The 42,272-nt window shown below is 72.0% G+C and carries 41 protein-coding genes; 21 read left to right on the top strand and 20 right to left on the bottom strand.

Translation table 11 applies throughout. The annotated features are described in order from the left end of the window. The 7 genes from FK498_RS03915 to FK498_RS03945 form a co-directional block, all read left to right on the top strand. The coding region (locus tag FK498_RS03915) for a S8 family serine peptidase (protein ID WP_141851732.1) at nt 1-428 on the top strand (428 nt) is incomplete at its 5' end. Nucleotides 429-476: 48 nt separating this feature from the next. After that, nucleotides 477-2,042, top strand: coding sequence for a 2,3-bisphosphoglycerate-independent phosphoglycerate mutase (gene gpmI / locus FK498_RS03920; RefSeq protein ID WP_141851734.1), 1,566 nt, complete (start codon nt 477-479; stop codon nt 2,040-2,042). A 192-nt stretch (nt 2,043-2,234) separates the two neighbouring features. Next, nucleotides 2,235-3,839 carry an ABC transporter substrate-binding protein gene (locus tag FK498_RS03925; RefSeq protein ID WP_141851735.1) on the top strand — a complete coding sequence of 535 codons (1,605 nt, stop codon included), beginning with the start codon at nt 2,235-2,237 and terminating at the stop codon, nt 3,837-3,839. 262 nt (nt 3,840-4,101) lie between these two features. Continuing rightward, entirely contained in the window at nt 4,102-5,499 is a 1,398-nt protein-coding gene (locus FK498_RS03930; protein ID WP_141851737.1) for a S41 family peptidase, read from the top strand. A 24-nt stretch (nt 5,500-5,523) separates the two neighbouring features. After that, entirely contained in the window at nt 5,524-6,606 is a 1,083-nt protein-coding gene (locus FK498_RS19180) for a divergent polysaccharide deacetylase family protein (RefSeq protein ID WP_161988303.1), read from the top strand. After that, nucleotides 6,603-7,103 carry an RNA pyrophosphohydrolase gene (locus tag FK498_RS03940; protein WP_141851741.1) on the top strand — a complete coding sequence of 167 codons (501 nt, stop codon included), beginning with the start codon at nt 6,603-6,605 and terminating at the stop codon, nt 7,101-7,103. The genes FK498_RS19180 and FK498_RS03940 overlap by 4 nt, the downstream gene beginning before the upstream one ends. Before the next feature lie 136 nt (nt 7,104-7,239). Next, nucleotides 7,240-7,659: a carboxymuconolactone decarboxylase family protein gene (locus FK498_RS03945; RefSeq protein WP_141851743.1), complete on the top strand. Its 420-nt coding sequence runs from the start codon at nt 7,240-7,242 to the stop codon at nt 7,657-7,659. Between the two features lie 88 nt (nt 7,660-7,747). Here FK498_RS03945 and FK498_RS03950 read toward each other — a convergent pair whose 3' ends face one another. The 6 genes from FK498_RS03950 to atpH all read right to left on the bottom strand — a co-directional run bounded on the left by FK498_RS03950 (nt 7,748) and on the right by atpH (nt 13,819). Further along, a complete protein-coding gene (locus FK498_RS03950) occupies nt 7,748-8,611 on the bottom strand; it encodes a ferritin-like domain-containing protein (protein ID WP_141851745.1) in 864 nt (287 codons plus the stop codon). Between the two features lie 181 nt (nt 8,612-8,792). Beyond that, nucleotides 8,793-9,209 carry an ATP synthase F1 subunit epsilon gene (gene atpC, locus FK498_RS03955; RefSeq protein WP_141851747.1) on the bottom strand — a complete coding sequence of 139 codons (417 nt, stop codon included), beginning with the start codon at nt 9,207-9,209 and terminating at the stop codon, nt 8,793-8,795. 28 nt (nt 9,210-9,237) lie between these two features. Then, a complete protein-coding gene (gene atpD, locus FK498_RS03960) occupies nt 9,238-10,662 on the bottom strand; it encodes a F0F1 ATP synthase subunit beta (protein ID WP_141851748.1) in 1,425 nt (474 codons plus the stop codon). 72 nt (nt 10,663-10,734) lie between these two features. Continuing rightward, nucleotides 10,735-11,619, bottom strand: a complete 885-nt coding sequence (locus tag FK498_RS03965) for a F0F1 ATP synthase subunit gamma (protein WP_141851750.1) — start codon at nt 11,617-11,619, stop codon at nt 10,735-10,737. Between the two features lie 24 nt (nt 11,620-11,643). Then, nucleotides 11,644-13,176: a F0F1 ATP synthase subunit alpha gene (gene atpA / locus FK498_RS03970; RefSeq protein WP_141851752.1), complete on the bottom strand. Its 1,533-nt coding sequence runs from the start codon at nt 13,174-13,176 to the stop codon at nt 11,644-11,646. A gap of 1 nt (nt 13,177) precedes the next feature. Then, the gene (gene atpH / locus FK498_RS03975) at nt 13,178-13,819 is read right to left on the bottom strand and encodes an ATP synthase F1 subunit delta (RefSeq protein ID WP_141851754.1); all 642 of its coding nucleotides are present in this window, start codon (nt 13,817-13,819) and stop codon (nt 13,178-13,180) included. 286 nt (nt 13,820-14,105) lie between these two features. Between atpH and pgi the strand changes: the two genes are divergently transcribed. The 4 genes from pgi to FK498_RS03995 are packed head-to-tail and all read left to right on the top strand — an operon-like array spanning nt 14,106 to nt 20,591. Continuing rightward, on the top strand, nt 14,106-15,761 hold the full coding sequence (gene pgi / locus FK498_RS03980; RefSeq protein WP_141851756.1) for a glucose-6-phosphate isomerase: 1,656 nt from the start codon (nt 14,106-14,108) through the stop codon (nt 15,759-15,761). Next, a complete protein-coding gene (gene mutL, locus FK498_RS03985; protein WP_141851758.1) occupies nt 15,758-17,458 on the top strand; it encodes a DNA mismatch repair endonuclease MutL in 1,701 nt (566 codons plus the stop codon). Before pgi ends, mutL begins: the two co-directional genes overlap by 4 nt. A 14-nt stretch (nt 17,459-17,472) precedes the next feature. Continuing rightward, nucleotides 17,473-18,999, top strand: a complete 1,527-nt coding sequence (locus tag FK498_RS03990) for a serine hydrolase (protein WP_141851760.1) — start codon at nt 17,473-17,475, stop codon at nt 18,997-18,999. A gap of 20 nt (nt 19,000-19,019) precedes the next feature. Beyond that, complete coding sequence (locus tag FK498_RS03995) at nt 19,020-20,591, top strand: ABC transporter substrate-binding protein (protein WP_202614735.1); 1,572 nt, start codon at nt 19,020-19,022, stop codon at nt 20,589-20,591. Nucleotides 20,592-20,670: 79 nt separating this feature from the next. Here the strand turns inward: FK498_RS03995 and FK498_RS04000 are convergent, their stop codons facing one another. The 4 genes from FK498_RS04000 to FK498_RS04015 form a co-directional block, all read right to left on the bottom strand. After that, nucleotides 20,671-21,159: a DUF6644 family protein gene (locus FK498_RS04000; RefSeq protein ID WP_141851762.1), complete on the bottom strand. Its 489-nt coding sequence runs from the start codon at nt 21,157-21,159 to the stop codon at nt 20,671-20,673. Nucleotides 21,160-21,166: 7 nt separating this feature from the next. Then, nucleotides 21,167-21,517: a DUF6152 family protein gene (locus tag FK498_RS04005; RefSeq protein ID WP_141851764.1), complete on the bottom strand. Its 351-nt coding sequence runs from the start codon at nt 21,515-21,517 to the stop codon at nt 21,167-21,169. A 97-nt stretch (nt 21,518-21,614) separates the two neighbouring features. Beyond that, entirely contained in the window at nt 21,615-22,214 is a 600-nt protein-coding gene (locus tag FK498_RS04010; protein ID WP_141851766.1) for a hypothetical protein, read from the bottom strand. A 30-nt stretch (nt 22,215-22,244) separates the two neighbouring features. Then, nucleotides 22,245-23,660: an MATE family efflux transporter gene (locus FK498_RS04015; protein WP_141851768.1), complete on the bottom strand. Its 1,416-nt coding sequence runs from the start codon at nt 23,658-23,660 to the stop codon at nt 22,245-22,247. 111 nt (nt 23,661-23,771) lie between these two features. On the opposite strand from FK498_RS04015, the gene FK498_RS04020 reads away from it, so the two are divergent. From FK498_RS04020 to FK498_RS04050, 7 genes are all read left to right on the top strand, one after another. Then, entirely contained in the window at nt 23,772-24,821 is a 1,050-nt protein-coding gene (locus tag FK498_RS04020) for an ABC transporter substrate-binding protein (RefSeq protein WP_141851770.1), read from the top strand. Between the two features lie 8 nt (nt 24,822-24,829). After that, nucleotides 24,830-25,858 (top strand): ABC transporter ATP-binding protein, encoded by a 1,029-nt coding sequence (locus FK498_RS04025; RefSeq protein ID WP_141851772.1) that lies wholly within the window; start codon nt 24,830-24,832, stop codon nt 25,856-25,858. Beyond that, complete coding sequence (locus tag FK498_RS04030; RefSeq protein WP_141851774.1) at nt 25,855-26,697, top strand: ABC transporter permease; 843 nt, start codon at nt 25,855-25,857, stop codon at nt 26,695-26,697. The genes FK498_RS04025 and FK498_RS04030 overlap by 4 nt, the downstream gene beginning before the upstream one ends. Further along, the gene (locus FK498_RS04035; RefSeq protein WP_141851776.1) at nt 26,697-27,470 is read left to right on the top strand and encodes an ABC transporter permease; all 774 of its coding nucleotides are present in this window, start codon (nt 26,697-26,699) and stop codon (nt 27,468-27,470) included. Before FK498_RS04030 ends, FK498_RS04035 begins: the two co-directional genes overlap by 1 nt. Before the next feature lie 11 nt (nt 27,471-27,481). Beyond that, complete coding sequence (locus FK498_RS04040) at nt 27,482-28,153, top strand: RraA family protein (protein ID WP_141851778.1); 672 nt, start codon at nt 27,482-27,484, stop codon at nt 28,151-28,153. Between the two features lie 106 nt (nt 28,154-28,259). Further along, nucleotides 28,260-30,083 (top strand): ATP-dependent zinc metalloprotease FtsH, encoded by a 1,824-nt coding sequence (ftsH, locus tag FK498_RS04045; protein WP_141851780.1) that lies wholly within the window; start codon nt 28,260-28,262, stop codon nt 30,081-30,083. 29 nt (nt 30,084-30,112) lie between these two features. Beyond that, complete coding sequence (locus FK498_RS04050; protein ID WP_161988304.1) at nt 30,113-31,021, top strand: sugar phosphate isomerase/epimerase; 909 nt, start codon at nt 30,113-30,115, stop codon at nt 31,019-31,021. On the opposite strand, the gene FK498_RS04055 is transcribed toward FK498_RS04050, so the two are convergent. Together FK498_RS04055 and FK498_RS04060 are read right to left on the bottom strand one after the other, a co-directional pair. Next, nucleotides 31,009-31,509 (bottom strand): SufE family protein, encoded by a 501-nt coding sequence (locus FK498_RS04055; RefSeq protein WP_141851784.1) that lies wholly within the window; start codon nt 31,507-31,509, stop codon nt 31,009-31,011. The genes FK498_RS04050 and FK498_RS04055 overlap by 13 nt on opposite strands. A 119-nt stretch (nt 31,510-31,628) precedes the next feature. Further along, nucleotides 31,629-32,411, bottom strand: a complete 783-nt coding sequence (locus FK498_RS04060; protein ID WP_141851786.1) for an SDR family NAD(P)-dependent oxidoreductase — start codon at nt 32,409-32,411, stop codon at nt 31,629-31,631. A gap of 52 nt (nt 32,412-32,463) precedes the next feature. Here FK498_RS04060 and FK498_RS04065 point away from each other — a divergent pair, with 52 nt between their 5' ends. The 3 genes from FK498_RS04065 to FK498_RS20095 all read left to right on the top strand — a co-directional run bounded on the left by FK498_RS04065 (nt 32,464) and on the right by FK498_RS20095 (nt 34,170). Next, on the top strand, nt 32,464-33,348 hold the full coding sequence (locus FK498_RS04065) for a formate dehydrogenase accessory sulfurtransferase FdhD (protein WP_141851788.1): 885 nt from the start codon (nt 32,464-32,466) through the stop codon (nt 33,346-33,348). Then, on the top strand, nt 33,335-33,970 hold the full coding sequence (gene mobA, locus FK498_RS04070) for a molybdenum cofactor guanylyltransferase MobA (RefSeq protein WP_370510873.1): 636 nt from the start codon (nt 33,335-33,337) through the stop codon (nt 33,968-33,970). The genes FK498_RS04065 and mobA overlap by 14 nt, the downstream gene beginning before the upstream one ends. Before the next feature lie 74 nt (nt 33,971-34,044). Beyond that, a complete protein-coding gene (locus tag FK498_RS20095; protein WP_255581470.1) occupies nt 34,045-34,170 on the top strand; it encodes a hypothetical protein in 126 nt (41 codons plus the stop codon). Between the two features lie 6 nt (nt 34,171-34,176). Here the strand turns inward: FK498_RS20095 and glp are convergent, their stop codons facing one another. The 8 genes from glp to FK498_RS04110 all read right to left on the bottom strand — a co-directional run. Continuing rightward, nucleotides 34,177-35,433: a gephyrin-like molybdotransferase Glp gene (gene glp, locus FK498_RS04075; protein ID WP_141851792.1), complete on the bottom strand. Its 1,257-nt coding sequence runs from the start codon at nt 35,431-35,433 to the stop codon at nt 34,177-34,179. 5 nt (nt 35,434-35,438) lie between these two features. Then, nucleotides 35,439-35,957 carry a molybdopterin-guanine dinucleotide biosynthesis protein B gene (gene mobB, locus FK498_RS04080; protein ID WP_141851794.1) on the bottom strand — a complete coding sequence of 173 codons (519 nt, stop codon included), beginning with the start codon at nt 35,955-35,957 and terminating at the stop codon, nt 35,439-35,441. Between the two features lie 61 nt (nt 35,958-36,018). Next, the gene (locus FK498_RS04085) at nt 36,019-37,047 is read right to left on the bottom strand and encodes a formate dehydrogenase subunit gamma (RefSeq protein ID WP_237560824.1); all 1,029 of its coding nucleotides are present in this window, start codon (nt 37,045-37,047) and stop codon (nt 36,019-36,021) included. Between the two features lie 73 nt (nt 37,048-37,120). Further along, nucleotides 37,121-37,717 carry a formate dehydrogenase FDH3 subunit beta gene (gene fdh3B / locus FK498_RS04090; protein ID WP_141851798.1) on the bottom strand — a complete coding sequence of 199 codons (597 nt, stop codon included), beginning with the start codon at nt 37,715-37,717 and terminating at the stop codon, nt 37,121-37,123. Between the two features lie 23 nt (nt 37,718-37,740). Continuing rightward, complete coding sequence (locus tag FK498_RS04095; RefSeq protein ID WP_141851800.1) at nt 37,741-40,677, bottom strand: formate dehydrogenase subunit alpha; 2,937 nt, start codon at nt 40,675-40,677, stop codon at nt 37,741-37,743. A gap of 24 nt (nt 40,678-40,701) precedes the next feature. Next, a complete protein-coding gene (locus tag FK498_RS04100; RefSeq protein WP_141851802.1) occupies nt 40,702-40,908 on the bottom strand; it encodes a hypothetical protein in 207 nt (68 codons plus the stop codon). A 40-nt stretch (nt 40,909-40,948) separates the two neighbouring features. Further along, nucleotides 40,949-41,560, bottom strand: a complete 612-nt coding sequence (locus FK498_RS04105) for a molecular chaperone (RefSeq protein ID WP_141851804.1) — start codon at nt 41,558-41,560, stop codon at nt 40,949-40,951. A 129-nt stretch (nt 41,561-41,689) separates the two neighbouring features. Then, nucleotides 41,690-42,272, bottom strand: a 583-nt coding sequence (locus tag FK498_RS04110) for a DUF3306 domain-containing protein (RefSeq protein WP_141851806.1), incomplete at its 5' end; no start/stop codon positions are given.

Here is a 42,272-nt window from a genome sequence, read left to right on the forward strand (position 1 = left end):
ACGCGGTGGTGGACGAGGCCGGCGCTGCGGCGGCGTCGCGCGGGATGTCGGCCGTGGCCGCCGCGGGCAATGACGGGCCGCGCGCCCCGCCGCGCTATCCGGCCGCGCACGCTTGGGCGATCGCGGTGACCGGGGTGGACCGCAACGCGCGCATCTTCGCCCTGGCGGTGCGCGGGCCGCACATCGCCTTCGCCGCCCCCGGCGTCGATCTGCCCGTGCTGGTGGCCGCCGACCGCCCGCCGGTCCTGCGCTCGGGCACCTCCTACGCCGTGCCGTTCGTCGCCGCGGCGCTGGCGCTCGCCCGTGCCTCCGGGCTGGATGCGGACGTGGCGATCCGGCAGCTCGCCGCGGCGGCGCGGGACCTCGGCCCGCCCGGACGCGATCCGATCCACGGCTGGGGCCTCGTGCGCGCAGTCGGCGACTGCTGAGCGGCCCCCGACCTTGCAGCCCGGCGCGCAAGCCGCTAGGCGCCTCGCATGACTCGACCCGTGATGCTGGTGGTCCTCGACGGCTGGGGCTGGCGCGAGGAGACCGAAGACAACGCCGTCCGGCTCGCCCGCACGCCGCACTTCGACCGCCTCTGGGCCGAGTGCCCGCACGCCTTCCTGCGCACCTCCGGCAAGGATGTCGGGCTGCCGGACGGGCAGATGGGCAATTCCGAGGTCGGGCATCTGAACCTCGGCGCCGGGCGGGTGGTGATGCAGGAGCTGCCGCGCATCGACGCGGCGGTGGCGGACGGCTCGCTCGCGACGCTGCCGGCGCTGACGGCGCTGGTCGCGCGCACGACCGGCACCGTGCACCTGATGGGGCTCGTCTCGCCCGGCGGGGTGCATGCCCACCAGGACCACGCGCTGGCGCTCGCGCGCGCGGTGACGGCGGCGGGCAGGCCCGTCGCGGTGCATGCCTGGCTCGACGGGCGCGACACGCCGCCGCGCGCCGCGGCCGAGGACCTTCCGCCGTTCGTCGCGGCGCTGCCCGCGGGCGCACGCGTCGCGACGATCGCCGGCCGCTACTACGCGATGGACCGCGACAACCGCTGGGACCGAATCGAGCGGGCCTGGCGCGCGATCGTGCTCGCGGATGCGCCGCGCGTCGCGGAGCCGATGGCGGCGGTGCGTGCGGCGCATGCGCGGGACGTCACCGACGAGTTCGTGCCCCCCGCGGTGGTGGGCGACTACGCCGGCATGGCGGACGGCGACTCCGTGCTGTGCTTCAACTTCCGCGCTGACCGGGTGCGGCAGATCCTCGCCGCCCTGCTCGATCCCGGCTTCGACCGCTTCCCCCGTCCGCGCGTGCCCAAGCTCGCCGGGGCGGCCGGGATGACGCAGTACTCGGCCGAGCTCGCGCCGCTGATGGAGGCGCTGTTCCCGCCGCAGAGCCTGCACGGCATCCTCGGCGAGGTGGTGGCGGCGGCGGGCAGGACGCAGCTCCGCATCGCCGAGACCGAGAAGTATCCGCATGTCACCTATTTCCTGAACGGCGGGCGCGAGGAGAGCTTTCCCGGTGAGGAACGGATTCTCGTGCCCTCGCCGAAGGTCGCGACCTACGACCTCAAGCCGGAGATGAGCGCGCCCGAGGTGACCGAGCGCGCGGTGGCGGCGATCCGGTCGGGGCGGTTCGACCTGATCGTGCTCAACTTCGCCAATCCCGACATGGTCGGGCACACGGGCAGGCTGGACGCGGCGATCCGCGCGGTCGAGACGGTCGATGCGGGGCTCGGGCGGATCGCCGAGGCGGTGGCCGAGGCGGGCGGTGCGCTGCTGGTGACGGCCGACCACGGCAACGCAGAGCTGATGCGCGATCCGGTGACGGGCGGGCCGCACACCGCGCACACGACCAATCCGGTGCCGGTGCTGCTGATGGGCGGGCCCGCGGGCGCCCGGCTGCGTGATGGCCGACTTGCCGATGTCGCGCCGACGCTGCTCGCGCTGATGGGGCTCGCCCAGCCCGAGGCGATGACGGGGCGGAGCCTGCTCGCCGATCCGGCGCGGGACCGGACATGCCCGGGCCATGGGTTGCCGGGCACGACAGGCAGCGGCTAGGCTCACGACTGGTGGGGCGGATCGCCAAGCCGCACGACGGATCGCGGCCGTCCGGCCATCGCCCGGTCGCCCCGCGGGGAGCGGTGAGGGCCGAGGACGCGGGGCACCGGCGCGAGCCGTCCAGCCCATGAGGCTGCGGAGACACGCGCGCCGCCAACCATGCCATCGGACGAGGAAGGGGACGGGACGACCATGACGACACGACGCGAACTGCTGACCGCCGGCGCGGCGCTTGCGGCCGCCGGGGCCCTGCCGCGGCCGGCGCTGGCGCAGGGCGCCCGGCGCAGCGTGCTGCGCGTGGTGCCGCACGCCAACCTGACCGTGATCGATCCGATCTGGACCACCGCCTACATCACGCGCAACGCCGGCTTCATGGTCTGGGACACGCTGTTCGGGCTGGATTCCCAGTTCCGCCCGCAGCCGCAGATGGCCGCGGGCCACACGCTCTCGGACGACCGCCGGGTCTACACCATCACGCTGCGCGAGGGGCTGACGTTCCACGACGGGACGCCGGTGCGCAGCGCCGACTGCGTCGCCTCGATCAAGCGCTGGGCGGTGCGCGATGCGATCGGCCAGAAGCTCGCCACCCTGGTGGACGAGTACCGCGTGCTGGACGACCGCCGCTTCGAGATCCGGCTGAAGCAGCCCTTCGCGCTGACGCTGTTCGCCCTCGGCAAGCCGGCGAGCAATGTCTGCTTCATCATGCCCGAGCGGGTCGCCGCGACCGATCCGAACACGCAGATCGCGCCCGAGGACGTGATCGGCTCCGGCCCCTTCCGCTTCAAGCGCGACGAATGGAACCCCGGGGCGCGCGCGGTCTGGACGAGAAACCCCGACTATCGGCCGAGGAGCGAGCCGGCCGACTGGGTCGCGGGCGGCAAGCGGGCGAACTTCGAGCGCGTCGAGTGGCACATCATCCCCGACGCGGCCACCGCCGCGGCGGCGCTGCAGTCGGGCGAGGTCGACTGGTGGGAGACGCCGCTCGCCGACCTGTTCCCGGTGCTGCGGCGGGACCGCAACATCGTCCTCGAGCAGATGAACCCGCTCGGCGAGATCGGCATCCTGCGCTTCAACCACCTGCACCCGCCGTTCGACAAGGCCGGCGTGCGCCGCGCGCTCGCGATGGCGATGAACCAGGCCGACTACATGCAGGCGATCGTCGGCAATGATCCGGCGCTGTGGAAGCACGCCGGGTTCTTCACGCCCGGCACACCGATGGCGACCGAGAGGGGCCTGGAGGCGCTGAAGGGCCCGCGCGACATCGAGGCGGCGAAGCGTGCCCTGGCGGAAGCGGGCTACAACGGCGAGAAGGTGGTGCTGCTCGCGGCGACCGACATCCCGATCACCAACGCCCAGAGCCAAGTGACAGCGGAGGTGCTGCGCCGGCTCGGCGTGAACCTCGAGTATGTCGCCACCGACTGGGGCACGGTCGTGCAGCGGCGGGCCTCGCGCGAGCCGGTGGAGCGGGGCGGCTGGAGCCTGTTCCACACCTGGTGGGCGGGGTTCGACCACGCCAATCCCGCCGCGCATCTGTCGCTGCGCGGCAACGGCACGGGGCCGGGGAGCTGGTTCGGCTGGCCGACCAGCCCGCGGCTCGAGGAGCTGCGCGAGGCGTGGTTCGCGGCACCCGACGAGGCCGAGCAGGCGCGCATCTGCGAACGGATGCAGATGGTGGCGCTCGAGGATCTGCCCTATGTGCCGACCGGGCAGTTCTTCATCCCCTTCGCGTTCCGGCGCGACATCACCGGCATCCTGAAGGGGCCGATGCCGCTGTTCTGGAACGTCGCGCGGAGCTGAGGCGGCGGTCGTCCTGCGCCCGGGCCTCGCCGGATCGGACGGGCGGCGCGGCGCACGGTCGGGGCCGGCTGCCCGCAGGGCGAGGCGGCGGGGCGTTCACAGGTCCCGCGCCATGCGTGCGCCCCGGTCTGCCGCATTTGTGTGCAGGCTCGGCCCACCCCTTGCCTTGATCGGCCCCGAAGCGGAGCGATACCCTGTGTGATCGGCGGATCCCGGGGTGACGGCCCCGCGCGGCGCACCGCGCCTGAACGGACGGTCTGGTATGAAGGTCTCTTTCCGCTCGGCTCTCCTCGCTGCGGCGATCGCGTTCGGCGCCGGCGCGGCGCTGAACCACCCGGTTGGCGACTGGCTCGGCGCGCGCCTCGGTCTCGGCGCGCTCGCCCAGGACGGGGGCCGGGCCGACACCTACCGGCTGCTCTCGCTGTTCGGCGACGTGTTCGAACGCATCCGCGCCGAGTACGTCGAGCCGGTGAACGACCGCGAGGTGATCGAGGCGGCGATCAACGGCATGCTGACCAGCCTCGATCCGCACTCCGGCTACATGAACCCGCGCACCTTCCGCGACATGCAGGTGCAGACGCGCGGCGAGTTCGGCGGGCTCGGCATCGAGGTGACGCAGGAGGGCGGCTACATCAAGGTGATCAGCCCGATCGACGACACCCCGGCCTTCCGCGCGGGGGTGAAGGCCGGCGACCTGATCACGCATATCGACGGCCGCTCCGTGCAGGGGCTGACGCTGAACGAGGCGGTCGAGCGGATGCGCGGGCCGCCGCGCACCGAGATCAAGCTGACGATCCGGCGCGAGGGCGCCGCCCAGCCGATCCAGATGACGATCGTGCGCGACATCATCCGCATCCAGTCGGTGCGCGCGCGGCTCGAGGACGATGTCGGCTACATCCGCATCACGAGTTTCAACGAGCAGACCGATGCCGGCCTGCGGCGGGCAGTCCAGCAGCTGCGCAGCCAGGGCGGGGCGCGCCTGAAGGGCTTCGTCATCGACATGCGCAACAACCCGGGCGGGCTCCTGGACCAGGCGGTGTCGGTCTCGGACGACTTCCTCGACCAGGGCGAGATCGTGTCGACGCGCGCGCGCCGGCCCGAGGACGCGCAGCGCTACAACGCCAAGCCGGGCGACATCGCCGCCGGTCTGCCGCTCGTGGTGCTGATCAACGGCGGCTCCGCCTCGGCGAGCGAGATCGTCGCCGGCGCGCTGCAGGACCACCGCCGCGCGGTGGTGATCGGCACGCGCAGCTTCGGCAAGGGCTCGGTGCAGACGGTCATGCCGCTGCCCGGCAACGGCGCGATCCGGCTGACGACCGCGCGCTACTACACGCCCTCCGGCCGCTCGATCCAGGCAACCGGCATCCAGCCGGATGTCGTGGTCGAGCTCTACGAAGGCGAGGCCAGGGCCGAGGCGCGCGACCGCGAGGCGAACCTGAACCGCGCCCTCTCGAACGACGGCGGCAACGGCGCCCGCCCGGCCCCGATCGCCCCGCCCGCCCTGCCGCCGGGCTTCGTCGAGGCCTCGTCGAACCCGCCCAAGCCGCCCGGCGAGGGACAGCCGCCGATCCAGTTCGGCGACGTCGCGCGCGACTACCAGTTGCAGCGCGCGATCGAGCTGGTGCGGGGGCTGGCGGTGATGCGGCGGGCGTCGAACTGAACATCGCGCGCGACGGCACCCGACATGGCTGAACGGATCGGCGGCGGGCTGTCGCCTGCATGGCGCGCGCTGATCGCCTTCTGGCTGGTGCTGCTGGCCGGCGGCGCCGGGCTGGTCGCATGGCTCGAACTCGCCCCCCCGCCCGACTCCCCCGCCGTCGAGCGCGTGCCGGCTGCGCAGCCCGGTGACGCAGGCGCGACCGCGCGAAGCGATGCCGGCCGACCGGACGGACCGTCACCGGGCACCGCCGCCGACGGACGGCCGGCAGGCCTCGATGCCGAGCCCCGTCCGGAAGGGCTCGGCACGCCCGCCCCCGCGCACACCGCGGCGCGGCCGGAGGGCCTCGCACCGGATGCTGTCCCGGAAGCCCGCCAGCCCTGGCGGGCCCATGCCCGCCCCTTCGACCAGTCCGACCGCAGACCGCGCATCGCCGTCATGGTGGTGGGGCTCGGGATCAGCGAGAGCGCCACCGCCACCGCGATCGAACGCCTGCCCGGCGAGATCAGCCTGGCGTTCTCACCCTACGGACGCGACGGCCTGCTGGAGCGCCAGGTCGCCGCCGCGCGCGCGGCCGGCCACGAGGTGCTGATCGGCCTGCCGATGGAGCCGGCGAACTTCCCGCTGAACGATCCGGGCCCGCAGGCGCTGCTCACCGGCCTGCCGCCGCCGGAGAACGCGGCGCGCCTCGCCTGGGTGCTCTCGCGCGCGCAGGGCTATGTCGGCGTCACCAATGCCGCCTCCGCCGTCCTGCGCGGCGAGCGCTTCACCGCCTCGGCCGAGGCGATGCGCCCGGTGCTGGAGACGCTGCGCGCGCGCGGCCTGCTCTACGTCGAGGCACGGCCCGGCGAACGCCCGCCGGCGATGGTGCCGGCGCGGACGGCCGACCTCGTGATCGACGAGCGGCCGGCGCGCGCCGAGATCGAGGCCCGGCTGGCCGAGCTCGAAGCGATCGCGCGCGAGCGCGGGGTCGCACTCGGCGTCTCGGGCCCCTCGCCCCTCTCGCTGGACCGGCTGGCCGCCTGGGCCCCCGGCGCGGCTGCGCGCGGCTTCGCCCTCGCCCCGGTCAGCGCCGTGGTGATCAGGCCGGCGACGGCCGCGCGGCCGTGAGCCGTGATCGCTCCCTGCTGCCCTACCGCCCGAATGTCGGCGCGGTGCTGTTCGCGCCGGATGGCCGCGTGCTGGTCTGCCGCCGCGCCGATCTGCCCAACGCGGAAGGCGCACCGGGCGGCTGGCAGCTCCCGCAGGGCGGGCTGGACGAGGGCGAAGATCCGCGCAGCGCCGTGCTGCGCGAGCTCGCCGAGGAGATCGGCACGGACCGCGCCGAGATCCTGGCCGAGCATCCCGACTGGCTGACCTACGACCTGCCGCCCCGCCTGGTCGGCGTCGCGCTCGGCGGCCGCTATCGTGGCCAACGCCAGAAATGGTTCGCGCTGCGCTTCCTCGGCACCGATGCGGACATCCGGCTCGACGCCGACCCCCATCCCGAGTTCGACGCCTGGCGCTGGGTGCCGATCGAGGACCTGCCGGCGCTGGCGGTGGACTTCAAGCGGGACATCTACGCGGAGCTGGCGCGCGCCTTCGCCCGGTTCGCACGTCACGATTGAGCGAAGCGCATAGCCGGCGCACGGTTCTCAACCTTGACGTGCTGGCCCTGCGTCTCGATCTGGCGCACAGTATCGTATTCCGGGACTTGCCCGGAACGCTGCAGGTGGCGGCGCACGCCGCCAGGGATCCTCGCCGGTGAAGGAACTCATCGAACAGGCGGCCGAGCTCGGAGCGGCCAACTTTGCCGCCACGTCCGGCCGCGTGCCCGACCGGTTCAAGCTGCTGCGCGACACGGCACCCGCGACCTTCGCGGGCTATGCGCTGATGCGCGCCGCGGTGATGCGCGACCGGAAGGACGGCGGTGCGCTCGATCTCAAGACCAAGGAATTCGTGTTCGTCCTGCTCGACGTGCTGGCGGGCAACCGGGAGGGCGCGGTCGCGCATCTGGAACGGGCGATCGCGCTCGGGCTGACCCTCGAGGAGCTCGCCGAGGGCCTCACGCAGGTCATCATGGTGGGCGGCATCATGACCTGGAACCTCGCCGGCGCCGAGGTGATGCGCCGGGCCGTCGATCTGGCCGCCGAACCGCGCGTCGTGCCGCCGCCGTTCGGCTGAGCCGGCCGGGATGTGAGCGGGAGCACCGCCCTGATGTGGCGGCCGGTCGGGGCTGCCGGGGGCGTGGCCGGCGCCGCCCTCTCCCGCCTCAGGCCGCTCTGGCGGCGCGCGGGAGGTTGCTGTTCGCAGCCGCCCGCTGCGCGATCGCCTCGTTCCGGCGCTGCTTGAACCGGATGAACCGGTGCGCGGCGCGCGCGGCGAACTCCGACAGCCGGCCGCGCGGCGGCAGCCCGACCGCCTTGAAGATCATGCCCATGCCGCGGTCGATGTGGCGCACCTTGTAGTAGGTCATCGCCTTGGCCATGTAGGTCGCGATCGCCGTCTTGCGGTCGTAGGGCGCGCCCTCCGGCATGTTGCCGCAGTGGAACGCGAACGCCAGTTCGTCGTCCTCGCTCTCGCCGATGCGCCCTGCCGCGATCCGCATGCGCTCGAAGAGCGAGATCTTCTCGCGCGCGAGATAGCGCCGCATGTGGTCGTAGAAGAGCTTGAAGTGCCGGTACTCGTCGGCGGCGATCAGCTGGCACACCTGCTTCAGCACCGGCTCCTCCGTGCCCTCGCCGAGCGCGGTGTAGTAGGAGGAGGTGCCGGTCTCGACCATGCAGCGCGCGATCAGCTCGCCGGTGCGGCTGCCGCGCACGGAATGATCCGCCTCCAGCGGGATGCGGTAGCCGGACCGGAAGCGCGCGAAGGCGGCGCGGTAGTCCCAGGACGGATCGGCAAGCGTCGCCCAGCGGCCGAGCGCTTCGCCGTGCTGCACCTCCTCGACCGCCCAGTTGCGCGCCGCCTGCTGGAAGTCCGGATCGTCGTGGAAGACGTTGCAGAGATAGGTCGCGTAGTCGTCGCCGTTGCGCTCGACCATCGCCGCGGCCTTCACCAGCGGCACGATGTCCGGATCGACCTTGGCGGGATCGAACCTGTCCCAGCCGACCTGGTCGATATGCCAGTGCTTCATGGCGTCGCCGTCCTTCCCGGTTCTCGAACAGCCATGCCTTCCCCTTGGAGGGGGGACTCGGCCTCCGCGGGGAACGCTAGCACAGGAATGGGGATTGCGCGGCGCGGCGGCAACCCCCGCTCGCGGATCAGAAAGCGAGCCGAATCAGGCTGTTGGGACGGGTCTGCGATCGCCCGCAGCTTCAGCGGCGGGATGCTGCCGCCGCCATCGCGCGCGCCGCGACTAGGCGCGCCATGGCGCGTTCCATCACCTCGCCCTCGCGGGTCCCGGCCGCCTCCTCATAGGCCTTCTCGGCCTCGGCGATGCGCGCGCGCGCGGTCTCGGGAGAGAGCTCGTCCGCCGGGATCGCCTCGTCGGCGAGCACCGTGCAGCGATCCGGCGCGATCTCGGCGAAGCCGCCGCCGACATAGAGCTCGCGTGTCACGCTGCCGCCCTGGTGCACGCGGATCAGCCCGCCCTGCAGCGTGACGATCATCGGCGCATGGCCGGCCAGCACGCCGATATAGCCCTCGGCCGCCGGGATCTCGGCGAGATCGACCTTCTCCGACAGCAGGAGCCGTGTCGGGCTGACGATCTCGAGCGTGGTCTGTTCCGCCATCGCGCTGCGTTCCCGGATGCGGCCGCGCTCAGGCCGCCTCGGCGGCGAGCTTCTCGGCCTTTGCGACCGCCTCCTCGATCGTTCCGACCATGTAGAAGGCGGCCTCGGGCAGGTGGTCGTACTCGCCGGCGCAGATCGCCTTGAAGCTGCGGATCGTGTCCTGGAGCTCGACGAAGGCGCCGGGCTGGCCGGTGAACACCTCGGCGACGTGGAAGGGCTGCGAGAGGAAGCGCTGGATCTTGCGCGCGCGCGCCACGATCAGCTTGTCCTCCTCCGAGAGCTCGTCCATGCCGAGGATGGCGATGATGTCCTGCAGCGACTTGTAGGTCTGCAGGATCCGCTGCACCTCGCGCGCGACCGTGTAATGCTCCTCGCCGACGATGCGCGGATCGATCGCGCGGGATGTCGAGTCGAGCGGATCGACCGCCGGATAGATGCCGATCTCGGTCAGCGCGCGGGAGAGCACGGTGGTGGCATCGAGATGCGCGAAGGAGGTCGCGGGCGCAGGGTCGGTCAGGTCGTCGGCCGGCACGTAGATGGCCTGCACCGAGGTGATCGAACCCTTCTTCGTCGAGGTGATCCGCTCCTGCAGCGCCCCCATGTCGGTCGCCAGCGTCGGCTGGTAGCCCACGGCCGAGGGGATGCGGCCGAGCAGTGCCGAGACCTCCGAGCCCGCCTGGGTGAAGCGGAAGATGTTGTCGACGAAGAACAGAACGTCCTGCCCCTCCTCGTCGCGGAAGTACTCGGCGAGGGTGAGGCCGGTCAGGCCGACGCGCGCGCGCGCGCCCGGCGGCTCGTTCATCTGGCCGTAGACGAGAGCGGCCTTCGAACCGGGCCCGTCGGTCTTGATCACCCCCGACTCGATCATCTCGTGGTAGAGGTCGTTGCCCTCGCGCGTCCGCTCGCCCACGCCGGCGAACACCGAATAGCCGCCGTGCTTCTTGGCGACGTTGTTGATCAGTTCCATGATCGTGACGGTCTTGCCGACGCCCGCGCCGCCGAACAGGCCGATCTTGCCGCCCTTCAGGTAGGGCGCGAGCAGGTCGATCACCTTGATCCCGGTGACCAGGATCTGCGCCTCGGTGGACTGCTCGACGAAGGCCGGCGCGTCGCGGTGGATCGGGAACTGCCTCGCGGTCGCGATCGGGCCGCGCTCGTCGATCGGCTCGCCGACGACGTTGAGGATGCGGCCCAGCGTCTCCGGCCCGACGGGGACGCGGATCGGCCCGCCCGTGTCGGTCACCTCGGCGCCGCGGACCAGCCCGTCGGTCGAGTCCATGGCGATCGCGCGCACGGTGCTCTCGCCGAGGTGCTGGGCGCATTCCAGCACCAGACGGCGCCCGTTCACCTCGGTGTGCAGGGCGTTGAGGATGTTCGGCAGCTCGCCGGGGAACTGCACGTCCACGACCGCGCCCAGCACCTGGGTGATCCTGCCGACGTTGTTCGATGCCATCGTCCGTACTCCCTGGCCCTGGGGGCCGATTCCTCTGTCGCGTTGTCCTCGCCGTCCGGGCGCCGCGCGCGGTCAGATCGCTTCCGCGCCCGAGATGATCTCGATCAGTTCCTTGGTGATGTTCGCCTGGCGCTGGCGGTTGTAGTTCAGCGTCAGCCTGGCGATCATGTCGCCGGCATTGCGGGTGGCGTTGTCCATCGCCGTCATGCGCGCGCCCTGCTCGCCGGCAGCGCTCTCCAGCAGCGCGCGATAGATCTGGATCGCGAGGTTGCGCGGCAGGAGCTCGGCGAGGATCTCCTCCTCGCCCGGCTCGTACTCGTAGGATGCGCGCGGCCCGTCCGCGGTCTGGGCCGGCGTGCCCTCGATGCTCGCGGGGATCAGCCTCTGCTCCGACGGCACCTGGGTGATGACGTTCTTGAAGCGGTTGTAGATCAGGGTGCAGACGTCGAACTGCCGGTCCTGGAGCATCGCCGTCACCTGGCCCGCGATCTCGACCGCGTCCTCGAACCCGATCTGCTTGCGGCCGACGAAGTCGATGCTGCCGACGATCTGCTTGCGGAACTCGCGGCGCAGGTAGTCGCGGCCCTTGCGCCCGACGGCGAGGATCTTCACCGTCCGTCCCTGCTCCATCAGCGCGCGGATCCGGTTGCGCGCGAAGCGCGAGACGGCGGCGTTGAAGCCGCCGCACAGGCCGCGATCCGCCGAGACGACCACGAGCAGATGCACCTCGTCCTTGCCGGTGCCGACCAGCATCGGCGGGGCGATCGGGCTGCCGGCGACGGAGGCCGCGAGCGCGCCCAGCATCCGCTCCATCCGCTCCGCATAGGGACGGGCCTGCTCGGCCTGGCTCTGCGCGCGCTTCAGCTTCGACGCGGCGACCATCTTCATCGCCTGCGTGATCTTGCGCGTCGAGCGGACGCTGTTGATCCGCGTGCGGAGCGCCTTCAGGCTCGGCATTCGTCTGTCCCCGGACCGCGCGCCTCAGGCGAAGGTCTTGACGAAGGCGTCGAGGAAGGCGACCAGCTTCTCCTCGGTCTCCCTCCTGATCTCCTTGTGGTCGCGGATCGCCTCGAGGATCGCCGGTTCCTTGGCGCGCAGCTCCGACAGCATCAGCCGCTCGAACCGGCCCACATCCTCGACCTTGATCGGATCGAGATAGCCGCGCGTGCCGGCGAAGATCGCCACCACCTGCTCCTCCACCGGAACCGGCTGGAACTGCGGCTGCTTGAGCAGTTCCGTCAGCCGCGCGCCGCGCGCCAGCAGGCGCTGCGTCGCGGCATCGAGGTCGGAGGCGAACTGCGCGAAGGCGGCCATCTCGCGGTACTGCGCGAGCTCGAGCTTGATGCGTCCGGCCACCTGCTTCATCGCCTTCACCTGCGCGGCCGAGCCGACACGGCTGACCGAGATGCCGACGTTCACGGCCGGGCGGATGCCCTTGTAGAACAGGTCGGTCTCCAGAAAGATCTGACCGTCCGTGATCGAGATGACGTTGGTCGGGATGTAGGCCGAGACGTCGCCCGCCTGGGTCTCGATCACCGGCAGCGCGGTGAGCGAGCCCGAGCCGTTCTCCTTGTTCAGCTTCGCCGCACGCTCGAGCAGGCGCGAATGCAGGTAGAAGACGTCGCCCGGATAGGCCTCGCGGCCCGGCGGACGGCGCAGCAGCAGCGACATCTGGCGATAGGCGACGGCCTGCTTGGAGAGGTCGTCGTAGAAGATCACCGCATGCATGCCGTTGTCGCGGAAGTACTCGCCCATGGCGCAGCCGGAATAGGGGGCGAGGTACTGCAGCGGCGCCGGCTCCGAGGCGGTGGAGGCGACGACGATGGAATACTCCATCGCCCCGTACTCCTCGAGCGTCTTGACGAGCTGGGCGACCGTCGAGCGCTTCTGGCCGACCGCGACATAGATGCAGTAGAGCTTCTGGCTCTCGTCGCCGGACTGGTTGATCTTCCGCTGGTTGATGATCGTGTCGATGATCACCGCGGTCTTGCCGGTCTGCCGGTCGCCGATGATCAGCTCGCGCTGGCCGCGCCCGATCGGGATCAGCGCGTCGATCGCCTTGATGCCGGTCTGCATCGGCTCGTGCACGGAACGGCGCGGGATGATGCCCGGCGCCTTGACGTCGACGCGCCGGCGCTCGGCGGCCTCGATGGGGCCCTTGCCGTCGATCGGGTTGCCGAGCGGATCGACCACGCGACCCAGCAGCCCCTTGCCGACCGGCACGTCGACGATCGCGCCGGTCCGCTTCACCGTGTCGCCCTCGCGGATCGCGCGGTCGTCGCCGAAGATCACCACGCCGACATTGTCGGTCTCGAGGTTCAGCGCCATGCCGCGCAGCCCCGCCGCGGGGAACTCGACCATCTCGCCGGCCATCACGGCGGAAAGGCCGAACACCCGGGCGATGCCGTCGCCCACGCTCAGCACCTGGCCGACCTCGGCGACGTCGGCCTCCTCCTCGAAGCTGGCGATCTGCTGCTTCAGGATCTGCGAGATCTCGGCGGGACGGATCTCCATGTCAGGCGGCCCCCTTCATGGCATGGGCGAGCCGCTGCAGGCGGCTCCTGATGGACGAATCGTAGAGACGCGAGCCGAGCTTCAGCACGAGCCCGCCGAGGATGGCGGGATCGACCCGCTCGGCCAGACGCACGCGCGCATGACCCGCGCGGTTGAGCGCCGCCAGCAGCTGGGCACGGCGGGTGTCGTCGAGCGGCACGGCCGTCACCACCTCGGCCTGCTCCTCGCCGCGGCGTTCGGCGTCGAGCGCGCGGAACGCGGCGATGATGCGGGCAAGCAGCGCCGCGCGGCGGTTGCGGACCACCACGCCGATGAAGTTGCGCACCTCGCGCGGCACGGAAAGCCCCGTGGCGGGATCGTCGAGCACCGCGAGCACGGCCTTGAGCTGCGTCTCGGCGGGAATGAGCGGACTTTCCAGCGTGCGGCGGAAGACCGCATTCTGTTCGATCGCGGCGGCGACCGCGTCCAGACCCTGGGCGATCCGGTCGTGGATCCCGGCATCGCCCCGTTCGTACCTCTCGCGCGCGAGCGCCATCAGCCCGCCGGCATAGCGTGACGGAATGGCGTCGACGGCCGCACGCGCCTCCCGCGCCATCCTCAGCGCGGCGGCGATCTCGGCGACTTGCGGATTGGTCTCCGGCACGCGGACCCGGTCCCCGTTCTGCTGCGGCGCGCGCTTGGGCGCCGGCACGAAAAACACGGCCCGCGGGGCGAGCCCCCGCAGGCGCGGCGGGGGTTACCATAGCCCCTCCGGCGGCGCAACAGGGCTTGGCCGGGCCCCAGACTCATGTGTTGGTCCAGCCCCCGAGCATGCCGCACTCCCCCGCCCGCGATCATCCCGTCTTGTCGTCCCTCGTGTCCGGACGGTGCGGTCGCTGTCGGGAATGCCGGTTGACCCGCCCCCTCCCCGGCGCCGACCATGCCGGGCGATGAGCGACTCCGCCTCCCTCATCCGCAGCGCCCCCTGGGCGCGGCTCGCCGCGCGCGCGGCCGACCCGGAAGCGAGCGCGATCCGCGCCCGGCTTATCGCCGACCCCAACCGCTTCGCACGGTTCTCGCGCACCGGCGCCGGCCTGCTGATCGACTTCTCGCGCACGGCGCTCGACGGGGCGCTGCTCGACGACCTGCTCGCCCTCGCCGAGGCCGCCGGGCTCCGCGCGTTTCTCCGCCGCATGGCGGCCGGCGCGTGGGTGAACGCGACCGAACGCCGCGCCGCCCTGCACGTGGCACTCCGTGCCCCGCGCAGCGCCGGCTACCGCGCCCGCACGGCGGACGGCTGGGAGGATGCCTCCGGCACCATCCACGCCGAGCTCGACCGGATGCACGGCTTCGTCACGGGCGTGCACAGCGGCACCATCACGGCGGCGAACGGCACGCCCTTCGCCAATGTGCTCAATCTCGGCATCGGCGGCTCCGATCTCGGCCCGGCCATGGTGACGGAGGCGCTCGCGCACACCGGAGCGCGCCTCGATGCGCGCTTCGTCGGCAATGTGGACGGCCACGCCCTCGCCCCGGTGCTCGACCGGCTCGACCCCGCGCGCACGCTGGTGCTGATCGCGTCCAAGTCCTTCACCACCCAGGAGACCATGGCGAACGCCGCGGTCGCGCGCGAATGGCTCGCGGCGAAGCTCGGCGAGGCGCGGATCGGGCAACATCTCGCCGCCCTCTCCACCAATCTGCACGCCACCGACGCGTTCGGCATCCCGCGCGACCGCGTGTTCGGCTTCAGGGACTGGGTGGGCGGGCGCTTCTCGCTCTGGTCGCCGATCGGGCTCGCGATCGCGCTCGCCCGCGGCTGGGAGGTGTTCGCCTCCCTGCTCGCCGGCGCGCACGCGATGGACGCGCACGCGCTCACGGCACCACCGCGTCGCAACCTGCCGATGCTGCTGGCGCTGATGCACACCTGGCACGCGACCTTCCTCGGCCGTCCGGCCTATGCGTGCCTCCCCTACGACCAGCGGCTCGCGCGCCTGCCGGCCTGGCTGCAACAGCTCGAGATGGAATCGAACGGCAAGCGGGTCGATCTCGCCGGGCGGCCCGTGTCGTTCCCGACCGCGCCCGTGGTGTTCGGCGAGCCGGGCACGAACGTCCAGCACAGCTTCGGCCAGCTCCTGCACCAGGGCACGGCGGTGATCCCCGCCGATCTCATTCTCGTTGCTAGACCGGATCATGGGCTCCGCGCGAACCACCGCATCCTGCTCGCCCATGCCGCCGCGCAGGGAGCGGCCCTGGCGCTCGGCCGCAGCGAGGAGGAGGCGGTCGCGGAACTCGCGTCCTCCGGCATCGATCAAGCGCGCGCGGCCGAACTCGGCCCGCACCGGACCTTCCCCGGCAACCGCCCGACCATCGGCATCATCCTGCCGCGCCTCGACCCGCATCATCTCGGCGCGCTCTTGTCCCTCTACGAGCACAAGGTCGCGCTGCAGGCCGCGCTCTGGGGCATCAACGCCTTCGACCAGTGGGGCGTGGAGCTCGGCAAGACGCTCGCCGGCGGCACCGAGGCGGCCCTGGCGACGGGCGACACGGCAGCGCTCGATCCCGCGACCGCCGGGCTCGTCGTCGCGCTGCGGCGGCTCACCGGATGACGATCCGCCTCCTTCCCCCCGCCGTTGCCGACCGCATCGCCGCCGGCGAGGTGGTGGAGCGTCCGGCCTCGGTCGTGAAGGAGCTGGTCGAGAACGCGCTCGACGCCGGGGCGCGGCGCATCGCGGTGGCGATCGAGGGCGGCGGCACCGCGCGCGTCACGGTGGAGGATGACGGTGCGGGGATCGCGCCGCATGAACTGGCGCTGGCGGTGGAACGCCACGCCACCTCCAAGCTCGCCGATGAGCGGCTGATCGAGATCGCCACACTCGGCTTCCGCGGCGAGGCGCTGCCCTCGATCGGCGCGGTGGCGCGGCTGGAGATCGTCTCGCGCGCGGTCGGGTCCGACACCGGCGCGAGGATCGCGGTCGAGGCCGGCGCCAAGGGCGAGGTCCGCCCGGCCGCGGCACCGCCGGGCACGCGCGTCACCGTGCGCGACCTGTTCTTCGCCACCCCGGCGCGGCTCAAGTTCCTCAAGACCGCGCGCACCGAGGCCGAGGCCTGCGTGCAGGCGGTGCGGCGCCTCGCACTCGCCCACCCGGCGGTCGGCTTCACTGTGACGCTGGACGGGCGCGAGGCGCTCGCTGCGCCGCCCGCGGAGCGGTCCCGCCGCATCGCTGGACTGATCCCCGACCTCGCCGAACACGCGATCGAGGTCGCGTCCGAACGCGGCGCCGTCGCGCTCGCCGGCGTGATCAGCCCGCCGAGCCTGACGCGCGCGACCGCGACCGAACAGCATCTGATGGTGAACGGACGGCCGGTGGCGGACCGGCTGCTCCGCACCGCGCTGCGTGTGGCCTATGGCGACCTGATCGCCCAGGGCCGGCATCCGCTCGCGGTGCTGGCGCTGACCCTGCCGGCCGAGGCGGTGGACGTGAACGTGCACCCGGCCAAGGCGGAGGTGCGGTTCCGCGAGCCCGACGCGGTGCGCGGCTTCGTCATCTCGGCGCTGCGCAGCGCGCTCGGCACCGCGCGCAGTGTCGCGCCCGCGCCGGCCGTGCGCTGGCCGCCTCCGATGCACCTCGCCGCCGGCGCGACCGCGCTCGCCGAAGCCCCCGCCCTGCCGCTCGCCGCCCCACCGCTCGCCCGCCCTGTGCCCGTGGCGCCGCCGCAGCCCGAGCATCCGCTGGGCGCGGCACGCGCGCAGCTCCTCGACACCTACATCGTCGCCGAGACCGCCGACGGCGCGGTGGTGCTGGTCGACCAGCACGCCGCTGCCGAACGCCTCGCGCACGAGGCCCTGAAGCGCGCACTGGAAGCGGGCGGCGGCACGTCGCAGACGCTGCTCTCGCCCGAGGTGGTCGAGCTCTCCCCCGCCGCCGTCGAAGCCGTGCTCGCGCGCGCCGACGACCTCGCCCGTCTCGGCCTCGCGGTCGAGCCGTTCGGCGGTGCGGTTCTGGTGCGCGCGGTGCCCGCCCCGCTCGCCGGCTGCGACGCCGCGGCCCTGCTGCGCGACATCGCCGAGGAACTCGCCGAGAGCGGCGAGACGACGCTGCTCCGCGTGCGGATCGATGCGGTGCTGGCGCGCATGGCCTGCCACGGGTCCCTGCGCGCGGGCCGCCGCCTCACCCCGGCGGAGATGGATGCGCTCCTGCGCCGGATCGAGACCACGCCGAACAGCGGCACGTGCAGCCACGGCCGCCCGACCTGGATCCGCCTGACGCGCGGCGAGCTGGAACGCCTGTTCGGCCGGCGCTGACCGAGGAGTCTCCCATGCCGTTCGACCTCGCCCGCGCGCCGGCGGCCGCCGACGGGATCGCCGCATCCTGGGCTGCCGCGCGCGGCCCCGGTGGCGCGATCGTGCTGTTCGACCGGGACGGTCCCCGTGCGGCCGCCTGCGGCGGGCGCGCGAGCCTCGACCACGCGCTCGCGATCACGCCCGACACGGCATTCCGCTGGGCCTCGATCACCAAGCACGTGCTGGCGGCGCTCGTGCTGCGCGAGGGCGGGATCGGCCTCGACGATCCGCTTGGTCGGCACCTCCCCGAGCTCGCGCCCGCGCCGGCCGCCGTGCCGGTCGGCCGCGCGCTCGACATGACGAGCGGGATCGCCGACGCGATGGAGGCGTTGTGGCAGTTGGGCGTGCCCTGGACCGCGACGCACACGCGCGACGCGCTCTTCCGCTTCACCGCCGGGATCGATGCGCTGAACCATCCACCCGGAACCGAGATCTCCTACACCAACACCGGCTATCGCTGGATGCAGCACGCGATCGAGAAACGCGTCGGCCCGGTCGGTGCGGCGTGGCGCGAGGCGTTCTTCGCCCCGCTCGGGCTCCATTCGGTGCAGTTCCCGGAGGATTTCACCGACCCCGTGCCCAGCCTCGCCACCGGCTACTGGCGCGACGCCGAGGGTGCCTGGCACAGCGGGCGCTACGGCACGCATCTCTCCGCCTCGGGCGGGCTCGCAGGCTCCGCGCGCGACCTTGCGACCTGGCTCGCCGCGCTGCTCGCCGACCGCGCGGCCGTGCAGGGTCTGCTGCCCCGGCTCGCGCAGCGCCGCCGCCTGACCGACGGGCGCGAAACCGGTTACGGGTTCGGCATCGCGCATGCGCCCTTCCTCGGCATCCCGCTCTACGGCCATGGCGGGTCGCTGCCCGGGTTCAAGAACCACGTGCTGATCGCCCCCGAGCACGATGTCGGCGTGGTGTTGCTGTCGAACCGCGAGGACACCGATCCGCTCGGCGTGGCCCTCGAGGTGATCGCCGCCGGACTCGGCGCCACGCTCCCGCCGCCGACTATCGCGCTGCCGGACGGGCTCTTCGCCGCCGCGGACGGTGCGCCGTTCTGGATCGAGCTCGCGAACGGGCGCGCCAGCTTCCTTGGCGCGGCGGAGCAGCTCTTCGACGGCGGCGATGGCTGGGCGATCTCGCGCAGCCCGTACATGTGGATGCGGCTCAGGCACGAGGGCGGCGCGATCACGGGCGAGATCAACCATGTCGCGCGCCGCTTCGTTCCCGTCGCGCGCGACGCCGCGCCCGACGCGGCCTGGGCCGGACGCTGGCGCAACGATGCGCTCGGCGCCGAGTTCGAGGTCGCGGTCGCGCAGGGCGCGGCGACGCTGACCATGGGTGCGGGGCCCCTGCGCAACGCGATGCCGCTCGTCCCGCTCGGCGCGGGTCGCGCGCTCGGCCGCCGCAGCGACGGGCCCTGGATGCAGCGCCCCTGCTTCGCCTTCGCGGGCGACACCTGCCGTCTTGTCACCAACCGCTGCCGCGTGTTCACCTTCCGCCGCGCCTGACAATCGGGGAAGAAACGATCATGACCCTGCGCCGAACTGTGCTCGCGGTGGCGACTGCGTGCGCCCTCGCGATGCCCGCCGCTGCCCAGGACAAGGTGCTGCGCGTCGTGCCCCATGCCGATCTGCGCACGCTCGATCCCGTCGCCGTCTCGGTGGTGATCACCCGGATGCACGGGCTGATGATCTACGAGACCCTGTTCGCCTGGGACGAGAACCTCCAGCCGAAGCCGCAGATGGTCGAGCGCTGGTCGGTCTCGCCGGACGGGCTGACCTGGACGTTCACCCTGCGCGAGGGGCTGAAGTTCCATGACGGACAGCCGGTCACCACGGCGGATGTCGCGCAGTCGCTGCGCCGCTGGATGGCGCGCGACACCGTGGGGTCGCGCATCGGCGACGCGCTCGCCTCGCTCGACATCGTCGATGCGAAGACGTTCCGGATGGTGCTGAAGCGTCCCTTCGGACTGATGGAGTACGCGCTCGGCTCCGCGGTCGGGCAGATCCCGGTGATCATGCGCGAGGAGGACGCGAAGACCGATCCGGCACGGCCGATCACCACCGCAATCGGCTCGGGCCCCTTCCGCTTCAACCGCGACCGCTGGATGGCCGGGCAGGTGGTCGTCTATGACCGCAACCCGGACTATGTGCCGCGCAGCGAACCCGCCTCCGGCCTCGCCGGGGGGCGCGTCGTCAAGGTCGATCGCGTCGAGTGGCGCAACATCCCCGACGCCTCGACCGTCGCGGCGGCCATGCAATCGGGCGAGATCGACATCTGGGAACAGCCGGCGACCGACCTGATCCCCGTGCTCGCCCGCGCGCGCACGGTGACGCTCGACAGGCTGAACACCATCGGCACGCAGGGCATGCTGCGGCCGAACAGCCTCTTCCCCCCGTTCAACGACCACCGCGCGCGGCTGGCACTCGCCTACATGGTCGACCAGGCCGACGTGATGGCCGCCGGGTTCGGCGACGAGCGCTGGTGGCGCCGCTGCGAGGCGTTCTTCATCTGCGGCAGCGTCTACGGCTCCGAGGCGGGCGCGGACGATCTGCGCCGGCCGAACATCGAGAAGGCGAAGTCGCTGCTCGCCGCGGCAGGCTACAGGGGCGAGCGCATCGTCTTCGTCACCACCAACGACATCGCGCCGATCGGCCGGATGGCCGAGGTGGTCGCGGCCGGGATGCGGCAGGCGGGCATGAACGTCGATCTCCAGTACAACGACTGGGGCACCGTGATCACGCGCCAGGTGAACCGCAACCCGCCGGATCAGGGCGGCTACAACATCTTCCTGACCTACGCCTCGGGCGCGACCATGTTCCATCCGCTGACCAACATCGGCACCAACATGTCCTGCGACGGCCGCAACTGGGCCGGCTGGCCCTGCGACGAGGAGGCCGAGCGCATCCGCCGCGCCTTCATCGACGCGACCGACGAGACGACGCGCAGGCGGCTGGCCGAGGAACTTCAGGCGCGGCTTGCCGTGGTGCAGCCCTATCGCGTGCTCGGCCAGGCGGATCTGCCCTATGCACGCCGCAACGCGGTGACGGGCGTGCTCGCCTCTCCGGTGATGGTGTTCTGGAACATCGAGAAGAGGTAGGCGGAGGCGGCTCCCCTCATCCTGGCCCTCTCCCGCGCGCGGGAGAGGGCCGGGGCAAGGGCGGGCCGGTCGTCTCGTCTCAGAAATATGCGATCGCGCGCCCGCTCGACGCGACACCGAGCCAGAGCGTCGCCGAGAACGCGGCGAGCGTGCGCGCAAGCTGCCCCGGCTCCTGCCCCTCCGCCGGCCAGGCGACGCGATGGAAGAACAGCACATTGGTCAGCGCCAGCACGACCAGCACCATCTTCACCGCGAAGGCGTCGTTGGTGGCGACATGCGTCGCATCCGCCGCCAGCATCACCGCGCCGGAGGCCACGATGATCGCGAAGCCCGTGCGCGCCACCGGCAGCAGGAGCCGTGCCGCCGCCGGGAACGGCACCGCGCGCGCCACGCCCAGCACGCGCAGGTCGAACGAGACGATCGAGCCGACCAGCAGCGCGATCCCGAGCACATGCGCGATCGAGGCGGCCGGATAGAGCCAGAGACTGTTGCGCGCGACCTCCCCCAGCGCGCTCGCCTCCAGCCACACCGCCCAGTCGGGCGGGCTGATTCCGGTTCCGTGCTCCATCACCCGGTCAGCGGAGCTGCGTCACCATCTCGCCGATGCGGATCCACTCCGCGCGCAGCTCGTTCTCCTTCTGGCGGTGCGGGTAGCCCATCACGGTCACCGTCATGCCCGCGCGCAGCCTGTCTGCGGCCACGCCGCGGCTGGTCATGCGGAAGGGCGGCGCCAGCACCACCTCCCAGGTCTTGCCCGGCGTCTTCAGCCAGATCGTCGCATGCGGGTTGACGAACTCCACCCGCTCGATCTCGCCCGTGAGCGTCTGCGGGTTCTGCGCCTCGTAGCTGCCCCAGCCGTGATGCGCCGTCGCCGGCGCGGCGATCAGCGCCGGCGCGAGTGCGAGAAACAGACGACGTGTCGGCATGGCGTTCTCCCCGGTCGCAATCCTGTGCCAGAGTGCGCGACCGAACGGTCGCATGAAAGCCTCGCGCACGCATCCGTGAGCGATGCTCCCTGCCCCGTCAGCCGAGCGGCACCAGCCTGAGCGCCGAGGCGAGCGTACGCCGTGTGGCCGCAAGGTCCCCGGACCGGTCCACCGCGAAGGTCGCGAGCGCGACCAGGAACGCATCCGTCAGGCCGATCTCCTCGAGCGCACGCAGCGGCCCGCTCCGGTCGAGCTGGGCCGCCTCGCGCACCCAGTGGATCAGCCGCGAGAGGTTGAACACCATCGGCACCCAGTGATGCGGGTGGAAGGGCCAGGCCTTCTCGCGAATCATCGCCAACGTCACCGCGCGCCGCGCCGCCGCCGCCTCGAACCAGCGCAGCATCACCGCCTCCGCCCGCTCGCGCGGCGCGAGGATGGCGAAGGCCGCCGGATCGGCCGGCGGCGCGATCATGGCCGCAAGCAGGCGGCGGAAATGCGCATCCGCGAGCGCGTCCTGGTCGCGGAAGCGCGCGAGCACCTCGGTCAGGGGAAGGCCGAGCTCGCCCGCGACCTCGCGCAGCCGGAGGTCGTGCCAGCCGACCACCTGGGCGCGATCGAGCGCCGTGTCGAGGATGCGTTCGGCGAGCGCGTCCATGGGACTCAGATAAGAAGGCTCCACCGCGGGGGAAAGGGTCATGCGTCGCTGGCCTCCCGTCAGCGAAGCGGCTCAGGCGGCCCCCTTTCCCCCCGCACCTCCTATCCCGAGAACCTCGCGCCGCGACCACCGCAGCACCAGGAGCACGGCGACCACGGCGAGTCCGAAGGCCAGCCCGAACCAGATCCCGATCGCGCCGATGCCGGCACCGAAGGCCAGAGCCGCACCGAACGGCAGGCCGAGCACCCAGTAGCCGAGCCCGGCGTAGAGCATCGGCACACGCGTGTCCTTCAGTCCGCGCAGCGCACCTGCGCCGATCACCTGCATCCCGTCGACCACCTGGAAGAGCCCCGCCACCATCAGCAGCCGCGCCGCGAGCGCGGCGACCTCGCCCGCCGCCGGCAGCGCCGGATCGAGGAACAGCGCGACGATCGGGCGGGGGAGCGCGAGGAACACCAGCGCCATCGCGCCCATGAACGTCCCGCCCAGCGCCAGCGCGGTCCAGCCCGCCCGGCCCACGCCCGCGCGGTCGCACGCCCCTGCCGCGAGCCCCACCCGTACCGTCGCCGCCTGGCTGATCCCCATCGGCACCATGAAGGTGAGGCTCGCGCACTGGATGGCGATCGCGTGCGCGGCCACCGACACCGCGTCGATCCAGCCGACCAGCAGCACGGCCGCGTTGAACACCATCACCTCGAACAGCAGCGCGCCGACGATCGGCAGCGAGACACGCAGCAGTTCCGCCATGCGCGCGCGATCGAGCCGCCACAGCCGGCCCAGGAGGGCGTAGCGGCGGAACTGACGATCCGTCACGCAGACCCCGAGCAGCAGCGCCATCATCGTCGTCATCGAGGCCGCGCTCGCGAGTCCGGCGCCGACGATGCCGAGTTCGGGCAGGCCGAACCGGCCGAAGATGAACAGCCAGTCGAGCAGCCCGTTCAGCGGGATCGCGAGCATGGTCGCGACCAGCGCGGGCTTCGGCCGTTCGAGCGCGGAGACGAAGCTGCGCAGCACCATGAACCACCAGAACGGCAGGAGCCCCGGCAGCAGCGTGCGCACATAGAGTCCCGCCGGCGCCGCGATCGCCGCTTCCTGGCCGAGCAGCAGCAGGATCGCCTCGGCCTGCCAGAGCACGAGGCTCGCCGGCAGGGCGAATCCCGCTGTCGCCCAGAGCCCCATCCGCGCCGAACGCCGCACGTCGCGCACCGCATGGCGCCGCCGCCCGAGCGCCTGTGCCATCAAGGGTGCGGTGCCGAAGGCGAGCCCGAGCCCGGCGATCGCGAACGTCCAGTAGAGCGCAAGCCCGATCGCCGAGGCGGCGAGCGCCACCGCGTCGTAGTTGCCGAGCATCGCCGCATCGGTGATACCCATCGCCATCTGCGAGAGATTGGTCAGCGCGATCGGCCAGGCGAGCGCGAGCGTGGCCCGGATCTCGGCCAGCCAAGCGCCGCCCGCCGCCGCGCGGACGGGCAGCGCGGTCGTCGTCATGCCTCCCGCTATAGCCGAGGGAAGGTGTTGCGCGCCATCGCGGCGGCCTCGACAGCCCGCCAGCGGCCGCGCAAGATCGTCGGCCTGCCAATCCGACGGGAGATCGCGACGATGCGAAAGCTGGCCCTCGCCTCCGCCCTTGCCGCGCTGTCGGCCGGATCCGCCGCAGCCCAGCCTTCCGGCACCATGACGCTGATGGCCTATTCCGGCATCTTCCAGGACAACTACACCGCCGTCGTGATCGATCCGTTCAAGGCGAGGCATCCCGGCCTCGAGGTGACGTATTTCGGCCCCGGCACGTCCTCGCAGATGCTCGGCCTCCTGCGCAGCCAGCGCTCCTCGCCGCAGACCGACGTCGTCATCATGGACACCACCACCGCCGCGATCGCCTGCCGCGAGGGGCTCGTGGAGAAGCTCACCCCCGCCGAGATGCCGGTGCTGGACGAGCTCGTCCCGCTCGCGCGCGAGGCCGGCGGCGAGTGCGGGCCGGCCGTCACCTTCGACCATTTCGTGATCGTCTACGACAGCACCAAGGTCACCCCGCCGCCGACCAGCCTGAAGGCGCTGTGGGACGAGAGGTGGCGCGGCCGGCTCTCGGTCTCGGCGCCGCCGAACATCCAGGGGCTGGTGCTGACCGCGATCGTCGAGCGGATGGAAGGCGGCGACTACCGCCGGGGCGTCGACCGCGCGATCGCCAGGCTGCGCGAACTCGCGCCGCTGGTGCAGACCTTCAACCCGACCCCGGACGGCTACAGCCTGATCCTGAACGACCAGGTGACCTTCGCCACCGGCTGGAACGCGCGCGCCCAGCTCTACCACGACCAGTCGAACGGGCGGATCGGCGTGATGCTCCCCGAGGAGGGTACCGCGTTCCAGATCAACACGATCAACGTGGTCGCGAACGGGCCGAACCGCGCGGCCGCCCGCGCCTTCGTCAGCCACGCGCTCAGCGCCGAGGCGCAGGCCGCGTTCACCGACCGCATGTTCTACGGGCCGACGAACGCCAGGGCCGCACCGAAGCCTGAGGCGCTGGCGCGCACCGCCGTCGATCCACGCTATCGCGACCGCGTCATCCCGCTCGACTGGAACGACATCGTGCGGCTGCGCGACGCCTGGAACAACCGCTGGCGCCGCGAGGTGATCGCCGCCGGCGCGCGCTGACCGGACCCGTGGCGGAGCTTGCGCTCGCGGGCCTGAGCAAGCGCTACGGCGAGGGCCCGCCGGCCGTGGACGCGCTCGATCTCGCCGTCGCCGAGGGCGAGTTCCTCGCCCTGCTCGGCCCCTCCGGCTGCGGCAAGACGACCACCTTGCGCATCGTCGCCGGGCTGGTGCCGCCCGATGCCGGCACGGTCCGCCTCGGCGGGCACGACATCACCGCCCTGCCGGTGCACCGTCGCGACATCGGTCTCGTGTTCCAGTCCTACGCCCTCTTCCCGCACATGACGGCCGCCGGCAATGTCGGCTTCGGGCTGGAGATGCGCGGACTGCCGCGCGCCGAGCGCGACCGGCGCGTGGCCGAGGCGCTCAGGCTGGTGCGGCTCGAGGAGCTGGGCCATCGCCGCCCGCGCGAACTCTCCGGCGGGCAGCAGCAGCGCGTCGCACTCGCGCGCGCGATCGCGATCCGCCCCAGCCTGCTGCTGCTCGACGAGTGCCTCTCCAACCTCGACGCCAAGCTGCGCGAGGAGATGCGCGGCGAGATCCGCGACATCCAGCGCGCGGCCGGCATCACGGCGGTGTTCGTCACGCATGACCAGACCGAGGCGCTGGCGATCTGCGACCGGGTGGCGGTGATGCGCGAGGGACGCATCGAGCAGATCGGCACGCCGGAGGAGGTGTACGAGCGGCCGGAGACGCCCTTCGTCGCCGGCTTCCTCGGCCGGATGAACAGGATCGCCGCACCGGTCGCGACCGTGCGCGGGAGGCTGCCATCGGGCCATGTCGCGATGGTGCGGCCGCACCGCGTGCGCATCCTGCGCGACGGCGCCGATCCGCGCGGCGCGGAGAACCGCGCGGACGGCACGGTGCGGCGCATCACCTATATCGGCGACGTCGTGCAGGTGGAGGTGGAGACGCCGCTCGGCCGGCTCGCGGCCGAGGTCTCGGGCGCCGCGCCCGAATGGCGCGGCCTCGGCCCCGGCGCGCCGGTCGGCCTCGCCTGGGCGGCGGCCGACACGCTGGTGTTCCCGGTCCGGGCATGACGCCGCGCCTCCTGCCCTGGCTGCTGCTCGCCCCGGCGCTCGTCGCGCTGTCGCTGGTGTTCGTGCTGCCGATCGCTTGGCTGTTCCGCATCTCGCTCAACATCTCCGAAGGCTCGGGCGCGATGGTGGAGGCGGTCGCGCTCGACAGCTACGCGACGCTGTTCGCCGACGACTTCACCTGGGCGCTGACCGCGAACTCCTTCCGGCTTGCCGCCACGGCGAGCACCGGCGCGGTGCTGCTCGGCTATCCGATCGCGCTGTTCCTGTTCCGGACCAGGAGCCGCTTCCGCCCGCTGCTCGCGATCCTCGCGGTGGCACCGCTGATGGTCTCGGGGGTGGCGCGCGTGGTCGGCTGGCTGGTCGTGCTGGGCGACCAGGGGCTCGTGAACGCGGCGCTGATCGGGCTCGGCCTGGTCGAGCGGCCGGTGCCGCTGATCAACAACTGGGACGGGGTGGCGATCGGGCTGACCGAGAGCGTCATGCCCTACGTGATCCTGTCGCTGCTCGCCGGCTTCGGCCGGCTCGACCGCAGCGTCGAGGAGGCGGCGGCCACGCTCGGCGCGCCGCCCTGGCGCGTGTTCCTGCGCATCACCCTGCCGCTCTCGCTGCCCGGCGTGGTGCTCGGCTGGCTGATCGGCTTCGTCCTCGCGATGAGCGCCTTCGTCACCCCGCGCCTGCTCGGCGGCGGACGGGTGTTCGTGCTCGCGACCGAGATCTACGACCTCGCCCTCGAATCCGTCGACTGGCCCGCCGCGGCGGCGCTGGCGATGTACGCGCTGGCGCTTCTGCTGCTGGTGCTTGCCGCCTACACGGCGCTCACCCGCAGGATCGCGCACTGATGCTGTTCCGCGCGCTCGTGTTCTGCGGCTATGCCTTCCTGCTCGCGCCCGGCGTGTTCGTCTTCGCGATCGCCTTCTCCTCCGACCGCTTCCTGACCTTCCCGCCGCCCGGGCTCTCGCTGCGCTGGTTCGTCGCACTCTGGCAGCACGAGGGGCTGATGGGCGCGATGCAGCGGAGCGCGATCCTGGCGAGCGTCGTCACCCTGCTCGCGCTCGCGATCGGCGTGCCTGCGGCCTATGCGATCGCGCGGCTGCGCTTCCCGGGCCGCGAGGCGGTATTCAGCGCGCTCACCGCGCCGCTCCTCCTGCCGACGCTGGTGCTCGGCCTCGGGATCCTGCTCGTCTTCTTCCCCTTCGGCCTCGCCGCCACGTGGCCGGGGCTGGCGATCGCCCATCTCGCCGTGACGCTGCCCTTCGTGGTGCGCATCATGGCGACTGCGCTCGCCACCCTGCCGGCCGATCTGGAGGATGCGGCCGCGACACTCGGCGCGCCGCCGCTCACGGTCGTCCGCCGCGTCACCCTGCCGCTCGCGCTGCCGGGCCTGATCGCCTCGGGCGCGCTCACCTTCCTGATCAGCTTCGACGAGGTGGTGATCTCGCTCTTCATCGCCGGCCCGCGCCTCTCCACCCTGCCGGTCGCGATGTACCGCTACGTCGAGGGCAACACCGACCCGCTGGTCGCCGCGCTCGCGGTGGTGCTGATCGTCTTCTCGCTCGCCATCGTGCTGCTGGTCGAGCGGCTGCTCGGGTTCATGCGCGCCGTGGGACGCTAGGGAGAGCAACGATGCCGAAGTACGAGATCGGGCCGATGCCGGAGCCGCTGCCCGCGGCGCTCGTGGCGAAGCTGGAACAGGTCGAGACCGCCACGGTCGGCCACTGGCGCCACTGGGGCTTCATGGATCGCGGCATCCAGCCGCTCCTGCGCGAGAAGCGCATCGCCGGCGTGGCGGTCACGCTCGCGATCCCGGGCCCCGACTCGACGCTGCTGCACCATGCGCTCGGCCTCCTGCGCCCGGGCGACGTGCTGGTGGTCGACCGGCTGGGCGACGACCGCCACGCCTGCTGGGGCGGCGGCGTGACGGTCGCGGCCAAGGCCGCCGGCGCGAAGGCCGGGATCGTCGACGGCCCCTGCACCGACCTCACCGAGATCCGCGACAGCGACTTCCCGGTCTGGTGCCGCGGCCTGGCGCCCATCACCACGCGGCTCTACGACCTCGGCGGGCGGCTCAACAAGCCGGTCTCCTGCGGCGGCGTCGCGGTGATGCCGGGGGACGTGATCCTGGCCGACGAGTCGGGCGTGCTGGTGCTGCCGCGCGAGGAGGCCGAGGACGAGGCGGAGGCGGCGATCGCGCGCCAGGCGCGCGGGCTCGCGAGCCAGGAGAAGGTGAGGGCCGGGGCCAAGCTGGGCGACCTCTCGGGCGCCACGGCGAAGGTGAAGGCCGCGCTCGGCGGCTGAGTGGAGCCTCGCCCGGGCGCGCGGTCGCAGCGCCACGGAATCCGGCTTGCGCCGTGGCGGCGAATGCGTCACGTGAACCGGACCGTCACGGCATCGGGAGCGGGCCTTGGAGAAGAAGACCCAGATCAATCTCTGGTACCTGCTTGCTGCGGTGTTCGCGGTCCTGGTGATCCAGGACTTCTTCCAGGCAGCCCGCCAGACCGAGACCATCCCCTATTCCGAGTTCAAGCGCCTGGTCGCCGAAGGCAAGGTGGCGGAGGCGGTGGTCGGTCCGACCACCATCACCGGCCGTTTCAAGGAGCCGCAGCAGGGACGGCCCTTCTTCGTCACCCAGCGCGTCGACGAGTCCCTGGCGGAGGACCTGGTCCAAGGCGGCGTGACCTTCACCGGCGCGGTGCAGAGCACGTTCCTGACGACGCTGCTGTCCTGGGTCGTTCCCGCGCTGGTGTTCTTCGGGTTGTGGTTCTTCCTGATCCGCCGCTTCGCCGACAAGGCCGGCTTCGGTGGCATGATGACCATCGGCAAGTCGAAGGCGAAGGTCTATGTCGAGAAGAACACCGGCGTGACCTTCGCCGATGTCGCCGGCGCCGACGAGGCCAAGGCGGAGCTCGAGGAGATCGTCGCCTTCCTGAAGGACCCTGAAGCATCGGGACAGCTCGGCGCGCGGCCGCCCAAGGGCGTGCTGCTGGTCGGCCCCCCCGGCACCGGCAAGACGCTGCTGGCGCGCGCGGTGGCCGGCGAGGCGGGCGTGCCGTTCTTCTCGATCTCCGGCTCCGAGTTCGTCGAGATGTTCGTGGGCGTCGGTGCCGCGCGGGTGCGCGACCTCTTCGAGCAGGCGCGCAAGGCCGCCCCTTGCATCATCTTCATCGACGAGCTCGACGCGCTCGGCCGGGCCCGCACGGCAGGCCCCGTCAGCGGCGGCTACGACGAGAAGGAGCAGACGCTGAACCAGCTCCTGGTCGAGCTCGACGGCTTCGATCCCTCGGTCGGGATCATCGTGCTCGCCGCCACCAACCGGCCGGAGATCCTCGATCCGGCGCTGACCCGCGCCGGGCGCTTCGACCGCCAGGTCGCGATCGACCGGCCGGACCGCAAGGGCAGGCGCGACATCCTCGCCGTGCATGTGCGCAAGGTGAAGCTCGCACCGGATGTCGATCTCGACCAGATCGCCGCCCTGACCCCCGGCTTCACCGGCGCCGACATCGCCAATCTTGTCAACGAGGCCGCACTCGCCGCGACGCGGGCGAAGCGCGGCGCGATCACCATGGACGACTTCACCGTGGCGGTGGAGCGCATCGTCGCCGGGATCGAGCGGCGGTCGCGGCTGATGAACGAGGAGGAGCGCCGGCGCGTCGCCTATCACGAACTCGGCCATGCGCTGGTCGCGCTGTCGATCCCCGGCGCGGATCCGGTGCACAAGGTCTCGATCATCCCGCGCGGCGTCGGCGCGCTCGGCTACACGCTGCAGCGGCCGACCGAGGACCGCTTCCTGCTGACCGAGCGCGAGCTGAAGACGCGCATGGCCGTGCTGCTGGGCGGCCGTGCGGCCGAGGACCTCGTGTTCGGCGAGGTCTCCACCGGCGCGCAGGACGACCTGATGCGCGCGACCGAGATCGCGCGCGGCATGGTGACGCGCTACGGCATGGTCGACCGCCTGGGCGAGGTCGCCTACGAGACCGAGACCAGCCGCTTCCTCGGCTTGCCGATCGAGGGGGGCGGGCGGCGCTTCTCGGAGGCGACCGCGCGCGAGATCGACCTGGCGGTGAAGGATCTGGTCGCCGAGGCGCATGCGCGCGCGAGGGCCATCCTGGCCGAGCGGCGGACCGAGCTCGACCGGCTGGCGGAGCGGCTGCTCGAGCGCGAGACGCTCGGGCCGGAGGATCTGCCGCCGCCGACCGCTTCCCGCGGCGCCGCAGGCACGTCATCCTGAGGATGCACAGCGCGCCGGCGGAGCCGAGCATGACCGAGACCATCGTCGCCTACGGGCTCTCGACCGAGGGCCCCTGCGAGCCGGCCGCCCTCGAACGCGAACTCGCGCTGTTCGCCGAGTCCGGCTGCACCGCGGCCGAGATCTCCCTGCAGAACAGCCTCGCCGTGCATGCCGGGCGGGTGAACGGGCCGGAGGTGGAGCGGCTGGCGGCGGTGCTGCGGCGCTTCCCGCTGCGCTACACGGCGCACGGCCCCCTCGGCATGAACCTGATGGATGCGGCGCATCACGATCTGCACGTCGCCGTGTGCCGGGCGATGATCGAGGCGACGGCGGCGCTCGGCGCGACCGTGCTGGTGGTGCATGGCGGCGTCTGGGAGCACGGCCTCGCGCCGGCGGAGGTCGAGCGGCGCAAGCGGATGGAGGTCGAGGCGCTGCGCGCGCTCGGCGATGTGGCCGCGCGGCACGGCGTGATGCTCGCCTTCGAGAACCTGCCGCCCCTGCCGCACATCCCGGAGACGCACGATGCCTGGGGCATCGCCGCGCAGGTCGAGGCGGTCGGGCATCCGAATGTCGGCGCCACACTCGACATCGGCCATGCGGCGATGATGGCGACGGCGAAGCAGCAGGATCTCGCCGCCAGCATCGCGGCGATGGCGCCGCATGTGGTGCATCTGCACCTGCAGGACCAGTGCGGGCGCCTCGACACGATCCGCCTGCCGGGAACCGGCGAGAAGCTCGCCTACGGGACCGGCGACCTGCATGCCCCGCCCGGCTGGGGCGACATCCCCCTGGAGCGGCTCCTCGCCGGCTTCGCGCCGCGGGCCGGGACCGTGATGATCTACGAGCTCTCGGAGAGGTTCTTCCGCTTCGTGCCCGAGACCGCGGCGGCGCTGCGGCGCCTCGCGGCGAGAGTGGGAACGGCGCGTCAGGCGGCCTGATGCCCCGCGGCCGCGGTCGAGGGGCCGGCCGCCGACGCGTGAGGCGCTGCGGCGGCTGCGGCGAGCGCGCAGATGCGGCGGATCAGCGCGGCAACGCCGTTGCCGCGATTGGCCGAGAGGTTGCCGATCAGGTCCATCTCCTTGAGGAAGCCGCCGGCATCGGCTGCGAGGATTTCCTCCGGGGTGCGGCCCGAGTAGATGCGCAGCAGCATCGCGACCAGGCCCTGGACGATCGCGGCGTCCGAGGCGCCGGCGAGCCAGAGCCGCCCGTCGGCCATACGGGAATCGAGCCAGACCTGGCTCTGGCAGCCTTCGACCCTGCGCGACGGCTCCCGCCACGCGGCCGGAAAGGCCGGCAGGGCGCGGCCCCAGTCGATCACCTGCTCGTAGCGGTCCAGCCAGTCCTCGAAGAAGGCGAGCTCCTCCTTCAGCGCGGCGATGGCCTCGGCCGCACTGGCTTCGGCGGGCGTGACGTAGGGAGCGTCCATGCGGCGAAGATGGCGGTTCTCGGCACGCGCTCAAGTGCTTTCCCGTCCCGCGTGCCCGCGTCGGCGGACCGGCCCCCCGCAGGGCACGCGGCGCCGCATGCCGACCGTCCACCCCATGCTCAGTACGCCATCCAGCCGCCGTCCACCATCAGCACCTCGCCGGTGATGTAGGTCGCCTCGTCGGAGGCGAGGAACAGCGCGGCATTGGCGACGTCCTCGCTGCGGCCGAGCCGCGGCCAGGGCGTGCGTGCGCGCGAGTAGTCGAGCCAGCGCGGCTCCACCGCGCGGCCGGTCTTGCCCGTCAGGATCTTGCCCGGCGCCACCGCGTTGCAGACGATCCCCTCCTTGGCATAGTCGACCGCGATCTGGCGCGTGATGTAGTTCGTGCCCGCCTTGGCCACGCCGTAGGCGACGTCCTCGGGCGCGGCGACCATGCCGTGCTGGCTGCCGATGTTGACGATGCGTCCGCGCACGCCGTCCTCGTTCGCCGCCTGGGTCAGCATCTGGCGCACGGCGGCGCGGCTCATCAGGAACACGCCGGTCAGACCGACCGCGAGGGTTTCGTTCCACTGATCGAGCGTCGTGTCGGTCAGCCGGCCGCCGCGCGTGCCGCCGATCGCATTGTTGACCAGGATGTCGAGGCGGCCGAAGCGCTCCACGGCCAAGGCCACCGCCGCCTCGGCATCCGCTTCCGCTGCGACGTCGGTGCGGTGGAACAGCACCGCACGCCCCTCGCGCTCGAGCACCGAGCGGGTCGGCTCACCACCCTCCCGGACCGTCTCAGTGATGTCCGCGATCACCACGATCGCGCCCTCGCGCGCGAAGCGCAGCGCGATCGCCCGGCCGATGCCCGAAGCGCCGCCCGTCACCAGCGCGACCTTCCCGAGCAGCCGATCCGCCATGACGTCTCCCCCGATGCTTGAACCGTATGCGCCAGAGTCGCATGTTCGCGGCATGGACACCACCGCGGAGGCGCCGCCGATCGTCCCGGATCCCGCCGATCCGCGCCTGACCCGGCGCGTGCGCGGGATCGACCACACGGGCGCGCCGGTGGAGACCAGCGTCACCGTGGAGCGGCCGCTGACGCTGTTCCTGAACGGGCAGGAGATCGTCACGATGATGACGATCGGCGACTACCCGGAGTATCTCGCGCTCGGCTACCTCCTGAACCAGAACATGCTGCGCCCGGACGACGAGGTGACGGGCGTCGAGTACGACGCCGAGCTCGAGGTGGTGGTGGTGCGCACCGCGCGCACGACCGACTACCAGGAGAAGCTCAGGAAGAAGACGCTCACCTCGGGCTGCGCCCAGGGCACCGCGTTCGGCGACCTGATGGAGCGCTTCGAACGCGTGCGGCTGCCCGAGGCGGAGCTGCGCACCTCCTGGCTCTACCGCCTCACCCACGCGATCAACACCATGCCCAGCCTCTATCTCGAGGCCGGCGCCATCCACGGCTGCGTGCTCTGCCGCGAGGACCGGCCGCTCGTCTACATGGAGGATGTCGGCCGGCACAACGCGGTGGACAAGATCGCCGGCTACATGTTTCGATACAAGATCGATCCGGCGGACAAGATCTTCTACACCACCGGCAGGCTCACCTCCGAGATGGTGATCAAGACCGTGCAGATGGGCATTCCGATCCTGGTGAGCCGGTCGGGCTTCACCGCCTGGGGGGTGGAGCTCGCGCGCCAGGCCGGGCTGACACTGATCGGACGCGCGCGCGGCAAGCGCTTCCTCGCCCTCTCGGGCGAGCACCGCATCGTCTTCGACCTCGACCCCGCCCATGTCGAGGAGGAGAGTGCGAAGCACCGGCGCAAGGGATCGCGTGACGACGCGTGAGCACCCGCCCACGCTCGGCGTCCTGCTCGCCGGCGGGCTCGCGCGGCGCATGGGCGGCGGCGACAAGGGGCTGAAGCGGATCGGCGGCGAGACGATCATCGCCCGCGTGATCGCCCGGCTCGGCCCGCAATGCGCCGGGCTCATCGTCAACGCGAACGGCGATCCCGCCCGACTTGCCTTTCTCGGCCTGCCGGTGGTGCCGGACGACGTGCCGGGCTTCGCGGGCCCGCTCGCGGGCGTGCTCGCCGCGCTCGACTGGGCCGCGCGCGAACTATCCGCCATCGAATGGGTGGCGAGCGCGCCGACCGACTGTCCGTTCCTGCCGCGCGACCTCGTGGCCCGGCTGCACGCCGCGCGCAGGGCCGCGAACGTCCCCCTCGCCTGCGCGCGCTCGGGCGGCCGGACCCACCCGCCCGTCGGGCTCTGGCCGGTGGCCTTGCGGGCCGATCTGCGCCGCGCGCTGACAGTGGAGAACGAGCGCAAGATCGACCGCTGGACCGCGCGCCACGGCATCGCCTGCGCCGACTGGGAAGCCACACCCGTCGATCCCTTCTTCAACGCCAACACACCCGAGGACCTCGCCGAGGCGGAGGCGCTGCTCGCCGCCCATGCCGACCCGTAGCCTGCACAGAGGCTTGAAATTCCTCGCGGAACGTCCCATGACATGCGGCAGGGCAAGGGAGCGATGGGCCAGCCATGAAAGCCTTCATCGTCGCCGTGATCGTCGCCGTGGCACTCGCGGTGGGCGGGTGGTACGTGCTGGACAATCAGTTCCAGCAGAACGCGCAGAACGCGTTCTCCACCTCGAGCGTGCGCCTCTGACGCCGGCTACAGCAGCTCGCTGAACGGCAGGAACGCGACCGTCTCGCCGGGCGCGAGGGTGGTCGTCGTCTCGCCGAGCTCCACCAGACCGTCGGTCTCCACGAGCGAGGAGAGCAGGCCGGCGCCTTCGCGCGGGAAGTTGCGCGCCTCGGGGACGCCGTCCGCGCCGGTGGCGAGACTTGCGCGCACATACTCCCGCCGCCCGGCCTTCTTGCGGTAGCGGAACCCCGCGCGCACCGGGAAGCGGAGCGGCGGCGGCGCTGCCCCGCCCGCGAGCAGCAGCGCGAGCGGGCGGACGATGTGCACGAAGGTGACCACCACCGCCACCGGGTTGCCCGGCAGCCCGGCGAAGGCGGTTCCGCCGACCTGGCCGAGGGCGACCGGCCGGCCGGGCTTGATCGCGAGACGCCAGAAGAACAGCGACCCGGCCGCCTCCACCGCGGCCTTGACGTGGTCCTCCTCGCCGGTGGAGACGCCGCCCGAGGTCAGCAGGAGGTCATGCGCCGGCGCGGCCGCAGCGAGCGCCTCGGCGACCGCGGCGCGCGAGTCCGGCAGGATGCCGAGATCGGTCACGGCGCAGCCGAGCCGTGTCAGCGCGGCGTGCAGGGTGAAGCGGTTGCTGTCGTACACCTTCAGCGGCGGCAGGGGCGCGCCCGGCGGTGCAAGCTCGTCGCCGGTGGAGAACAGCGCCACGCGCAGCCGCGTGCGCACCGCGAGCGTGTCGCGCCCAAGGGCGGCCGCCATGCCGACATCCTGGGGACGCAAGAGCCGCCCCGCCGGCAGCGCGGTCGCGCCCGCGCGCACGTCCTCGCCGGCCGAGCGCGCATTCGCCCCGCGCTTGAGTCCGGCCGGCAACCGCACGCGGCCATCGGGCAGCAGCACGGCGTCCTCCTGCATCATCACCGTGTCCGCGCCCTCGGGCATGGGTGCGCCGGTGAAGATGCGGATCGCCTCGCCCGGCCGGATCGGCCGGGCGAGCGCCCCCCCGGCCGGCACACGCCCGCCCACCCGCAGGATGGTCTCGGCGTCGGGCGCGAGGTCGGCGTGGCGCAGCGCGTAGCCGTCCACCGCGCTGTTGGCGAAGGGCGGCAGGTCGACCGGCGCCACCAGGTCCTCGGCGAGGATGCGCCCGACCGCCGCATGCAGCGGCACCTGCTCGATGCCGGTGACCGGCCCGAGACGCACGCGCAGTTCCGCGACCGCCACATCCACCGGCAGGAGCGCGGCCCCAAAGGCGAAGCAGTCGTCCGAGAGCTGGGCCACGCGCGTCAGCCCGCCGCGCGCGCGGGCAGCCCGATGCCGACCGCGCGCAGCACGAAGCCGGCGATCGCCTCGACGTCGTCGAGGCCGAAGCGCGGCAGCGGGCAGCCGGGCATCTCGCCGTCCGAGGCGACCGCGAGGATCTGCGGATCCTCGGGGTAGAGCGGCGCCTTGCCGGTGACCGCGCGCCAGACCTCGAGCTTCGGGTGCGGGTTGCGCTTGAAGCCCTCGACCAGGACGAGATCGACCGGGCTCATCCGCGCCAGCAGCTCCGGCAGGCTGGGCTCGGGTACGCCGCGCAGCTCGTGCATCAGCGCCCAGCGATTGGCCGAGCCGATCAGCACCTCGGTGGCGCCCGCGCGACGGTGCTCGTAGCTGTCCTTGCCCGGCCGATCGACGTCGAAGCCGTGATGCGCATGCTTCACGGTGGAGACGGTGAGGCCGCGCGCGACCAGCGCCGGGATCAGGCGCACGAGCAGCGTGGTCTTGCCCGAGCCCGACCAGCCGGTGATGCCGAACACCTTCACGGCGCAACACAACGGCCGGCGGACAGGGCCCGCCGGCCGTTCCTCCCGGCGCCTGCGCGGATCAGTCGGCGCCGGCGCTGCGGGCCCCCGGCGGCGCCGCGGCGGCGCGCCCGCCGCTCATCATCTCGTCCACCCACAGGCTGTGGTGCTCCTTCGCCCAGTTGAGATCGACCCGGCCCGTGCCCATGGCGGCGAAGGCGCCCTCCATGCCGAGCGAGCCGATATAGATATGGGCGAGGATGATCGCGATCATCACCAGCGCGATGATGCCGTGCAACTGGATGGCAAGCTGCATGCCGGCGATGTCGGTGGCCCAGAACTGGAACGGGAACATCATGATGTAGCCGGTGACCGCGATCGCGGCACCGCCCAGCACCACCGACCAGAAGATCAGCTTCTGTCCCGCGTTGAACTTGCGCGCCGGCGGATGGCCATGGCCGATCAGCCCGCCGCCCTCGGCGAACCAGCGCGCATCGGTCGCGGAGGGCAGGTTGTCCTTGATCCAGAGCACCAGCATCAGCGCGACGCCGAGGGTGAAGGGGAAGGACAGGTAGTTGTGCGCGACCTTGGCGAGCTCCGACCACGCGGTGAAGGCGTCGGGCCCGATCAGCGGCAGCAGCAGCTCGCGCCCGAAGGTGATGTTGAGCCCGGTGATGCCGAGCACGATGAAGGTCGAGGCGGTGAGCCAGTGCGCGAAGCGCTCGACCCCGTTGAAGCGCTGGATGGTGCGCCCCGAGGGGCCGGCCTCGATGCGGATCGTGCCGCGCACCAGGTAGAAGATCGCCAGCACCGCCAGCATCCCGAGGATGGCGATGCCGCCGATCCACTTCATGGTGGAGCGCCAGAAGTCCTGGAAGTCGCGGCCTGCGGGCTGGATCAGCGTGGCCGCGCGCCGATCGGGGATGGTGACGCGGCCTTGCACGTTGCCCTGGAGGTAGTTGAACAGCATCTGTTCGGTTGCCGCCGGCGGCGCGGCGGGCTGCTGCTGTGCGGCCGCCTCCGGCGCAGTCGCCGTCGCGGCCGCGAGACCGATCCCGACCCCCAGCACCAGCGCGACGAGGGCCGTGCGCAGCCGGGTCCTGATGCCCATCATCCGGTGTCCTCCCGCGGGAAGAATGCCGGCGGCGGGGGGACGCCCCGCCGCCCTCGCTCCGGCCCGGGCCTCAGCCCGCGACCATGTCCTTGTAGGCCGTGCGCCAGCCCCACGCGCCCGAACCGTAGCCGCGCGTGGTCACGCGCTCGGCGTAGATCTGGGCGATGATGTCGCCGTCGCCGGCGAGCAGGGCCTTGGTCGAGCACATCTCGGCGCAGAGCGGCAGCTTGCCCTCGGCGAGGCGGTTCGAGCCGTACTTCGCATATTCGGCAGGCGTGCTGTCGGCTTCCGGACCGCCGGCGCAGTAGGTGCACTTGTCCATCTTGCCGCGGCTGCCGAAGTTGCCGAGCCGCGGATACTGCGGCGCCCCGAACGGGCAGGCGTAGAAGCAGTAGCCGCAGCCGATGCACAGATCCTTGGAGTGCAGCACCACCCCGTCGGCCGTGGTGTAGAAGCAGTCGACCGGGCAGACCGCCGCGCAAGGCGCGTCGGTGCAGTGCATGCACGCCATCGAGATCGAGCGCTCGCCCGGCTTGCCGTCGTTGATCGTGACGACGCGCCGGCGGTTGATGCCCCAGGGCACCTCGTGCTCGTTCTTGCACGCCGTGACGCAGGCATTGCACTCGATGCAACGGTCCGCGTCGCAGAGGAACTTCATGCGGGCCATGATGCTCTCTCCTCCCTAGCCCTTCACGCCGCCCGCACCTGGCAGAGCGTGCATTTGGCCTCCTGCATCGAGGTGACCGGGTCGTAGCCGTAGGTCGTGACCGTGTTCACGCTCTCGCCGAGCACGATCGGGTCGGTGCCCGGCGGATACTTGCCGCGCTGATCCTCCTGCATGAAGTGGCCGGCGAAGTGGAACGGCATCCACACCACGCCGCGGCCGACGCGTTCGGTGACCAGCGCCTTGACGCGGATGAACCGGTCGCGCGGCATCTCCGGCCCCTGCACCAGCACCCAGGCGCCGTCGACGATGTTGCGCTCCGCCGCGTCCGCCGGATTGATCTCGATGAAGCTCTCCTGCTGGAGCTCGGCGAGCCACTTGTTCGAGCGCGTCTCCTCGCCGCCGCCCTCGTACTCGACCAGGCGGCCGGAGCTGATCACCAGGGGGAAGTCGCGCGCGATGTTGCGCTCGACCGCCTGCTTCTGGACCGTGTGGCCGATGTTCGGCACGCGGTGGGCGACGAAGTTGTCGCGGGTCGGATACTTCGCCACCAGATCGGGCCGCGGCGTGTAGATCGGCTCGCGGTGCACCGGGATCGGATCGGGCAGGTTCCAGGCATTCGCCCGCGCCTTGCCGTTGCCGAACGGGATGCAGCCGTGCTCGAGCGCGACCCGCTGGATGCCGCCCGAGAGGTCGGTCGCCCAGGAGACCGTATCGGGGTTGTTGCCGCCGATGCGCAGGATCGTCTCCAGCTCGGCCTGGGTGAGATCCTTGTCCCAGCCGAGTCTCTTCAGCACGCCGTAGGTGAACTGCGGATAGCCGTCCTGGATCTCCGAGCCCTTGGAGTAGCTGCCCTCGGCGAGCAGGGTCTGGCCGTTGTGCTCGACGCCGAAGCGCGCGCGGAACGTGCCGCCGCCATCCTTGACGTGCAGATTGGTGTTGTAGAGCTGGTGCGTGCCCGGATGGCGGTACTCGGGCTTGCCCCAGCAGGGCCAGGGCAGCCCGTAGTAGTCGCCGCGCACCTCCTCGGGCGCGTCCGGCCCGGCGCGCAGCGTCACCAGGTCGAAGTGCTTCTGGTGGCGCATATGCGCCTTCAGCCGCTCGGGCGACTGGCCGCAATAGCCGGTCGACCAGCCGCCGGCGTTGATCTCGCGCAGGACGCTCTCGGCCACCGGCTCCTTGCCCTTCACCTCGATGTTCTTGAACATCTCGGAGGCGAAGCCGAGCTTCTCGGCGAGCCGGTAGAGCACCTCGTAGTCGTTCCTGCTCTCGAAGATCGGCTTGACGATCTGTTCGCCCCACTGCAGCGAACGGTTCGAGGCGGTGCGGCTGCCGGAGCACTCGAACTGCGTGCAGATCGGCAGCAGGTAGGTGCCCTCGCGCCGTTCGGCCAGCACCGCGAAGGTGGTGGGATGCGGATCGGCGACCACCAGAAGGTCGAGCTTGGCGAGCGCCTTGGCCGCCTCCGGCATGCGGGTGACCGTGTTGCCGCCGTGGCCGAACACCACCATGCCGCGCAGGTTCGGCTGGTCGCGCAGCTCGCCCTCGGGCAGCAGCGTGGCGTCGAGATAGCGGGTCGAGGTGATGCCCGCCGTCTCCATCAGCTTCTTGCGCGCCGCCTCGTCCGCGCCGGCCTTGCCGAAGCGGTCACGCAGATACTCGTACGAGACGTTCCAGACCCGGCCCCAGTGCCGCCAGGCGCCCTCGTCGAGCCCGTAGTAGAGCGGCAGCGTGGTGTTGTCGACGCCGAGATCGGTGGCACCCTGCACGTTGCAGTGGCCGCGGAAGATGTTCGCCCCGGTGCCGGGCGCGCCCACGTTGCCGGTGGCGAGCAGCAGGATGCAGGCGGCGCGCACGTTCGCCGTGCCGACCGTCTTCTGCGTCATGCCCATGCACCAGACGAGCGTGGCCGGCTTCTGCTTGGCGAACATCTCCGCCACCTTGCGGAGCTGCGCGCCCGGCACGCCGGTGACGCGCTCTACCTCGTCCGGGGTCCACTTCGCGACTTCCTTGCGGACGTCGTCCATGCCGTACACCCGCTGGCGGATGAACTCCTTGTCCTCCCAGCCGTTCTCGAAGATGTGCCAGAGGATGCCCCAGAGGGTCGGGATGTCGGTGCCGGGGCGGATGCGCACATACTCGGTCGCGTGCGCGGCCGTGCGGGTGAAGCGCGGCTCGATCACGACGAAGTTGGCGCGGTTCTTCTCCTTGCCCTGCAGCAGGTGCTGCAGGCTGACCGGGTGCGCCTCGGCGGGGTTGCCGCCCATGATGACGATGGTCTTGGAGTTGCGGATGTCGTTGTAGGAGTTGGTCTGCGCGCCGTAGCCCCAGGTGTTGGCCACCCCCGCCACCGTGGTCGAGTGGCAGATGCGCGCCTGGTGGTCGACGTTGTTGGTGCCCCAGAACGCCGCGAACTTGCGGAACAGGTAGGCGCCCTCGTTCGAGAACTTGGCCGAGCCGAGGAAGAAGATCCCGTCCGGCCCCGCCTCCTCGCGGATCTTCAGCATGCGGTCGCCGATCTCGTTGATCGCCTGATCCCACGAGATCCGTTGCCACTGCCCGCCGGCCAGCTTCATCGGGTACTTCAGCCGGCGGTCGCCATGCACGAGTTCGCGCACCGATGCGCCCTTGGCGCAGTGCGTGCCCCGGTTGATCGGGCTGTCCCAGGCCGGCTCCTGGCCGACCCAGACGCCGTTCTGCACCTCGGCGACCACCGTGCAGCCGACCGAGCAATGCGTGCAGATGTTCCTGCGCACCTCCACCGGCACGCCGGGCTGCATCGGCCCGGCCTCGGCGCGCTTCACCGTGCCGGCCGCGAGCCCGGCGACCGCGGCGAGCCCGCCCGCGGCGACGCCGGAGCGGCGCAGGAAGGCGCGCCGGTCGAGCGCGCCGGCGGAGAAGGATGCGAAGGCCTGGGCGAGACCGCCGCGGGCCCGGCTTGCGTCACTGCGCTTGATCAGCATCGGACTTCCTCCCTGTCTCCCGCCTCAGCGCTCGTAGCGGTTGGTGCGATAGAAGGCCTGCACATGCGCCGAGTTCGCCTGGTAGCGGGCCTTGCGGGCCTCCTCCCGGCTCTCGCGCGCGGCTGCGCCCGTCGCCCCGGCGATCGGCAGCGTCGCCGCCGCGGCGCCGGCGGCGCCGAGCGTGCGCAGGAAGCGCCGGCGTGCCCCGGCCTCGTTCGTCTGCTTCGTCATTCCCGTCGCTCCCTTTCCAACCCTCCGTCACGCGCCGGCCTTACGCCGGCAGCGCGAAGGCCTCCGTTTCGATCGCGATGAACGCGCGCCCCAGCCGGCCGACCGCGCGGTAGAACCGCGCCGCCCGGGCCTCCTCGAGGTCACCGAAGAACCGTTCCGCCCACGGGCCGATATGGCGCTCGAAGAAACGCCGGTCCTGGCCGGGCGCGCCGTCGCCGAGGCTGCCCTCGATCAGCCCCGCCATCACCTCGCAGAGCATCGCGATGTGGTCCTCGGGTTCGGCGACGCCTTCGGCGCGGGTGATCCCGAGCGCAGCCAGGTCGCCGCGCAGCTTGGCGAGCGGCCGCTCGTGCAGGAACCCGGTCAGGTAGTAGCTGGCATAGGGCAGGAGCTCGCCGCGGCCGAGGCCGATGAAGAGGTCGTGGAACTCGCGTTCCACCGTCTCCGCTCGCGCCTCGCGCGCCGCCGCCGCGAGCGCGTCGAGCGCTTCGCCGAGACGCGTCCCGTCCCCGCCGAGCGCGCCAATCCGGCCGAGCAGCCCGGCATCCGCCGGGCGCGCGAGCAGCAGGCCGAGCAGCGCGTAGACGCGCGCACGGCCCACTTCGGTCTCGCGATCCAGACCAGACGCCGCAGGATGGATCCCGACGTCCACCGTTCCCGAACGCTCCGTCCGTCGTGTCCGTCCGCTTTCCGGACACCCGTCTTGCCGCCAACTCTATGACAGGATCTCGGGCCTTTCCAAGCACATTGGCGTTGGGTCGCGGGCGGATGGGGAAGGGTATCAGACCGGCATGGCGCCGCCGTGGCGCGGACGGGAAGGCGGCGGCGGCGCCTGCTCCTCCGTCGCGGTTGCGGCCCGCGGGTCGGCAGCGGCCGGCGCGGCAGCCGCTGGGAGTTCCGCAGGTGCCGATGCCACGGCCTGGCCGTCGGCAAGCCGGCCCGGCTCCGATTCGTCCGATTCGGACTCGGGCGCGCCCGCCGCCGCCCGCTCCGCCGCAGCCGGACGCGGTGCGGGCGAGAACAGCCTCTCCGCGAGCGCACGGATCTCCGGCCCCTCGCCGATCCCGTCCACGAAGTCGGGCACGCCGCCGGGCGTGTTCCAGTCCCAGCCGTAGTCCACCGGACCGATGAAGTCGCGGATCGCCGGATCGAGCGACCAGACGCGCCTGAGCGCGGCGTTGCGCAGGCCGACCGGCACGCCCTTGCGCAGGAAGGCGGTGATGTCGCTCTCCGCCGTGAGGTCCTCGATGCGCGGCAGGGCGCTGAGGTCCACCGCCTCCTCGGCTGCGGCCGCCGCGCCTTCCGGCGGCGGCAAGGGGGTCTCGGCCGGCGGCGCCTCGGCAGGCGGCTCGGCCGGCGCCGCG

This window comes from Elioraea sp. Yellowstone (assembly GCF_006704265.1).
Lineage (GTDB): Bacteria > Pseudomonadota > Alphaproteobacteria > Acetobacterales > Acetobacteraceae > Elioraea.

What these genes read in the sequence shown, in the direction of transcription:
- gpmI (WP_141851734.1), top strand. Translation starts at nt 477, where the DNA reads ATGACTCGACCCGTGATGCTGGTGGTCCTCGACGGCTGGGGCTGGCGC.
- FK498_RS03925 (WP_141851735.1), top strand. Translation starts at nt 2,235, where the DNA reads ATGACGACACGACGCGAACTGCTGACCGCCGGCGCGGCGCTTGCGGCC.
- FK498_RS03930 (WP_141851737.1), top strand. Translation starts at nt 4,102, where the DNA reads ATGAAGGTCTCTTTCCGCTCGGCTCTCCTCGCTGCGGCGATCGCGTTC.
- FK498_RS19180 (WP_161988303.1), top strand. Translation starts at nt 5,524, where the DNA reads ATGGCTGAACGGATCGGCGGCGGGCTGTCGCCTGCATGGCGCGCGCTG.
- FK498_RS03950 (WP_141851745.1), bottom strand. Translation starts at nt 8,611, where the DNA reads ATGAAGCACTGGCATATCGACCAGGTCGGCTGGGACAGGTTCGATCCC.
- atpC (WP_141851747.1), bottom strand. Translation starts at nt 9,209, where the DNA reads ATGGCGGAACAGACCACGCTCGAGATCGTCAGCCCGACACGGCTCCTG.
- atpD (WP_141851748.1), bottom strand. Translation starts at nt 10,662, where the DNA reads ATGGCATCGAACAACGTCGGCAGGATCACCCAGGTGCTGGGCGCGGTC.
- FK498_RS03965 (WP_141851750.1), bottom strand. Translation starts at nt 11,619, where the DNA reads ATGCCGAGCCTGAAGGCGCTCCGCACGCGGATCAACAGCGTCCGCTCG.
- atpA (WP_141851752.1), bottom strand. Translation starts at nt 13,176, where the DNA reads ATGGAGATCCGTCCCGCCGAGATCTCGCAGATCCTGAAGCAGCAGATC.
- pgi (WP_141851756.1), top strand. Translation starts at nt 14,106, where the DNA reads ATGAGCGACTCCGCCTCCCTCATCCGCAGCGCCCCCTGGGCGCGGCTC.
- mutL (WP_141851758.1), top strand. Translation starts at nt 15,758, where the DNA reads ATGACGATCCGCCTCCTTCCCCCCGCCGTTGCCGACCGCATCGCCGCC.
- FK498_RS03990 (WP_141851760.1), top strand. Translation starts at nt 17,473, where the DNA reads ATGCCGTTCGACCTCGCCCGCGCGCCGGCGGCCGCCGACGGGATCGCC.
- FK498_RS03995 (WP_202614735.1), top strand. Translation starts at nt 19,020, where the DNA reads ATGACCCTGCGCCGAACTGTGCTCGCGGTGGCGACTGCGTGCGCCCTC.
- FK498_RS04000 (WP_141851762.1), bottom strand. Translation starts at nt 21,159, where the DNA reads ATGGAGCACGGAACCGGAATCAGCCCGCCCGACTGGGCGGTGTGGCTG.
- FK498_RS04005 (WP_141851764.1), bottom strand. Translation starts at nt 21,517, where the DNA reads ATGCCGACACGTCGTCTGTTTCTCGCACTCGCGCCGGCGCTGATCGCC.
- FK498_RS04010 (WP_141851766.1), bottom strand. Translation starts at nt 22,214, where the DNA reads ATGACCCTTTCCCCCGCGGTGGAGCCTTCTTATCTGAGTCCCATGGAC.
- FK498_RS04015 (WP_141851768.1), bottom strand. Translation starts at nt 23,660, where the DNA reads ATGACGACGACCGCGCTGCCCGTCCGCGCGGCGGCGGGCGGCGCTTGG.
- FK498_RS04020 (WP_141851770.1), top strand. Translation starts at nt 23,772, where the DNA reads ATGCGAAAGCTGGCCCTCGCCTCCGCCCTTGCCGCGCTGTCGGCCGGA.
- FK498_RS04030 (WP_141851774.1), top strand. Translation starts at nt 25,855, where the DNA reads ATGACGCCGCGCCTCCTGCCCTGGCTGCTGCTCGCCCCGGCGCTCGTC.
- FK498_RS04035 (WP_141851776.1), top strand. Translation starts at nt 26,697, where the DNA reads ATGCTGTTCCGCGCGCTCGTGTTCTGCGGCTATGCCTTCCTGCTCGCG.
- FK498_RS04040 (WP_141851778.1), top strand. Translation starts at nt 27,482, where the DNA reads ATGCCGAAGTACGAGATCGGGCCGATGCCGGAGCCGCTGCCCGCGGCG.
- FK498_RS04050 (WP_161988304.1), top strand. Translation starts at nt 30,113, where the DNA reads ATGACCGAGACCATCGTCGCCTACGGGCTCTCGACCGAGGGCCCCTGC.
- FK498_RS04055 (WP_141851784.1), bottom strand. Translation starts at nt 31,509, where the DNA reads ATGGACGCTCCCTACGTCACGCCCGCCGAAGCCAGTGCGGCCGAGGCC.
- FK498_RS04060 (WP_141851786.1), bottom strand. Translation starts at nt 32,411, where the DNA reads ATGGCGGATCGGCTGCTCGGGAAGGTCGCGCTGGTGACGGGCGGCGCT.
- FK498_RS04065 (WP_141851788.1), top strand. Translation starts at nt 32,464, where the DNA reads ATGGACACCACCGCGGAGGCGCCGCCGATCGTCCCGGATCCCGCCGAT.
- FK498_RS20095 (WP_255581470.1), top strand. Translation starts at nt 34,045, where the DNA reads ATGAAAGCCTTCATCGTCGCCGTGATCGTCGCCGTGGCACTCGCGGTG.
- FK498_RS04085 (WP_237560824.1), bottom strand. Translation starts at nt 37,047, where the DNA reads ATGGGCATCAGGACCCGGCTGCGCACGGCCCTCGTCGCGCTGGTGCTG.
- fdh3B (WP_141851798.1), bottom strand. Translation starts at nt 37,717, where the DNA reads ATGGCCCGCATGAAGTTCCTCTGCGACGCGGACCGTTGCATCGAGTGC.
- FK498_RS04095 (WP_141851800.1), bottom strand. Translation starts at nt 40,677, where the DNA reads ATGCTGATCAAGCGCAGTGACGCAAGCCGGGCCCGCGGCGGTCTCGCC.
- FK498_RS04100 (WP_141851802.1), bottom strand. Translation starts at nt 40,908, where the DNA reads ATGACGAAGCAGACGAACGAGGCCGGGGCACGCCGGCGCTTCCTGCGC.